This window comes from Streptomyces sp. NBRC 109706 (genome assembly GCF_000974485.1).
GTDB lineage: Bacteria > Actinomycetota > Actinomycetes > Streptomycetales > Streptomycetaceae > Streptomyces.
Genome location: NZ_BBOM01000005.1, coordinates 829,039 through 886,709, shown reverse-complemented (window position 1 = coordinate 886,709; position 57,671 = coordinate 829,039). Strand labels below are relative to the sequence as shown.

The following is a 57,671-nucleotide window of genomic DNA, read 5'->3' as shown; positions in this document are numbered from 1 at the left end:
TGGGATCGGGATGAACCTGGCGACGCTCCGCAGCACGTTGCCCACGGTGGAGTACACATCGGCGATGGTCAGCAGAATGTCCCCGATGACCGCTATCTTCGCGGCGTTCTCCCGGAACCACTGGGCGAAGTTCTCCAGGACTTCCTGGGCGAGGTCGGTGACGGCGTTGATGACGTCGCCGATGGCGTCGCCGATGCGCGAGAGCCAGCCTGGTTTGTTGGGTGCGATATCGCCGGCGTTGTTGAGGCGTTCCGCGATCGACTCGCCGTATTCGGTGTAGTCCATGGCCAGTGCGAGTGCTCGGCTGCGGATGTCCTCCAGCCGCTGCTGGGCGGTCTGTTGGTCGGCCTCCTGCTGGCGGAATCGGTTTATGGCCTGCTCGCGCTCCTCCTCCGGCATCTCCTCGAACGGGTTCACCGGTGTGGGGGATGGCAGAGCGTCCAGGGCGGTTTGCGCCTCCCGTGCTTCGGTTTCCAGGTTTCTGGCACGGTTCTGTGCGCTCGGCATATAGCGTGACCAGTCCTCCAGGGCTGAGGCGGCGATGGCGAAGGAGTCGCGCGCTGCCTCGACCTTGGGCCGGAAGTCTTCGTCGAAGCTTTCCCGAAACGCCTCAGCGGACCGCCCGCGCCATTGCCCCGGACCGGCCGTTCCGCTGAGCAGGAAAACGATGTCGCCCAAGGTGGTTGCGGTCTGTCGTACGTCCTGGGCGATCCCGGTGGCGGTGGGCTCATCGCCAGGACAGGGCACGAAGCCCAGAGCCGGATAGTCCGCCTCCTGCTCGGGCGAAGGCGCCGCGGGTAAGGACCAACTCATACGGCGACCACCTCGTGCGGGCTGCTGCCCGGTTCGCTGGATCCGAGGGAGGAAGCCAGCTCCTCGTCGATCCCCTGGAAGGCGCGAATCACCTCGTCCAGGGCGGCTGCGGCCTCTTCGGCGAATTCGCCGAGCTGCGAGATGCCGTACTCCCACTCGTCTCCGAAGTCGTCCATCCGGCTGACGAGGCGAGTAACGCCCATGGCCGCGCCGTCAGCCTCGGCCACGGCCTGGCATGGCCGTTCCATCAGATCTGCAACTTGTCTGATGTTGTCCCGGGTGGCGCGGATCATGTCGTAGTCCAGGTACAGATCGCTACTAATCATATCAAACACCCTGCTCGTGGGCGAGCGAAGCTCCGGGTGATGGGCTACACGGAGACGACGGGACTCAACTCCCCATTGAGGCCGTCAGTTGAGGGAGAGTAGTCAACTGGTGACAGTAACGGTAGAGATTTTGACTCTCTGTGAGTAGCGGCAGTGACCGGGTGCAGACCGGCGAGGCCATGACGCGGCTCCGTATCGCCGAGGGGTTCGACTGCTCTTCGCTGGTGGAGCGCCCTCAGGTTGGCTGCCGCTGACCCCGGAGACATCCCTTGTCCGAACCGGCACGGACCCCGTTCTGGCGGAACTGCTGCGGGACCACCATGCCCTCTCCACCCTGCCCTGCCTCGACAGATTGGAGGAGGGCGATCCTGTCGCTCCGGACGAACCGCGGGAGCTGGGACGCGGAGCGCGTGCGCAGCGGGACGACTCCCGGCTCACGATCCCGCATCGCGCCCCGTTCCGCCTTCTTGAGGACGTGGAGCCGTAAGGTCCCCGGCCACGGGCCGGCCCCCGGGCGGGCCGGTGGGGCCCCGGAGGCCCCGTCGGGGGAGGGCCGGCGGGGCTCCGGGGGCTGGTCGAGTGGGCGGGGGCGCGCCCCCCGGGGTGCCGCCGCTCCACTCGACCGTGGGGGTGGTCAGGCGGTTTCGGGTGTGGGGTCGGTGGGGCGTTGGCGGAGTCCGTCGACGACGGTCTGTTCGACGATTCCGGTCCAGCCGAGAAGGGTGCCGGGTTCGAAGTCGTTGCCCTCCAGGGCAACGATGCGTTCGCCGAGGTAGGCGTAGGTCTCCTGGTCGAAGACCCACTCGATGCGCTCGGCGTAGGTCTCGCTCTCCAGGGCCACGGCGATGCCGTCGTTGCCCGTCGCGTCGGTGGCGTCGTCGACCACCATCACTCCCGGGATCTGGCCGGCCGCCTCGTACAGCGCGGCGCTCAGGCCCGGCGGGAGCAGGTTCTCGCGCAGCAGGACGCCGATGGTGCTGAACGCCCGTTCCTCGGCGGAGTCGCCCTCGCCCGAGCCGTCCTCGTAGATCAACTCCAGCAGTGCGGCGGGGTCGGTCGGCAGGGTGCTCAGGAAGTCGTAGGAGGGGTCGTCCAGGCTGTCGCCGAGCGCGTCGTTGAGCTCGGTGCCCTCCGGCTCGTCCTCCATGCCCGGCGCGTCCGGCTCGATCAGCCAGCCCTGTTGCCCGTCCAGCGAGAGCCAGACCTCGCGGGAGCGCGGTGGCGACAGCTCCACCGTTGTCTCGTTCGCTTCCAGGTCCAGCTGGGCCTCGACGTACTGGATCTGGGAATGGGTGTAGATGAACTGGCCGGGTTCGGGGGCCTGGAGCTCGGCCGCGTTGGCGGCCAGCACGATCTGGCTGATGGTCTGCTCCAACTCGGTGGCCTCCGCCGTCGGTTCCTCCTCTCCGCCCCGCAGGCCGATGACCACGGCGCCGGCGGCCACCGCCATCGCCACGGGCACGCCGATCAGGGCCAGCCTGCGGCGGGGCCGGGCCGGCGCGCGGTGGGTTTCGGGGGCACGCGTTTCGTTCATCTCGTTCAACAGATGCTCCTCAAGGACGCGTTGACGGTCGGGAGGAAGCATCGGGTTCCCGGGCGGCGGGAGCAGGTGGGCCAGCTCCTCGCTTCCGGAGGTGTCCTGGTGCTTCATCGTGTTCTCTCCTCGATCGACCGGACCGCCAACAGCCGGCGGTCATCCGGTAGTTGTCCTCGGCGCCGGGCGGGTTCCGGGTTGTTCCCCGCCAGTTCCTCGGCCGCCAGCCGGCGCAGTCGCGTCCTGGTCCTGGACAGGCGGGAGCGCACCGTCCCGACGCGTATCCCGAGCGCCTGCGCGGTCTCCACATAGCTCAGCCCCGACCAGACATGCAGCATGAACGTCTGCCGTTCGCCCTTGGTCAGCCGGCCCAACGCGCGTTTGACCGCGGCGAGTTGTTCCGCGTCGGCGAGGCGTCCGACCAGTTCGTCGGAGAAGTCGGGGGCCACGGGGGGTGGGGGGAGCCTGGCCATCGCCTGCTGGTGGCGGCGTTTGGCTCGGGAGGTGTTGCGCAGCACGTTGACCGCTATGCCCATCAGCCATGGGCGGGGAGTGTCCCCCTCGTCCCGTAGCCGTTCGCGCAGCCGCCATGCCTCCAGGAAGCACAGTGACACGACATCCTCGGCCAGACTCAGATCGCCTGTCGCGCGCGCCGCATAGCCGTAGACCAGGCCCGCGTAGGACTGGAACAACTCCCTGAACGCATCCGGATCGCCGGCCCGCACGCGGGCGTGCATCGTTTGGTTCACCCCCCGTCTTGTCCTCGGAACTTGGCGGGTTCCTGTGACGTGCGTCACAGCGTACGTGGGTGCGGTGGGACGGCGACGACGGGAGGTCGCCGTCGGAAAGTTGGGATCGGTAGGAGTGGGCGGCCGCATACGGTCACGGCGTGCTCAACTCCGAGCGCCTGTACCGAGGGAGGGCCCACATGAAGTGGCTGGACAAGAAGATCAAGGCGCATCAGGACCGGGCCTTTGAGACGTTCGCCCGGATGCAGGGGGTCCCGCCGGAGCAGCTTCAGGCGACACAGCAGAACATCGTCCAGGGCGCCCAGGGGCATTACGACCCCGCCGTGGCGGCTTCGCTCAGCGACCAGGCGACGGCCGACTTCCTGGCCCTGCCGCAGGCCGAGCAGATGCGCCAGCAGCAGGAACTGCAGGCCGGCGGGCAGAAGCTGCGGCTGCTGTGGGAGACCGGCACCGATGTGGAGGTGACGATCACCTCGATCGCACCCACCGGGATCACCCTGGGCGGGCAGCACCAGTACACGATCGGTGTGCGGGTGGACGGCGCCGGTGAGCCGTACCAGGCTTCGACGGTGCAGGTGATCGCCGCTCCGATGTTCGCCAGTTACACCGTCGGCGCCCGGTTCCGGGGAAAGATCAACCCTCGCGACCGCGCCGAGGTGGGGATATTCCAGCGGATCGGCTGAGCGGTGAACGCCGTGAACGCCGTGAACGCCGTGAACGCCGGAAACACCGGAAACGTCGGAAGCGCTGTGAATTCCGTGGATGTGCTGAACGTGAATGCCCGGCGTCGGGCTCGGGTTTCCCTGATGGTGCTGATTCCCGTGACCACGGCCCTCTGGGCGCTGGCCGGTTATGCCTCGGTGTCGTTTCTCGAAACGTTCCGACTCATGGCGATCAATGACATCGACGGTTGGGCGGACGGGGCGGACAGCCTCACCAACGAGCCCATGCTGTTCTTCGGCGCGCTCTTTCCCGCCTCGTTCCTCGGGTTCGCCATCATGTGGCAGTCCACCAGCGCGTTTGCCACGTTCAAGGCGGGGGCGACCCTGAGCAGCACCGTTGCGTCCGGCGGTGTGGCCGTGGGGTTGCTCCTCGCCTGGCTGGCGGATCGGTGGACGGAGCCGAGGGCGGTGGGGCAGTTCGTCTCCGAATGGGACGGCAGCTCGGACTGGGGCCCGCCAGCCTGGATCGCCTATCACGCGCCATGGTTGCTGCCGGTGGTCTTCGGCGGCATCTGGATGACCGGCCTGCTGCGGTTCCTCTCCTCGCACAGTCGCCGTCGGTGGCCCGAGACCAAGGCGGCGGAGATCAAGGAACACGGCATCAGAATGCCGGGAACCATCGACCGGGTCGAATTCACCCACACCTGGGTCATGGGGAATCCGCAGTTCGATGTCACGGTCACCTATGTGGGCAAGTACGGGCCACGGCAGGCAACCGAGCGCTTTGTCACTTCCGTCGGATCCGCGCCCGTTCGGGGTGGGCAGGTGGATGTCTGGTACGACCCGCTGGGCCAGGAGGGCACGGTGCTCATCGAGCTGACCGAGCGCAGCTCCAACCACCCGGGAGATCCGGGCCTGTTCCCCCGCTGAGGTCGCCGGATTCCGGATTCCGGATTCCGGATTCGGCGGAAGGCGGCGACATTCTCCACGGCCCACTGCCGGAACGTTCGGCGCGGGCGGGGATCGTACTCCGCGCTGCCGGGTGGTGCCCCTTTTCGGTTCTCGCGGGTGGTTCGTTTGCTTTCCGTGCGAGGGGGAACTCGGGCCGCATGGCCGTTTTCCAGGGTTCTTTCCAGGGTTCTTTTCAGGGGGCACTGTTCAAGGGGTCCCGGGTGTTCAGCGGGATTGTCGGAGGGCTGATGGCCGGCTCGCGGGGGCCTGGGCCGGTTCTGGCCGCGATGGATCGGGTTGAGGGTTCGCGGCGTGCGGATCCGCTGATTCCGCCGTTGCGTGACGCGGTGCACACGATGCCCGCCGGGGTGCGGGATGCCCTGCACGGCACCCGGCTGGGGCATCCCGCGCATCCCGCCATGGTGCAGATCCCGATGGGCACCTGGCTGTCGGCCGCGCTTCTCGACCTGCTGCCCGGGCGTCGGCGCGCCCCGGATGTGCTGATCGCCGTGGGGTTGGCCGCCGCCGCGCCGGCCGCGCTCAGCGGTCTCGCCGACTGGGCCGAGCTGCGCAAACCGCAGATGCGCGTCGGTCTGCTGCATGCCGCGAGCAATACCGCCGCCGTCGCCATGTATGCCGCCTCGCTGTCCGCCCGGCTGCGCGGGCGGCGGATGGTGGGGCGAGGGTGGAGCTACGCCGGGCTGGTCACCGTCAGCGTGGGGGGCGCCCTGGGTGGGCATCTCGCCTACCGGCAGGCCGCCGGCGCGAACCACTCCGACCAGGTCGTCGCCGCGCTGGGGCCCGGCTGGCATCCGCTCGGCGCCCTGCACGACTTCCCGATCGGGGCCCCGGTCACCGCGACCGTGCGGGACGTCCCGGTCCTGGTGCTCCGGGAGACGGCCGACGTGCTCCGGGTGCTCGCCGAGCAGTGCGGCCATATGGGTGGACCGTTGGCCGAGGGCGAGATCGCCGACGGCTGTGTGCGGTGCCCGTGGCACGGCAGCACCTTCCGGCTGACCGACGGCTGGAACGTCACCGGGCCCGCGACGGCTCCCCAGCCGACGTTCGAGACCCGGATCGTCGACGGGCGGGTCGAGGTCAGGCTGCCCGCCGGGGAGAAGGAGAGGTAACCCGCGCCTCATTCCAGGGCGAGGTCCAGTTCGGCGAGGTCGGGTGGTACGAGGGTGGTGGAATCCACCAACTCCCGCAGCAGGTTGTGCATCAGGGTGCCGTCGCTCGCGTCGTCGTCCTCGTCGCGCATCAGTTTGGTGGGCACGCGACCGCTCTGGTGCAGCCGTCTGCGCACCGCGCCGACCCGTTCCTCGATCTTGCGCTTGGTCCAGCCGTACTCCGGGCGCAGCGCCTGGAGTTGAGCCTCCGCCCGGCGGTACACCAGTGGGCGCGGCTCCAGTTCGTAGCGCAGATAGCTCTGGCCGAGGACGATCAGGACCAGCCGTTCGTCGTCGTCCAGCGGCCACCGCTTCGGTGGCACGGTGGCGGCGGTCTCCTTGGCGTTCGGGCCGTGGTCGTCCCAGTCCGTGACATACAGCTCGATGAGGTGCTCGCGGTAGCCGGAGCCCCGGACGAAGACGGGGGTGTATCCGGGGGCGAGCGGTACGGGCTCGGTGCTGGTGTGGAGGAGCTGGCCGCGCGGCAGGCGCAGCAGCCGCTGTCCGGTGTTGCCCAGCCACCAACTCCGGTCGCTGTAGGTCAGTTCGCCGTGCCGGCGGCTGACGCAGGTGTCGTCGCCGCCGACCTTCAGATCCGTGTCGGGCTTTCCGCCGCGACCGAAGCGGATGGTGCTGCCGGCCTGGGGAACGGCCCTGACGCTGCCGGTCAGCGAGCGGGCCTGGAGGGTGCCAGGCGGGGGCGGCTTCTCGCCGTAGGGGAGACGGGCCAGGCTCGGGGGACGACGGACGCTCATCACCGCTCTCCTTCGCGTGCTCGGCTGCGGCGGGGGTCGCGATTCCAGTGTCCCGCGGCGGCTCGGGACCCCTCCCGGGGCTCAACCCGTCGGTGCCGGCGGGAGTTGGGCGGCGGCCGATCCGGCGAGGTCGGAGGCCATCGCGCACAGCTCGTCCACGGGCCGCCGGCCCCCGACGTCCAGGCGCACCATCTCGGCGTAGGTCTCGGCGTCCTGGCCGCCGTACCTGCGGTACTCGACGAAGGCCGTGCAGGTGCCCTCGCTGGCGTGCTCGGGCACGACGAACACGTCATAGCCGCTGAGCCGTAGCCGCCGGTCCGCCGACGCCGACTTGGGCTGGTCCCGGTGGAAGGAGATCTCGGTCTCCAGCCGGTCGATATCGCCGGACCACTCGCAGTCCCAGTTCTCCACCCCGACCTCGGGATCGTCCGGGTCCAGGCCGGGAACGACCGAAAGCGCTTCGGCGTCGAGCAGCGCGCAGGCGTCCGCCCACACCAGTGAGGAGTCGGGGAAGGGCGGGGTGCGACGGGGGAGAGGACCCTGGTTCAGATGTCCGGCAACGCCGTTGGCGACCGAGTCGGCGATCGAGCAGAGCGCCGCGTTGCCGCCGGCCACTTCGCCGTCCTCCAGCTTGACGCGCACTCCGAGCGCGATGCCGTCGCTCTCCATATGGGGTGGTAACAGCGTCAACGTACACGCGCGGTCCTGGGCCGGCCCCTCCATGACGCCGACCGCCCCGAGGCTCCGGGTGAGTTCCGAGCTCTCGGGCGACGAGCCGGGGCGCAGGGTGATCGACACGTCGAAACGGGTCTCCTCGTCCGGGCGGACGATCACCTCGCAGGTGTCGAAGTTCCCGAAGTCCCAGTCCACCTTGACGCCGCCGTGCCGGTCGAGGGCGTCGAGGTCGACCAGGGCGCAGAGATCGGCGCTCCCCGGCTCGCCGATCAGGGAGCCGGGTTCGCCGTCCGCCGGGACGCCCGTGGGCCCGCCGCCGGCGCCGGTGGCGTCGTCACCGCTGTCGGTGAGGGCGACGACGCCCACGGCCAGTAACGCGATGCCGAGGACTCCGGCGAGTAACGGCCAGCGTCGGCGCGGGCGTTCCACGCGCTCGGCGGTCGGGGGACGCCCCTCTTCTCGGGCGACGTCCGCCAACAGCCGCTTGGCCTCGGCGGCGTCGGGGCGCTGCCCGGGATCGCGTCGGAGCATCCTGGTGAGCACGGGGTGCAGGGGCCCCACGGCCTTGGGGGACATCGAGATGATGCCCTGCTCCGCCTTCCAGTACCGCAGCAGCTCGGCGTCGTCGTCCCCCTCGACCGACTCGCCCGCGTTGGCCGACTCGTCCCCCTCGACCGACTCGGTGTCGCCGCCGCGCGGCGGCGAGCCGGTGACGAGCGCGTGGAGGGTGGCGGCCAGGCTGAACACGTCGGCGGCGGGCCGGGGGATATTGCCCCTGACCAGCTCGGGGGCGGCGTAGTCGGGCGTGAAACTGGACGGGCCGTTGACCGTGACGGTCTCGGTGCCCCGGAACCGGTAGGCGGCGCCGAAGTCCAGCAACTTCGCGGCGCCGCGTCGGCTGAGCCCGATATTGGCCGGCTTGACGTCACAGTGGACGATGCCGGACTCGTGCAGCGCGGCGAGCGCGTCGGCGAGTTGGGCACCCACCCGGGCCGCCTGGCCGGGCGACATCCTCGCCCGGCCGTCCAGGCCGCCGCCGGGCACGTACTCCATGATGAACCAGTACGTCCCGTCCCCGTCCGCTCCTCCGTCGCCGTCCTGGGACACGATGTCGAACAGGGTGACGACATGCGGGTGGTCGCGGAACTTGGCCAGGGCGCGGGACTCGCCCAGCAGTTGCCCCAGGGTGGTGGCGCGCGCGCCGTCGGTCCGCTCCGGCTTCAGCGCGATGTCCTCGTCCACCAGGGTGTCGTGGGCCAGCCACACATCCCCGTTGCGGCCGGTGCCGATGATCTCCTTGAGGACATAACGGCCTGCGAACTCGTCTCCCGGTCGCACCCATTCCCCCAGCCCTGAGCGAGAACGCGCGGCCGTGCCGCCGCGCGGGACCGAATCTACGGGCCCTGGCACACGGTGCGCGGCGAATTACCCAGTGTCTTTACCGGACGCTCATATGCGTGGAGCGGGCCGGTCACCGGGCCGCGCCGTCCCTGCCGCCGTCCCTGACGAGGCCCAGCTCGCGGAAGACCCCCGCGCACCAGTCCATCGCGGACTCGAAGGTGCGCCACTGGGGATCGGTCGGCTCCAGGTAGGGCAGCACATACGGATCCCCGATGCCGTCCGGGAGGTCGTCGGGACGGCAGGAGAACGGTCCCTGTCCGTAGGCATCCCCGCATATGCGCGCGGCATGTTCCGGCGGGGCGCTGTCCCATACCGAGAGCCAGAGCCGGCGCAGCATCGCCGGGTGGGCCAGGACGAAGATCAGCCGGCCCAGGTCGAACGGTTCGGCCGCCGAGATCACCCGCGCGACCGAGACATAGCGCTCGCCCTCGACATGGACGCACATCCCGGACCAGACCTCGGCGCTGTGCCCGGCGGCGATGATCGCCGAGCAGAGCGCGGTCAGGGCCAGTCCGCGATGGCGCACCGAGGCGTGCGGCGTGGTGTTGACGAAGCCGGCCGGCACCAGGAAGGTGACGACCCGCCCGCGCGTGGAGACCCGTTGCGGGGTGGCGTCCACCATGCACTCGGGCACCCCGGACAGATAGGCGCCCACATCCACCTCGCTGCCGGTGACATCCCAGGTGGGGACCAGCATGGTGGTCATCACCTCGTCGCGGACACGTTCCCGCAGGGCGGCCACCGCGATCTCCACCTCGGGCACCCGGACCGTCCAGCCGTCGGTGGCCAGCCGCAGCGCCTCCGCCCAGGTGGCGCCCGGCCATTCGCCCGTGTTGTGGCGGCCCCGGCCGTAGCTGATGGTGTCGGGTGCCCTGGCGCGGTCCAGGAACTCCTGCCAGGACCACATCGGCGGCAGCTCGTACCCCCCTTCCCGCGCCGCCGACCGACCCGCCGGCAGCCAGGCGTCGCCGTTCACCGGCCCACGCCCAGCGCGTCCCGGTGCGCCTCCGACATGCCGCGCACGACCCGCCACCGGATGGCCTGCTCCACGCTGGCGCCGGCCTGGAGGAGCTTGGCCGCGTCGATGCTGGCGCGCGGCGAGAACATCACCGGCAGCCGCTTCTCCGCCGCCACCGCCCGCAGCCGCCGCACCTCGTCCAGGACCTGCCGCGCGTCCTCCGGCTGGGAAGGGGCGTGCGCCAGCGTGATCCTCTCCTCCAACTCCTCGTCCACCGGTACCTCGATGACCAGAAAGCGGTCGAGGGTGGCCGCGTCCAGCGCCTGACGGCCCACATACTGTCGATCGCCGCCGGTGCCATAGGTGTTGGCGGTGGCGACCAGACAGAAGTTCCGGTGGGCGGTGACCATCCCGTCGGCGAACGCGCAGGTCCCGATGGACAGCGCCTGGTTCAGCTCGGCCAGCAGCCCGGGATGGCCGCTGTCCAACTCGTCGAGCAGCATCAGCCCGCCGTGCTCGAAGGCGCGGCGGAACGGGGTGTCGTGGTAGTGGCCGTGGGCGTCGTAGTAGCCGAAGATCTTGCTCATCGGCGTGGTCGGGCCCAGCGAGAGCGCCTGGAACTCCAGCCCCAGTGTCTCGGCCACCTGCTTCGCCATCATCGACTTGCCGGTTCCGGCCGGGCCCACCAGCAGGACATGGCAGCGGGCGTGCAGCGCGGTGAGCACATCCGGGAGCACCTGATGCCGATGGCCCACCAGGCGGACCGGCTCGCCCTCGGGCAGCACCACCTCCAGGACCGGGGGAGCGAACTCGGCCAGGATGTCGGTGGCCTCCCCACGGGCGAACTCCCGCAACGCCTCCCGGCCGTCGTCCAGCAGGCGTTGCACCGTCGCCCCGTTCCTCCGCGTCAACTCCTCGATCGCCGCGGTGGCCTCGTTCCGCGCCTCCTCCAGCTCGCGCAACGTCAGGCCGGTCTGCTCCCTGATCTCGCCGAGCGCCGCGTCCGCCCTGGTCTGCACCTCGCGCAGGGCGGCGTCGGTTCGCTGCCCGGCCTCCTTGAGCACGGTGTCGGTGCGGGTCCGAACTTCCGTCAGCGCGGCGTCCGCCGCGCCGCGCACCCGCTCATCCGCGGCCGTGGCCCGTTCCCGCGCCTCGGCCAGCGCGGAGCTGGTGCCCTCCTGTAACTCCTTCAGCGCCGAGCCGCTCCCCTCCCGCAGCTCGGCGAGCAGCGCGCGACTGTCCGACCGCACCTCGGCGATGGCCGCGCCGCTTTCCGCGCCCACCAGCCGCAGCACCGACTTCCCCTCGGACCGCACGTCCTCAAGCGCCGCGTGGGCGCTCGCCGTTCCCGCCGCCTTCCCCTGGGCGCCGGCGATCTCGCGCACCTCGTCCGCCTGGACGCTGGCCCGCGCCAGCAGCTGCCGGGTGACCTCGGTCGCCGTCGACTGCGCCGTCTCCCGGACGAGTTGACGTGCTCCCTCACCGATGGCGGCCTGCACACCGTGTGGTCGTACGGCGTCCAGTGCCACCTCCCAGGCGATCCGGCGAACGTCGAGTGCGGTGTTCCTGCGCATCTCGGTCCCCTCTTCGTCTCCGCTCCGATCCCTCTCCGAAGGCCATCTTCGCGATGCTCCCCGGGACCCCTCCCCGACGGCGGTGCCTAGCATCCGGCCGCACAACGAACTCGGATACTCGGATATTTGGATAGGGGGGACACCCTGTGAGGCAGATTCGCTCCACTCGTTCCGCGCCGAGGACGCGCGGGCGGCGATCATGGGCGATCGCCGCCGTCGCGGCGGTCGCGGTGACGGGGCTCGTGCCGTCGGCCGCGCGAGCGGCCGACGAGCAGGTGACGCCGGGCGCCGACGCGGTGACGGCCAGCACCAGTGACGAGAACGTCCCGGCGAACGTGGTGGACGGCGACCTCGACACCCGCTGGTCGGGCGAGGGCGACGGCGCCTGGCTGGAACTGGACCTCGGCACCACCGCGACGGTCAGCCATATCAAGCTCGCCGTGCACAAGGGCACCACCCGCCAGAACGTCTTCGAACTCCAGCACTGGGACGGATCGGGCTGGGTCACCGTCCACGAGGGCGAGAGCAGCGGCCGGACGACGGGGTTGGAGACCTTCGCCTTCGAGCCGGTGGAGACCTCGAAGGTCCGCTACCTCGGCCACGGTTACGAGAGCGACGTGGACGAGGAGGGCGACTGGAACAGCCTCACCGAGGTCGAGGTCTGGACGGGCCCGGCGGATGACGACGGGGGTGGCGGCGGCGAGTTGCCGGCCGAGGTGCTCGACCTGAGCGGCTGGAAGGTCACGCTGCCCATCGGCGACGACGAGGACCCGACGGAGATCTTCCAGCCCGAGCTGGACAGCTACTCCCACGACCCCTTCTTCACCGTCACCGAATCGGGAGACGCCGTCCGGTTCCGCGCGCCCGTCAACGGCGTCACCACCGGCGGCTCCAGCTACCCGCGCTCCGAGCTGCGGGAGATGGAGAGCGGCGGCGGTGACGAGATCGAGTGGTCGTCGACCGACGGCACGCACTCCATGACGGTCGAGGGGGCGTTCACCCACCTGCCGGAGGACAAACCCCATCTGGTCGCCGCCCAGATCCACGGCGGCGACGACGATGTCACCGTCCTGCGCCTTGAGGGCTCCGAGCTGTGGATCACCGAGGGCGACACCAGCAACCACCATCTGATCACCGACGACTACGAGCTCGGCACGCTCTTCGAGTTCCGCTATGTGGTGAGCGACGGGGAGATCGAGGTGTACTTCGACGGCGAGTTGGAGACGACCATCGACCACTCCGACTCCACCAACTACTTCAAGACCGGCGCCTACACCCAGGCCAACTGCGGCAACTCCTCCCCGTGCGACGAGGACAACTACGGCGAGGTCGAGATCCACTCGGTGAGCGTCACCCACGACGACGACAGCCGGGACTCCGACGCGACACAGGCGGCCGTCCGCCACGACTGGGGCACCCCGCTCCCGATCTCCGACGAGTTCGACTACGAGGGCCCGGTCGACCCCACCAAATGGGCGGTGCCGACGGGCGAGGTCGGCGGCACGGCCGGCTGCTGGGAGGGCCACGCGGGCAACGGCCGTCGGTGCGCCAAGAACAGCACCGTCGGGGACGGCATCCTCACCATGGTCGGCGAGGCCAACGGCGACACCGGATGGCTCAGGCAGGAGCGTGACGAGCGGTACGGCCGGTGGGAGATCCGGTCACGTTCCGAGAACACCGGGTCCAGCGGCGGCCTCTACCACCCGCTGCACCTGATCTGGCCCACCGAGGGCAACCGGCTGGAGAACGGGGAGTACGACTGGGTCGAGTACTCGGACCCGGAAGCGGAGTGCCTCACCGCCTTCCTGCACTACCCGCGGAGCCCGACGGACGAGAAGGAACGCCGCGACCTCTGCCCGTTGGACATGACGGAATGGCACAACTTCGCCTTCGAGTGGACCCCCGACGCGTTGGTCGGCTACGTCGACGGTGAGGAGTGGTTCCACCTGTCGGACGGCGCGAACGACGACCGCGGGAACATCCAGGACATGCCCTCGGGGCACCTCAACATCCAACTCGACAACTTCACCGGCGACGGCGGCCTCCGCCCCGCCGTCTTCGAGGTCGACTGGGTCCGCGTCTACGAGTGACGACGCCGTCGGCTGCCTCCCCTTCGGGGAACGGGGGGAGGGGAGGAAGCTGACGGGCGACCCCCTGGCCCGGATAGCCTGGCCCTCCCCACACCGTGGCTCGCCCGGGAGCCGCTTTGTCATCACCAATCAGGGGAGGGGCGCACGCGTGGAGTCGCTCAGAGACGACGACCCCAAGACCGTCGGCGGCTACACCCTGGTGTGCCGGATCGGCGCCGGTGGCATGGGGCAGGTGTACCTCGGGGAGTCGGCAGCGGGACAGCAGGTCGCCGTGAAGGTGATCAGGGCGTCGATCCTTGACGAAGACAGCCGGGCGCGGTTCCTGCTGGAGGTGGACAGCCTCAAGACGGTGTACGGACCGTTTGTCGCGTCGTTCGTCGCGGCCGACGCCCAGGCGGAACACCCCTGGCTGGCGGTCGAGTTCGTGGCTGGCCCCGATCTGTTGACGTTCGTCCAGGAGCAGGGGCCGCTTCCGGTCGAGGAGGTGGCCAGCCTTGGCGCCCTGCTGGCCGAGGGGCTCGGCACCGTGCACGAGGCGGGTTTGTTGCACCGCGATCTCAAGCCGCAGAACATCCTGCTCGCCCCCTACGGCCCCAAGCTGATCGACTTCGGGCTCGCGGTGCTCGCCGAGCGGCGTTCGACGCTGACCGCGACGGGGATGGTGGTGGGCTCCGTGCTGTGCATGCCTCCGGAGCAGGCACGCGGAGAGCACTACCTCGACCGGCCGGTCGACGTGTACGCGCTGGGTGCCGTCCTGCTCTACGCCGCCACGGGCCACTACCCCTACTCCGGCCCCAGTTGGCAGGCGATCGCGCTCCGGATCGAGGACCCGGCCACTCCACCCGACCTCGATGGTCTCGCCCCCGAACTCCGACCGCTGATCACCGAGATGCTTGCCCTCGATCCCGCCGCCCGACCCGCGCTGCCCGAGGTCACCCGTCAACTCGTCGGCGTCATCACCGACCGTGGGCTGACCGCTGTGCAGGCGAAGCGCCGGCTCACGGACCGTACTCCGGCCCTCGCTGTGCCCGAGGCGCCGATCTCGCCCGCGAAGGCCCCGGTGAACGGGGTCCCGTACACGCCAACCCTCGTCGACGTGGCGGCGCGAGAGGATGACGACGTGTCGCGGGACGAGCGGTCGGCCGACGAGTCGCACCACGAGCCGCCGGAGCCCGCCGCCGACGGGCGGGAGGCATCCACGCCGCACGGGACGAACGTCGCCCGCACTCCGGTCCCGTTCTCGACCCCGATGCGGATCGCGGAGCGGCTGAGGAGCGAGTACGCGCGGGGGGCGCGCTTCTGAGCTACGCGCGACGGTCGGCCGGCGGGTTCCCCTCCTCGTCGGCGTCAAAGTCGCGGCCGACGTCATCCACCCCCCCCGTGAAACACTTGTCGCGCATGGTGTGCGAGGCGTGCGCGGCCTGACGAGAAGGGAACACGACGGGTGGCACAGCAGGGGGAGACCCGGTACCCGGCGGGTGCGCTGGTCCTGGTGCGAGACGAGGAGTGGTTGGTCAGGCAGGCGGTCCCAACCGACCACGACGGCGACCGGATCGAGGCGACCGGCGTCTCGGAGTTCGTCCGTGACGAGGAGGCCGTCTTCTTCACCGGGATCGACGCGGTCGAACTGCTCGACCCAGAGCAGACGCGCCTGATTCCCGACACCTCCTCGCACTACCGCCGTGGCCGGCTCTTCCTCGAAGCGGTCCTGCGCAAGACGCCCCTCCCACAGTCCGAGCGTGGTCTGGCCCTGACCGACCGCTTCCTGCTCGACCCGCTCGCCTACCAACAGCGTCCCGCGGAACTCGCCCTGTCGATGGGCAATCTCCGTCCGCGCATCCTGATCGCCGATGTCGTCGGCCTCGGCAAGACGCTGGAGATCGGTCTCACCCTCGCCGAGCTGATCCGCCGCGGCCGGGGCGAACGCATCCTTGTCGTCACCCCGCAGAGCGTCCTGGAACAGTTCCAGCACGAGCTGTGGACCCGTTTCTCGATCCCGTTGGTGCGGCTCGACTCCCTGGGGATCCAGCGCATCCAGCGGGAGATCCCCGCAGGGCGCAACCCCTTCACGCACTACAAGCGCGCCATCATCTCCGTCGACACGCTCAAGAACATTGGCCAGTACCGGCACCATCTGGAACGCATCCAGTGGGACGCGGTCGTCATCGACGAGTCCCACAACCTGATCAACCAGGGCAGTCAACGCCGCGCCCTCGCTGAGACGCTCGCCCCACGCACGGACGCCCTGCTGCTGGCCAGCGCCACCCCGCACAACGGTGACAAACGGTCCTTCGCCGACCTGATCGCCCTCCTCGACCCGGTGGCCATCGCGGACCGCGACCACTACGACCCGGCCGACGACCTCGGGCACCTCTTCATCCGCCGCACCAAGGTCAGCCCCGAGGTCCGCAACGACATCGGCGACGAATGGGCCGACCGAGGGCCCACACGTTCCCTGCACTGCGCGGCCACCGAAGCCGAGGAACGGATCTTCGCCGAGCTGGCCGAACACTGGCTGCCGGAGGCGCCCGCCGACACCGGATTCGGCACGGCCGGCCACGACCCGACGTCGGTCAGCACCGACCCGCTGTTCGCCTACAACGTCCTCAAGACCTTCCTGTCCTCCCATGTCGCCCTGGCCGAGACGGTCAGGCGCCGACGTGCCGTACTCGACAGGAAGGCGCGCGAAGCCGAGGCCGAGGGAAAGACCGTGGGGCTCGCGATCGCCCCCGAGCAAGCGGCCCTGGAGCGGCTGCGCGAGCTCGTGGCCGCCATGGGCGACGGCAGCGCGCCCGGCGACTCGGCCAAACTGGACGCGCTGGTCGGGGAGTTGCGGGAGATCGGGGTCGGCCCGCGAAGCGGGGTCCGCGCCGTGGTCTTCTCCGAACGGGTGCCCACTCTCACCTGGTTGGCCAGAGTGGTTCCTGCCCGACTCGGATTCCCGGCCGACAAGGACGGAAAGGTCAAGGCCGTTCGGGTCATGCACGGCGGCCTGAGCGACGAGGAACAACGCGCGTGCGTGGAGGCGTTCGGCCTCGCCGACAACCCGGTGCGGCTGCTGTTCACCGGCGATGTCGCCTCCGAGGGCGTCAACCTGCACCGCCAGTGCCATCACCTCATCCACTACGACATCCCGTGGTCCCTGATCCGCATCGAGCAGCGCAACGGCCGCATCGACCGGTACGGGCAGCGGCACGAGCCGCAGTTCCGCGCGCTGATCCTCACCTCGGCCCTGCCCGGAGCCAAGGACGACCGCACCGTCGCCGAGAAGCTGCTCGCCCGCGAGGAGGAGGCCCACAAGCTGAACGGCACGGCGGAGGCGGAGACCGGCTACTACCGGGCCGACGAGGAGGAACGCCGCCTCATCCGTGAACTCGTCGAGGGAGGCGGAGTCGAAAGCTTCCTGGAGAGCGCGCCCGCCTCGGCCGACACCGACCTCGCCGACCTCTTCGGCCAGGTCGACACCATCACCGAGCAGGAACCACCGGCCCGCGCCGAGCTTCCCTCACTGTTCGACGGGGACACGGCGGCCTTCGTGGACACCGCGCTGGCCGAGGTCTACGACGAGCGGGCCGAGGACCTCATCGGCCTGTCGCGGAGCGAGGACGCGCAAGGGCGCGCCTACCTCTCGCTCTCCCCGGAACTGGCCCCCGACCTGCTTCGGCGGCTGAAAGCGCTGCCGCCCTCCTATCTGAAGGAACAGGGCGTGGCGCAGCGCATGCTTCTCACCTTCGACCGGGACCTCGCGCAGGGCAAACTCGACCAGGCCCGCGACAGCTCGGACACCCTGTGGCCCGGGGTGTCCTTCCTCACCGACATCCATCCCGTGGTCGAGTGGCTGGTCGACAAGGTTCTGGTGCGGTTCGGGCGGCAGGAGGCACCCGTCATCACCTCCCCGCATGTCACCCACCCCACGTTCCTCGTGCAGGGCATCTACTCCAACGCGTTGGGCCGGCCCACCGTCGTCCAGTGGATGGCCGTACGAACGGAGCCCGGCGCCCCCGTCGTGCCACTGACGGAAGCCCTGCGCGCGGCGCGGGTCGGCCCTGACCTCGCCCACACCGGTGGCCCGCGCGACCTCGCCCACCTCCAGTCGCTGGTGCCGACGGCGGTGACCATCGCCCGCGAGCACCTGGAGCAGCACAAGGACCGGTGGGAGGCGCAGATCAGCGGCCCGCTCGCCGACTACCGCGCGCGCCTGAGCAGTTGGCACCAGGACGCTCTGCCAGGTGCGAACGCCAGGCGAGGGCAGCAGATCGAGAAGACCGCCAAGGACCAGGCCCATCTTCTGGACCAGTTGAAGACGACGGGCCGTCCCCTGCTGCGGGTGCTGGCCGTCCTGGACAGCCCCGCCCCTGACGGCGGGGCGGCCAACCCTGACGACCCGGCGGAGAACCGACATGACGTATGACTCGCTGGTCAACCACGGCGACTACCTCTCGGCGCACTACCTCGCCGAGGTGCTGCCGAAGGACCTCAGGGCCAAGGACGGCTTGCTCGCCCGCTGGGCCGAGGCCGAGGACGAGGCACGGCGCGCCCATCCCAACGCCGTCGCCGAAGCCAAGCGCGCCGGCGCCGCCCCGGCCTCCGTCCCGCCGCGCGCCCGCACCCCACGCGAGGGTCTGCGCGCGCTGCACGGCCCCTACTTCGCCGGCCGCGCCGACTTCGCGCAGGACGCTGCCGCACTCGCCGAACCCGACGCGCCCGTCCCCGCCGACTGGGGCCGACGGCTCACCGCCCTGCACCTCGCCACCCTGCGGGCCCTCGGCTATGGCTCCGCCCACGAGCAGCCCGTCACCGTCCACCGCGCCGGCCACGAGTACACCGTCCAGGCCCTGCACGCCGAAAGCGGCCTGATCGCCGTCGGCTGCGGCTGGACCGCCCAGCCGGACGCCGCCCTCGACCCCGATGGCGCTGGTCGCCTCCTGCACCCCGTGGCCCTGGAGGGGGCCGGCCGGCTCACCGACGCGAAGGCGCTCGCCGACTTCCTCTTCGAGTGCGAGGAACCACCCCGCTATGTGCTGCTCCTCGCCGGCGGCGTCATCGTCCTCGCCGACCGCCTCGCCTGGCACGACGGCCGCTACCTCGCCGCCGACCTGGACGCGGCGCTGAACCGTCGCGACGACCGCAGCGGCGGCGAACTCGACACGGTGGCCGCGCTGTTCGGCGCCGACTCGCTGCGGGCCCCGGAGGAGGGCGGCACCGCCCCGCTCGCCGGCTTCGTCGAGAAGTCGGGGCAGCACGCCGTGGGCGTCTCCACCGAGCTGCGCGAGGGGCTGCGGCTCTCCGTCGAGTGGATCGCCAACGAGGTCCTGGCCCGGCTGCGCGAACAGGGCGTCGCCCCACGGCAGCTCGACGATCCGACCCGCCTCGCCAAGGAACTCAGCCGCCAGGCGCTCCGCTACCTCTACCGCGTGCTGTTCCTGCTGTATGCCGAGGCCCAGCCGGCGCTCGGCATCCTGCCGGCCGACTCGCCCGAGTACACACGCGGCTATGGCCTCCAGCGCCTCGGCGACCTCGTCGTCAGGGACCTGACCGGCGAACGGTCCCGGCAGGGCTTCCACCTGTACGAATCCCTCGACCTGCTCTTCCGCAAGGTCGAGCAGGGCCACCGGGAGTTCGGCAGCGTGCCGGAGGACCGGATCGCCGAGGCCGCGGACCGGGCGGCCGGCGAAGCCGAACGCGAGGCCGCCGAACTGCTCGCCGCCGGCGCCCTGACCCAGGCCGAATACACCGAACGGGTCCGCGACGCCGACCGCGCCCGCCGCGCGGCGGCCCGCAGCGCCGATATCGGCCTGCGCTTCGAGCCACTGCGCTCGGAGCTGTTCAAGACGGACGCCGTCCGTCTCATCTCCGCCGACCGGATCGAGCACCCGGCGTACGACGGTGAGGACGAAGGGGCGGCGGAGCACCCGGAGTTCCTGGACACCCGGCTGCGCAACGAGACGCTGCACCGGGTGCTGCGTCGCCTGATGCTCACCAGGGGCAAGGGCCGCGAACGCGGCGGCTTCATCTCGTACGCCCAGCTGGGCATCAACCAACTCGGCGCGGTCTACGAGGGCTTGATGTCCTACACCGGCTTCATCGCCGAGGAGGACCTGTACGAGGTCGCCAAGGCCGGCGACCCCGCCGGCGGCAGCTGGATGATCCCCGCCTCCCGCGTACGGGACTACCCCGACGAGGTGTTCGTCGAGCGCGCCGACGAGGAGACCGGCCGGTCGACGCGCGTGGTCCACCCCAAGGGCTCGTTCGTGTACCGCCTGGCGGGCCGCGACCGGCAGACCTCCGCCTCGTACTACACCCCGAAGTCCCTCACCGAGGTCACCGTCGAGCTGGCCCTCAGGCACCGCCTCGACCAGGACGGAACGACCACGGCGGCGCGTGAACTGCTGGAGTGGAAGATCTGCGAACCGGCTCTCGGCTCGGGCGCGTTCCTCAACGAGGCCATCGACCAGGTCGCGGCCGAGTATCTGCGCCGCAGGGAGACGGAGTTGGGCCGCCGCGTCGACCCCGAGCGGCGCCAGATCGAGCTTCAGAAGGTCAAGGCGTATGTCGCGCTGCACAACGCGTACGGCGTCGACCTCAACGCCACCGCCGTGGAGTTGGCGGAGGTCTCCCTCTGGCTCAACTCCATGCACCCGGGCATGCGCGCCCCGTGGTTCGGCCTGCACCTGCGACGCGGCAACTCCCTCGTCGGCGCCGGCCGCAAGGTCTACGGGGCGGACGCGCTGCCGCACGGCGGATGGCTGACCCGGAAGTCCCCGTCGCCGCCGACCGAACTCCCCTTCCGCGACGGCGACTTGCCGGACGGCGCGGTGCACCACTTCCTCCTCCCGGCCGTCGGCTGGGGCGCGGTCGCGGGCGAGAGCGAGGCGAAGAAGCTCGCGGAGGAGCAGGCGAAGGCGCTGGGCAAGTGGCGCCGGGGCGTCCAGCGGGCACCGAAGGGCCCCAAACCGTTCGAGGAGCGGGACAACGACGAGCCGGCGGCGAAGCGGCAGCAGCGTTACGAGCGGTGGGTGAAGACGGCGGCGAAGACGGAGCTGTGGCGCGTCCAACGCGTCGCGCGCCGGGTCGAGTTCCTGTGGAGCCTGGTCGCCAAGCGCCTGGAGCTGTCCGAACGGAAGATCTCCCGCCGCGTCGACGTCTGGGGCGCGGACTGGCTGGAACCCTCCACGGAGGCGACGGACAAGCAACGCGTTCTGGACGACCTGACGGTGGCCGGCACCCCGTACTGGCGGCTGAAAACCGTCATGGACGCGTGGTGCGCGCTGTGGTTCTGGCCGCTGGACAAGACGAACGAGCTGGACGGCACGGGCCGGATGTACGAGGAGGGGCGCGGCGTTCTCCGCGAAGCGGACCTCCCGGCCCTGCTGTCGAACCCGGAACCCGCCGCCGCCCCGGCCGCCCCGGCCGCGCCCGGGGATTTCGCCTGGCAGGCGGCCGGCCTCTTCGACGATCCGAACGGCGAACAGGGCGAGTTGGGCGTCGACGCGGACGGCTCCGCCGGCCTGCGCACCAGGGTCAAGCTGGCCGGGGGCGGCGGCGGCCGACAGGCCCGGATCGCCGAGGACAAATGGCGCCCGATCATCCCGCTGACCAACTTCGCCGACTGGCTGGACTTCCTTGAGGCGACCCTCGGCACGGAGGATATCCCCGACGGCTCCTTCCTGGCCGGCCTGGACGACCTCCCGGTGGACGAGGCCCTGCCGGTCCTTGAGGCGTACGAGCGCACCCTCGAAAGCACCCTCGGTATGGACCGGGCGTTCAGCCTCGGAACACGGTTCCCCTGGCTCCACACGGTCGTGGACATCGCCGGCACGAACGAACGCGACATAAGAACCGAGGACGGCCACGGCTTCTTCCACTGGGAACTCCACTTCGCGCACGTCTTTCGCGGGGCGGGTGGCGGCTTCGACCTCCAGGTGGGGAATCCGCCCTGGGTGCGGCCGAGGTGGGAGGAGAACCAACTGCTGGCCGAGTACGAGCCGTGGTTCATGCTCACGGAAAAGCCGACACAGGCCGAGAAGGCAAGTAGACGGGACCAGTTGACGGAGGCTGGGAACGTTCGTCACTACCTGCTGACGGAACTCGCCGCACACAGCGGACTGGGCGCGATGCTCGGTCTGGGCCAGATGTATCCGCTCCTCAGGGGAACCCAGCCGGATCTGTACCGGGCCTTCATGTGCCGCACTTGGGAACACACCGCGCGGGCCGGGACGGTGGGACTGATCCATCCGGACTCTCACTTCAGCGGCGACAAGGAGGCACGGCTACGCGAGGCGGCCTACACGAGGCTCCGAATTCATGGCGACTTCGTGAACGCCGGCAACCGCTTCTTTCCACCGCCGGTCGGTCGGTCGAGCCACTTCGGCGTGCATATCTACGGGCCGGCGAGGGAAATTGGCTTCGACCACCTGTCGTGGCTTTTCTCCGTGGAAGCGCTGCGCCTGTCCGCCCAGGACGATGGCACGGCTCCGGACCCCGGCGTCCGCTACGGAGACAGCTGGGACGAACGGCCGCACCAGAAGCGGATCGTCTGGGTGGACGAGGACACGCTGGAGCGGTGGCAACGCCTGACGGGCGACGAAGATCAGCCGGTGCGACAGGGCCGATTGCTGTCGCCGGTGAGCACGGCCGAGGCGCAGGCGATCGAGGCGCTGGCCGACTACGATCTGCGGCTGGCCGACTATGAGCCGCAGATCAGCAGCGGCTATCACGAGAGTGGCGCCAAGGCGGCTGGCCTCATCGACTACAACGTTCGCGGCAGGTCGGGCGACGTACGCAAGCCAGCCGACTGGTCCGAGGTGATCCTCAAGGGCCCGCAAATCGGCCTGGCCAACCCGATGTTCAAGCAGCCGAGCCAGGGGGCCGGCGAAGTCTTGGGCCTCGATCCGGTGACGCTTGCCGACGACGCCGTGCCCGAGTCCGAATATGTGTATGTAGCGGCGAAGTCCGTCTACAGCGCGGCGCAGGACAAGTGGTACGACGGCCGGACGCTGGACCAGCTGAGGGCATCGAAACGCGAGGTGGCAAAGGCGCGTCTGGCCGTCGCCGAGGCCCGGGTGATCGGACCGGAAGAGGTGACGGAGGAGGAGATCGAAGCACACCTGGTGGGCCTGCTGCGGCGGCCGTACACGGACTTTTATCGGGTGGCTTGGCGGGAGATGATTGCACCGGATACCGAACGTAGTTTGTATGTGGCTCTCATCTCACCGGGTGCAGCGCACGTGGATCTGGTGCACAGCGCCGGGGTAGGGGATGATCGTTCCACAGCCCTGATCGCAGGTTTCTGGACAGCGCTTCCGGTGGACTATCTGCTGCGCACCACGGGTGTCGGACATCTCAAGAAGGCCCCGGCCCGTAGGATGCCCGTCCCTCAGCGAGGGCATCCTCTTGAGTCGGCCCTGCTGCTCCGTGCACTGCGCCTAAACTGCCTTACCAACGCTTACGCTGACCTTTGGCATATGTTGCACGATCCGAAATGGTTGGGCGGTGAGCCTTGGGCCTTTAATTGGCCCGGCCTCCAAGCTCTGGATAAGGTCGGGGCTGAATGGCAGCGGGATACACCCCTACGAACCGAACGAGCTCGCCGGGCCGCACTTGTCGAGATCGATGCTCTTGTCGCTGTTTGGCTTGGAGTGAGTGCCGACGCTCTGGCTGCCATGTACAAGTCCCGCTTTCCAATCATGCAGGACTTCGACGCCGTCACCTGGTTCGACGCGAACGAACGCAAGATCGCGGGGAAGCGCCATACGTTCGGCCACGGCCAGACCAAGGAGCACTACGAGCAGTTTGTCGCGTGGCAGAAGAAGGAGCGGGCTGAGCCGCCGGAGGGGTATGTCGCGCCGTTTTACAAGGCGAACCGGGAAGAGGAGATGCGGGCCGCGCACGCGTACTTCTCGGAGCGGCTTCAGCAGGCGATCGACAAGGGGGAGTGGGCTCCGCCGGCCTAGGCCGGGGCGGGTACGCGTTCACTGCTGGCCATGGACCGCGTGATCACCAGAGCCGTGCAACGGCAAGCGACCCTGCCGAACCTCGGCTGACCAGCAGGTTCCTGCCCCTACGGGCAGCACCACCTCGACCGGCATCGTGGAACCCGACGCACCAGCCGGGCCGCAGGTCTGCCCGTGATCAACCCGGACGACCGAAATGGCCCGCCAGGAAATCCGACGGGCCGTCACAAAAGATCGAGGCTAGAGATAGAATGCGACACCGGCACGTCGATGGGGCGTGTGCGGATTTAGCCAGACAGCCCTAGTCGCAGGAGTCGCGCATGGGGAACGATTCGAACGTTGGGAAGCGTGCTGCGGCAGCGATCGGAATCATAGCTTCGGTGTTGGGTATCCTAACCTTCTTCGGGATTCCTGACTGGAAAACGCTCACTTCGAAGTTTCGCGGATTTGAGTCCGCACCTCAACCTAGTGGCACCGAACTATTTCCAGTGTCGTTTACCCACCAAGGTTGGACGTTGACAGCCACTTCCCGCCCGGACGCCTGGGACGAGTGTGAGGAAGGCTGGGGTTGCATCGCAAATATCGAAGCACAATACACCGCCGGGGACCCAGGATTAATCGTGCTGGTGTCAGTCTCCGTCTATGCCGATAACGGCGCAGCCACACGGCACGTTGACGAACAACGACAATGGGAACAGTCGAATGGTGTAGATGGATACGGCTACTCGGCAGTGAGCGGCAGCTACTCCGTCACTGCGGCCGCACTGGATTTTCAGGCAAACGATTCATACGGTGCGAGTTCTGCAATAGGCAGCCAAGTCCTCTCTAGACTCCCGCCGGAGTAGACCCCGATTGACATTTCCTCGGTAGGATCGAGGGCCTGTGTGGCCAGGACGTCGATGTCCTCGTGGGGGTAGCGGTAGCCGGTGGCCTGCGATATTCCGGCGTCCCGGGCCAGGCAGTGCACGCATCCGGCTCGCGGAACCAGCGCAGCACAAACACGGCCTGCCGGAACGAGCCCAGCTTCCGCGAACCGCGCGGGGTGACGATGCGGCGGAGGTGCGCGGCCAGGGGACGGGCGACATAGTCCACCATCGGGCGTGGGGCATCGAGCGTGGCAACATCGGCGACCAACGTGAAGCCTCTGGTTCAACAAACGATCTTGTGGTGAGAACTCTCTTACCAGAGGCTTCACGCCCGTCCACAGTCAGGGCACCCGGTGTCCCGCTCAGGCGGACAGGCCCAGATCAACCCGGTTGGCGAAGATCATTTCGCTGAGAAAACGTCACCGGGTGGCGTGGGTGAGAAAGCTCTTCCAGGCGCCTGCGGGGAGGGCGAGTTGGGGGCCCTGCTTGTTCTTGGAGTCGCGGATGTGGATGGTGCCGGGGCAGGAGGCGACCTCGACGCAGTCACCGGAACTGCCGCTGCTGTAGGTGGACTTGTGCCAGTCCAGTGCCACTTCGACGCAGTCGTCGCCCGAGCCGCCGCTGTAGCTGCTCTTGAACCAGGCCAGATCGGTCGTGCTCACAGGGTTCCTCGCATCCGCTGCAACAGGCTCAGGGAGTCTTCGAGTGTAAGAGCCTGTGAGCGCATCCTGGCATACCGCATCTGGAGCATGCTGACCACCTTTGAGTCAGCGATGAACTGTCCGCTCTCCTGCCCTTCACAGTAGCCGAACCACTTGTTCTCCTGAGTTTCCAGGAGCCGCATCGGGCCGTCCAGCCCCGCATGGGACTCCCGCACCAGCGGCATCACCTGTACCTCGACGTTCCGCAGTTGCGCGATCTCCAGCACGTGGTCGAGGAGTTCCCGCATGACGTCCGTGCCTCCCGTCCGCCGTAGGAACAGGTGTTCCTCCAGGATGAAGCTGAACGCCGTGTTCACCCGTTCTCGCAGCAGCCGTTGGCGGTCGGCTCGCGCCGTCCACTGGGCTTCGATCTGGCCGTCGCCCAAGGGCGGCAGCTGGTTCACGAACAGCGTCCGTGCGTATGCCTCCGTCTGCAACAGGCCGGGGATCAGCCGGCACTCGTAGGTGTACAGGCTCACCGCCTCCGCCTCAAGGCGGGCCCACTGGCGGAACCAACTCGCCAACCCCGGCTGCCGGGACAGGTGGCGGGCCGCGCCGCGCAGGGCCCCGAACGCGTCCAGGATCCGCTCCGCCCGCTCGATGAAGTCCCGGGGTGGGAAGCGTCGGCCCTGTTCGATCGAGGCGACGGTGGGGACCGAGTAGCCGACCTCGGGGGCGAACGTCTCCTGGGTCAGGCCGGCCCGTTTACGGAACGCCTTGACGACCTCGCCGAACGCCCTCAGGCTGTCCGACACCTCCGGCTCGCCACCGGCACCCGTCTCGTCTGTCACGTCAGAACCCCTCCCGCAAACTCGCAATCCGGACATGGTCACAGCAGGCCGCCCCCACTGTCCACCCGTAGTGCCCGTACGCTGACTCAGCGTACGAGTTGGTGATCTGGTGTACCGCCGTGGGCCCGCGCCAGTTTGGGACCATGACGCCACCCCCCACTCAGCAGACGCAGCAGACCCAGCAAATCGCCGAAACCGCACGGGTGTTCAAGCAGTTGTTCAGCTCCACGCCGCAGGGGGCCCGCCTCGCCCGGCTGCTCGCTCTCCACTGGCTGAACCGCTGGGAGATCGTCTACGGTTCCCGCGCCTCCGACAGCGCCGCCCTGCTCATCGCCGAGTTGGCCTCGAACGCCGTCAGGCACGGCCGGGAGCCGGGGCGCGACTTCGAGGTGAGTATCAGCCTCACCGCCGCCACCCTCCGTATCGACGTCTCGGACTCCCACGGGGCGTCAGACGGCGTCAGGCCGGCCGCGTCGCGCCCCCTGACCGACGGCGGGCGGGGGCTGGTCCTGGTGGAGTCGCTCGCCGACCGGTGGGCGGTCCTCGACCGGCTGCCGGCCGGAAAGACCGTCCGCGCCGAACTGGATCTGCCGCACTGACGCGGCGCACGGACGTCACCGAATCCCGAGAGCGTGAGCCGCTTGCGGAAGTCGTTCAGCACACGCTCACCACGATCGCGCGTCCCCTGTTCGCCGAGATGTTCCACGACGGTTCGCCGCTCTTCGACGGGAAGTTGGTGGACCCGGATGGCCTTCGGGCGGCCGTCCGAAGGCTGGCCCACGAGCCGTACCGCGAGGACGGAGAAGTGCGGTCGTTCGAAGTCCTGGACCTTCACCTCGCCGCTCGATCGTCCCTGTAGTCCCTTCTCGTCATCAGGAGGCAGCGTGTTCGCCATGCGCCCGGCCACAGCCGATGACGTCCCCGCCGTTGAGAAGGTGATCCTCGCTCGCTCCGGTTGGCTGGAGTACCAGCCTCAGCCGCCAGCGGGACAGGGTTGCTCTCCCCGCAAGATGGCGATCTTCGCCAGAAGGTCCGTGATTCAGGTCAGACTACCCCCGCAGCGTTGACCAAGGCATATCTTGACCATTCTCCTGTCACAGGTTGAGCACAATGAGTGCAACTTTGACCGTGGTGGGGAGATGAAACGATGAGCCGTACGTCGAAGTGGCGGCGTTCCGTTCGCTGGGCAGCAGCACTGAGCGCGGGGATGTTGCTACCGCTGGCAGGTCCAGCGGCCTCAGCTGTGGAGATCGAATTAGAGGTGGCCTCCTATACCCTCCCTGTAGGCGCTGCAGCAGCCTCACCTAGCGAACTACCGCAGGCAGTGCGCCTGGCCGCACAATCCCCCCTGCGAGATCGGCAGACGCAAGGGAACGTGCCACCGGAGGTAGTGGGCCCTGTTCGGGACTACAAGCGGCTCGCCGACGAGCCCTCCGCGATCGCACCCCCGGCGCCCCGGGAAGGGGACGTCACGGCGCAAGTGACCTACCCTGAGCCCGAACGGACGATGACCGCAGAGCAATGTCAGCAAGGGCTCGGTACCACGCAAAGTACCTACATTCTCTCTCGATTCGCGTCCTGCTCAGGAGCGGCGTTCCTTCAGACCTGGACGCAGAACGGACGTGTGGTCGGGCAAAGCCAGTTCATCGTTCTGACGGTGGCGACCGTCGAGCCGAACAGCCGGACCGTGAACTTCCAGTGGCACTTCACCGACATGATCGCGGTAGGCACCACCCAGACATCGGCGCTGTTCATCGAGCCAGAGACCAGCATTCCGCTCGTTGTTCCCTCTTCAGCCCAGATCGGGCAAGGCGGCAACGTCCCGACTCGGCAGAGCTTCGACCAGATGCGGGCACTGGGCGGGTTCTTGCACACCCTGACCGTCAGCGCGGGGCAGGGGCAAGCCCCCGATGACCTGGTGTCGGCGGTGTACGAGCCCACCATTCACTTGACGTTCCCGACCGGCGTCAATGGCACCCGCGAAGGTGACCTTTTCATCTTGCCGCCACGCTGGGACGCCGCCTCGTACCTGCACAATGACACCAGAGGAGGGGCAGCCTCCCTCGCCTACATCGGCTACCTCGACTATTCAACCGCCGAGGACGCACCAGAACGCGAAGTGGCCGAACACCTCGAATGGGCCTTGACCACCCCCGAGGAGACCTATCCCCCCAACTCGGAAAAGCACATAGCCGGCGGCAGCCTCAACGACCCACTCAACAGGCTCTTCCACGACCAGACCCGACGAAACCGAAACCGCTCCATCGCAGTATCCACCTGCCGGACCTACTGGGGAGCCGACTACACCCAGGGCGGCCTCTACGAATGTGACGAATTTCCTTTCGCCACGACCTACCAGGGCTGCTCGGCACCCCGCTACACCGACGGCGGGTATGACCCGACGATTCCCGTTACGGACTGCTCCGCATTTCCTCTCCTTGCTACCGACAACAGTGCGGCTGGCCAACTCCTCGGGCAGTTCTACGACAAGAACCGAGTTGTCGACGGTTACGACGACGCGTTCATCGTAAGGATCCACTGAGCTTCGACCAGCCTGGTGCGGCCCCTACCGAGGGCCGCACCAGCGGCATCACTCCGACGGCCAAAACTGCACCAGGTACCGCTCAACGCCCTCGACGGGTCCTTCCGTGGCAGCTCGGCGAGCTACCTCTTGTCGCCCCGAGCAGTAGACCCGAACCCGCCAATGACAATGTGGATCTCCCAGAGCGAGTTGCTCGGGATGAGCCCCCCAAACCGTAGTCCGTACCCGCAAACTACCGGATCTGGAGTGCAGCTCCACCTCGCCCTCAGCTTCCCAAGTGTCCTCGCTGGATGGCGGAGGCGCATCCCACACTTCCACGAACATCACCGCAGTGTGCGTGTGTCCCGCGCTACGGATATCAACACGCCCATCTCGCGCCGTCACGAACCCATCCTGCGGCGTTACTCCTTCCGGATAACGCAGCGGTAAAATCGCGTCATCTGCTTCCTGTAGGCACAGTCCGTAGTAGTCCACCGCCGGATCAATCTTCTTACGCGAAAGGATTTTCGCCACTACTTTCCTGCCTTCGATCGAGAAACTGAGCCGCTCCGTGACGGAGTCGACGGTATCGCCTCCGCGCGACGAACAGCACGTCCCCTCTCCGCCGGCGCGGTGGGCCAGTCGCGATCTGCGGATCAATGTCATTCGGCCGAGTTACTCCCTGTGAAGTGACTCGACGTCAGTATTTGTCAACGGGCTCACCCGGTGCCGGCCGGAAAAACCGTCCGCGCCGAACTGGATCTGCCGCACTGACGTGGCGACGCTCCGTCGATAGGCTGGTGCGCAGCGCGAGATCAGGTGCGGCGAGCGAGGACGGCGGGGAGTCATGGCGGGGTTGGAGGACAGCGGCAGCGGGCGCGGGCGTGACCGGGGGTATCGGCGGTATCAGCCCCACCACGAGGTCGCGGACCTGGAGTCGTCCGGGCTCTTCGACCTGTTCACCCCGGTGGAGGTGGGGGACGACGGCCGGCCGACCGGGGTCGAGTTGGAGGAGCCAGCCGACGAGGCGGACGACCCGGACGCGATCTCGGCGCCCTTCCGGCCCGAGAGCATCAGGATCGAGACCCAGGCGACCACCGTCGATCTGCTGTTGTCCCGGCTGCGGGAGGGCATGATCGATCTGGCACCGGACTTCCAGCGCCGCGCCGGGATCTGGAGCGATGTGCAGCAGAGCCGGCTGATCGAGTCGCTGCTGCTGCGCATCCCGATCTCCTCGTTCCATATGGCGCAGGACGAGGAGGACAACTGGGCGGTCGTGGACGGCATCCAGCGGCTGACCGCGATCGCCCGGTTCATGGCGCCGGACGCCGTCGGGATGCGTCCCCTGACCCTGCGCGGTCTCGACTACCTCACGCAGTACCACGGTTGCGCCTACCAGGACCTCTCCGGGCGGCTGCGCATCAGGCTGCGGGAGACCCAGCTGGTGGTGCACATCATCCAGCATGGGACGCCGGAGACCGTCAAGTTCAACGTGTTCTCCCGGATCAACACCGGCGGCATGCCGCTGAAGCCGCAGGAGATCCGGCACGCCATGATCAAGGGGCCGGCCAGGCAGTTCCTCGCGGACCTCGCGGAGGATCCGGCGTTTGTCGGCGCGACCGGGGAGAGCGTGTCCAACGAGCGGATGGCCGACCGGGAGATGGTCCTCCGCTTCATGGCGTTCCGCGTGATCGATCCGGCGAAGCACACCCAGCAGGACTTCGATCAGTTCCTGGTGGACTCCATGCACCGCGTGAACGACCTCGACGACGCCCAACGGGATGTGCTGGCCCGGGAGTTCCGCAAGGCCATGCGGTGTGCCACCGACCTGTTCGGGGAGCACGCGTTCCGGAAGTGGCACGGGGGCAGGGCCAAGTCCCCCATCAACAAGGCCCTGTTCGAGGCGGTCGCGGTCAATCTCGCCGCCTTGGACGATGGGCAGCGTGAGGAACTGGTAGCGTCGCGTGACAAGGTGCACAAGAGGTTCTTCGCCCTGCTGAAGGACTGGGACTTCGACCGTGCCATCTCCGTGGCGACCGGTGATCCGAAGAAGGTGCGGACGCGGCTCGGGATGATGGGCGAGCTTTTCCGAGGAGTAGCGAACGGTGCTTGACCGGCTGACGCTGACGAACTTCAAGGCGTTCCAGCATCTGGAGCTGCCGCTTGGCCCGCTCACCCTGCTGACGGGGCTGAACTCCTCAGGCAAGAGCAGCGTGTTACAGGCCCTCGGGCTGCTCCACCAGTCGCACGCCGCCGGGGATCTCGACCGGGCGGGGGCGGGCCACGTCTCCGGCAGCGGCTTTCTCCTCAACGGGGAGTTGGTCGGCCTCGGCACCGGGCAGGACGTCCTGCACGAGGACTTCACGGGCGACGAGCCGGCGATCACCCTCGCCGTGGACGAGGGCCCGTACCGCTACTCCTGGACGGTCGCCTACGAACCGGAACAGAACCTGCTGCCGTTGATCGACGCCGAGCTGCCGGCGACGACCGAGGGCACGGAAGGGCCGGCCGGGGACGCGGCCGTCATCCCGAGCTACTTCACGGCCGGGTTCCAGTATCTGCACGCCGATCGGATCTCCCCGGCGGAGTTCTACCCCCGAGACCACCACGCGGCCATCGGGCGTGGCTTTCTCGGTGTGCGGGGCGAGCACACCGTCAACTACCTGCGGCACCACGCCAGGGACGAGATCCCCGAGGGCCCGCTGCGGCACCCGCGCGCCGAGTCGGCACTGCTCCTGGACCAGGCCGCCGCCTGGATGGGGGAGTTGTGCCCGGGGGTCGACCTCCAGGCCGCCGCCATCGAGGGAACGGACTCCGTCCGGCTGTCCTACGGATTCGGGGGGGCGCTCGGCACCAACCACCGCAGGCGCCCGACCAATGTGGGGTTCGGCCTCACCTACGCCCTGCCGATCGTCGTCGCCTGCCTGACCACGCGGCCGGGTTCGCTCGTGCTGCTGGAGAACCCGGAGGCGCATCTTCATCCGCGCGCGCAGACCCGGATGGCCGGGCTGGCCGCCGCCGCCGCGGCGCGGGGCGGGCAGCTGATCGTCGAGACCCACAGCGACCATGTGCTCAACGGGGCGCGGCTCGCCGTCAAGTCCGGGGCGCTCGCTCCCGAGGACGTCCTCCCGCACTACTTCCGGGGAGACGGCACCGGTGCCGACGTCGTCAGCCCGCGCGTCGACCGGGACGGTCTGCTCGACCAGTGGCCGGAAGGCTTCTTCGACGAGTTGGAGAACACGCTCGACCAGTTGCTCAGTTGACCCGGTCCAGGGTCCCGAGCGGCGAGAAGCACGCACGACACAGGAGGGGGAGACGTGCCGCTGCTGTTCCTGAACGAGAGGTCCTATGAGACCGGTTGTGCCCCGGCGCTCGCCGACCGGGCCATGACGGAGCTGGCCCGCGCCGTCGTCGCGGTGCTGCGGACCGACCGGGACACGGTGTTGGTCAGCGCGGTCCCGATCGGGGCGCTCCAACTCGCCGACGGGTATCCGATCGGCAAGTGGCACGGCAACCCGAGGAACCGGGACCTCTGGCGGCGGCTGATGCTGATGCAGGCCAGGTCCCCGCACCGGGCCGTCCTGCCTGCCGGCGACGACTCCTGGGACGGTGTCGAGTACCGGCACGGGGGCGAGACCGTGGAGGGCCTTGGCGTCGCCCACCTGCTGGGCGGCCTCGGCGTCTCCCTGGCGGTGGAGGCCCGTTGGGACACGGACCGGCTGGCCCTGGAACGTGAGGAGCTGGTGGAGGACGCGGACGGGGAGGTCCGCTCGGAAACCGGCGAGGTGACGGTCCGTCACCTGTCCGGCCCACACCACCACGAGGCGCACCGGCGCTGGCTCCTGCACGGCGTCGAAGCCTTACGCCGGGGCGGCCTGGACGCCGTGCGGCGGGGCGCCGAACTGTGGGAGCGGCGCGAGGTGTTCTTCCCCGGCCTCCAGTTCCTGCCGCGCGTCGAGGAGGATCTGCGGCAATTGCCGGCGGTGTGGGTCCAGCCGGTGCGCGATCGGCTGGCCGAACTTGCGGCGGCGGTCGCCGATTGGGATCCGGCCGCGCGCCCCATCGCGCCGCAGTGGCGGTCCGATGTGCGCACCGAGTTCGAGTCACGGCGCCGGCTGTGCTGGTTCCCGGACGAGGAGCGCGACGAACTCTTCGACTGGCACTGCGAGTTCCTGCCGAAGCCCGGCCGCATCCACTTCCGTCTGCTGCACGGGGAACGCGCGCTGCGGATCGCCTATGTGGGGCGCAAGCTCGGCGTCTGAGGCACCCGCGTCGCCGGCCGAACCGGCCTGGGGCGCGGCAGACGCCACCACCCCCCGGATACCGTGTTCCGGTGGCCCGGCACGGAAGGAGCATCGCGTGCGACCGACCCTCGCCGCCCAGCAGGTGCGCGACAGCCTGAGCCAGTATCTGGCGACGACCTACGCGCTGGCGGACGAAAGCACCCGCCACGCGCTGGAGCAGTTCATCGCCGATCCCGAGGACGGCATCTTCCGAGGCCCCTACCTCCGGGTCCGCACCCCCTTCCGGCCCGCCGAGGGCGACGGTTGGCAGCGGCACCTCACCTGGTGGCCGCGCGGCTTCCGACCGCACCGCCACCAGGAGCTGGCCTGGGAGCGGCTCTCCACGCTGCACGGGCCGGCCAGGCCAACCCTGGTGACCACGGGGACCGGCTCGGGGAAGACCGAGGCGTTCCTCATCCCGTTGCTCGACCACTGCCGTCGCGAGCGCGAAGCCGGCCGTGAGGGGATCAAAGCGGTCCTGCTCTACCCGATGAACGCGCTGGCCACCGACCAGGCCCACCGCATCAACGACTACCTGGACAGCGCGGACACGCGGTTGCGGGACGCGGGCGTGCGGGCCGGGCTGTATATCGGCGACCGGCCGTCGAAGGAGTTCAAGCAGGCCAACCCACGGGTGGCCGTCGACCGGGAGGAGATCCGGCGCACCCGCCCGGACATCCTGATCACCAACTACAAGATGCTGGACCTGCTGCTTCAGCGGCCGGCCGACCAGCGGCTCTGGCACGCCCCCGAAGGCTCCGCGCTCGCCTATGTGGTGCTGGACGAGTTCCACACCTACGACGGGGCCCAGGGCACCGATGTGGCGATGCTGCTGCGCAGGCTCGGCGCGGTCAGCGGACTGGCCAGCCCCGGGCGGCCCCTCGGCCCGGTCTGTCCGATCGCCACCTCGGCCACCCTGGGCGAGACCGGGGCCGGCGCTGAGAGTGACGCCATGCTTGAGGTGGCGGAGCAGGTCTTCGGGGTCCCGTTCCCGCCGGACTCGCTGGTGGCCGAAGAACGGCGTGACGCCGAGGAGTTCGCGGGGGAGAGCGACTTCGCGCTGCCCTTCCCGGCGCCACACGAGGTGGTTGCCCTCGGCGACCCCACCAGGGACGACGCGGCCCTGGACCAACTGGCCGCCGCGTTCACCGGCAGGAGCGGCCTGAGCCCGGCGCGGCTCGGACACGCGTTGCGGCGCCACCGACTGACCGCCGCGACTCTGGAGATCCTCGACGGCCGTCCGCGCACCATGGCCGAGATCGTGGAGGTGCTGCCGCGATACGCCTACCACTGGGGCATGGCGGTACAGCAGGCTCCGGCCGTCGCGGCCCAGGCGTTCGCCCGCTATGTCGCGCTGCTGTCGACGGCCCGCGATCCGGACGAGCCGACCCGGCCGTTGCTGTCCGTCGAGATCCACCACTGGGTGCGGTCGGTCTCCCGGCTGCTGCGCGGAATCAGCACGGCGCGGGCCGAGTTCCGCTGGGACGACGAGCGGGTGACCGCCGATGGGACGTTGTCCCGTACCACCGGCGGTGGCCTCGCCCCGCGCCCCTCGGGCGACGGGGTGGTGGCGCCCGCCGACGACAGTGCGGCGCCGCCCGCCCAGGTATTCCTCCCGGCCGTCTTCTGCCGGGAGTGTGGCCGCTCGGGCTGGGCCGCGCTGTCCCCCGAGGCGGACCCGGCCGATCTGGTGATGAACGCGTCCAAGATCCGCCGTGCCTCCGTCAGTCGCGACAAGCGTCGGGTTCGCAACATGATCGCGGCCACCCCACGGCAGGTCCATGACGCGGCCTTCGGCGGCGAGCAGCCGCGCGGCGTTCCGGTGGTGATGGTGCTCGACGGGATGCGTGGCCGGCTGCGCCCGCTGTCGCCCGAGTCCGACTTCGAGGTGTCGCGGGACGGCGCCGGGCCGCCGGTGGCGAAGCCCCCGCAGGACGGCGCGTTCGTGCTGACGGACCTGGCCGACGAGCGGGCCGCCCGGGGCGACCAGTGCCCGGCCTGCCGTACCTTCAACGCCATCCGCTACCTCGGAACGGGCCTTGCCGCGCTCGCCTCGGCGGCCATCACCCAGCTGTTCACCGGTGGGGAACTCGACAAGAGTCTCCGGGAGGACAAGACCCTCCTCTTCAACGACTCGGTCCAGGACGCCGCCCACCGCGCCGGCTATGTGGCCAGCCGCTCCTACACCTTCTCCTTCCGCTCGCTCCTCGCCAGTCGCATCGACGAGGAGGAGCCCATCGCGCTGAACGACCTCGCAGCCGACCTCATCGCCGATGTCGTGGAAAGCAAGGCGGTGCGGGCCGCCGTCATCCCGCCCGACCTGCATGTCGTCCGAGGGGTCGACACCCTGCTCGCCGGACGTGGTCGTGGCTCCCGAGCCGTCTGGGATCTCATCGCCCAACGGCTCGCCTTCGCCGCCGTCCTGGAGTTCGGACTGCGCTCCCGGCAGGGCCGCACCCTGGAGCTGACGCGCACCGTCGCCGTGGACGTTCCGTTGGAACGACCGGACGCCATCGTCGAGATCGTCCGCGAACTCCTCCACACCACACCTGGAGAGATCGCGCTGCCGGACGGCTCCGTGCCGGGCCCCGACCGCATGATCGGCTACGTTCGCGGGCTGTTGGAGCGGCTGCGGACCCGCGGCGCGATCCGGCACAAGTGGCTCGACGGTTGGATCGACCAGGCGGGAGTGCGGCGCTGGCTGATCTGGGGCGGGCGATCACCCGGTATGCCGGCCTTCCCCCCCGGGGTGTCGGCGCCCGCGTTCCTGCTGGGCAGCCCCAAGCAGGGCAGCGGCGACTTCGACGTGCTGACCGGAAGGCTCGGCTGGTACCAGGACTGGACCCGGCGCGCTCTCGGTATGAGCCCCGACGCCGCGAACGCTTTCCTCGGACGCCTGCTCCCCGCGCTCGCCGACGCCGACGTGCTCTCGGCCCGCACCGCCAGGGACGGCGTCACCCGGGTGTTCGGGCTCCAGCCCGGCCATCTCCGGATCCGCAAGCTGGCGGACGACCAGGTGGCCGACGCCTCGGCGCACTGCCCGGTCTGCTTCTGGGAGCAGACCATCCACCCCGACCTGGCCGACCAGTGGCACGGCCAGACCTGCCCGCGTTACCGGTGCGGCGGCCTGCTGCGCACCGGCCGGGACCTTGAAGGCGGCCTGCGGGGCCGGGACTTCACCGAGGACTTCTACCGGCGGATGTATCGCGAGGCCGGTGTCTTCACCATCAACACCGCCGAGCACACCAGCACCCTCAGTCGCCCCAGGCGCGAGGCCGTGGAGAAGGCCTTCCGGGAGGGCACCGAAGCGCACTACGCCAATCCGCAGGTGCTCTCCTGCACCCCGACCCTCGAACTCGGCATCGATATCGGGGATCTGTCCGCCGTGGTGCTGGCCTCGCTGCCCAAGGGGCCGGCCAACTACGTCCAGCGGGTGGGCCGGGCCGGCCGGGCCACCGGCAACGCCTATCTGCTGACCATGGTCGGCCGAAGCCCCAGGGATCGTTACTACCTGGACGATCCACGGCTGATGATCGCCGGTGACATCCGGCCCCCGGGCAGTTACCTCTCCGCGATCGAGATCCTGCGCCGTCAGTATGTCGCGCGCCTCCTCGACCTGGCCGCCGCGGGCCGCCTGCTCACCCGGGACGGCGTCCCGGTCCTTCCCCTGCCGCACCGGGCCACCGACCTGTTCGGCGAGTCGGGGTGGCTGTCGGAGTTCCGGGAGGCCGCGCTCACCGCCGGTGGGACGCTGGCCGACAGCTTCCTCGTGCTCTTCCCCCCGTACGACGAGGAACGGGGGACGGGTGTGAGCCCGCAGGCAGCCGACGAGCTGCGGCGCTACGCGACCGAGGGCCTGGGCGCGGCGCTCGACCGGGCCCGGGAGCAGTGGGAGAGCCGGCGCGACGACCTGCGGCGAAGGATCGAAGCGATCGACGAGGCGCACGCGGAGCTGGTGGCGGGCGACCCCGAGCACGATCGGCAGGGACGTGAACTGCGCGCCGAACGACGTGCCGTGGGCAACCAGTCCAGGGAGATCAGTCGCACCACCGCGCACGGCGCCCTCGTCGATCTGGGGCTGTTGCCCAACTACAGCCTGGTCGACACCGTCACCGAGCTGGAGGCGACCCTCGCCTGGAAGGAACAGACCGGCACCGAACCCCCCGAGCACCGAAGCAAGACGCTCCGGCACGCCCGCTCGGCACGCCTGGCCCTGACGGACTTCGCACCCGGCAACCACTACTACGTCCAGGGCTACAAGCACCGGATCAGCGGCCTCGACATCGGCAGTCCAGGCCGTCCCGCGTGGGCCTGGTGGCGGGTCTGCCCCGACTGTGGCCACGTCCGCGCCCACCGGGCCCAGCGGGACACCTCCCGCTGTCCGCGCTGCGCTTCCGCCGCCATCGGCGATGTCGGCTGTTTGCACAAGGTGCTGGTCCCACGCCGCGTCCTGGCCAGGGACCAGCGGGACGACGCACGCGTCCGGGACGACACGGACGAGCGGGAACGCCGCCACTACACCGTCGTCCCGGCCGTGGACATCCCCGGCGAACACGTCGAGGCGGCGTGGAAGCACCGGAAGGCCACGTTCGGTTGGGAGTTCGCCCGCCAGGCCGAGATTCGCCACATCAACGTCGGCGCGACCCAGATCGCCGGCGGCGTGGAAGAGGCGTTCGCGGGGCGCGGGGTGCGGCTCAACCCCTTCTGGGTCTGCGACTCCTGCGGATACGCCGACCCCGACGGCGGCCCCGTGGCCCAGCAGCAGGGCACGCCGCACACGGCACCCCCGACGTCTTCGAGCACGGCGTTCCACCGGCCCTGGTGCCCCCGACGGCGGGAGGAGCCCGACGGATCCCGGGCGGGGAGCGAGGGGGTTCGGCTGCTGCTCGCCCACGAACTGCGCAGCGAGGCGCTGCGCGTCCTGATCCCCGCCGTCACCGCGCACACCCAGGAACGGCTCGTGTCCTTCAAGGCGGTACTCCTGGCCGGCATCGCCCGCAGCTACGGTGGCGACCCCGACCATCTGGCCGTGGTCACCGACTCGATGCCCGAACCCGGCGGCGGCGACCAGGACCTGCGCAGGCACTTTCTGGTGCTGTACGACACCCTCCCCGGGGGCACCGGCTATCTGCACCGTCTCGCCGCACCCCAGGGGCTGCACGATGTGCTGACTAAGGGCCGGGCGGTACTGGAGACGTGCGTCTGCGTCGCCGAGGGACGCCCCGCCTGCCACCGTTGCCTGCTGCGGCACGTCGCCGACGACGAGTACGAACTGGTCTCCCGTGAACACGCCCTGGACATGCTCGGAGAGTTGCTGGGGCGGGACGGCGAGGGCTGGGCCGTGGAGGAGGCGGCGACAACGCGCGACATCACTCTTGTCCGTCAGGTGGAGAGCGAGTTGGAAGCGTTGTTCAGCCGAGGGCTGCTGGCCTGGGCGGAACGTGTGGAGGATGTGAGCGTGCGCACCGCGCTCACCCCGGACGGCGAGCGGGACACCACGCTGCGCTTCACCGCCCCCGACGGCACGGTCAGCGGCTGGCGCATGGAGACCCAGGCCGACCTCGGATTCACCGTGCCCGACGTGGTGTTCCGCAGCATCGACGACGACCGGCGGCGCGTCGCCGTCTACCTCGACGGTTACCGCTACCACGCGAGTCCCGAACACAACCGCATCGCCGACGACGCGGCCAAGCGCACCCGGCTGCGCTCCGAACACGGCTGGCAGGTCTTCCAACTCACCTGGGACGATGTGCGGGCCTGGACCGGCCAGTCGAAGCCGTCCCCCGACCCCGTGTGGGTGCCCTACCAGAACACCGCGCAGAAGACGGCGTCCGACATCCATCGACGGCTGCACGGCGGTGACCCACGCGATCTGCCGCGCTTCATCTGGGCCAACCCCGTCGAGACCCTGATCGGCTACCTGACCAGCCCCGACCCCGATCCCTGGCGCCGGCGCGCGCAGAGCGCCCTCGCCGGATTCGCCGCGGTCTCCGCGACCAGCAGGGCCCTCGCGGACGGCCAGGAGATTGGTAGCCGGATCGGTGCGGCGCTCGCCGGGAAGCGGCTGTCCGGTGGGCGGGGAGCCGTCCAGGTCATGGCGACAAGGGACGCCGGTGGATGTCCGCTCACCATCGCGCTCGACCTTCGTCGAGGGCAGGCCGGCGCGGTGTGGACCGCGCTCACCGTGCTCGACGACAGCCCGGGGGGCGTCGAGGGGGACGGGAACGCGCACCGGAGGCGCTGGCAGGCCTGGCTGTACTGGACCAACGTGATCCAGTTTCTCAACGAGGGCGAGGGCGACGGGGTGCAGCTCGCGGCGAGCCAGTTGGCTGGCTTCGACCCGCTGGAACTGGCCGTGACGGGTGGCGTCGGCTGGCTGGAGTCCCGCCGGCGAGGCCCCGAGCCCGGGCCGGGTCTTGGCGAGACCGAGCGGGCCTACGTGGCGGAGCGGCGACCGGAACCGGTCGTGCGCGACCCCGCCTGGGAAGACGTCATCGCCTACCTGGTGGACGAGCCGGGGTTGGCCGAACTCGCCGAGAGTCTCGCTGTTCTGGGGACGCGCGCGCCCGAAGCCGGCTTCGAGCTGGGCGTCGCGGCCTGGCCCGCCGAACTCGCGTGGCCCGCCCACCGCGTCGGCGTCGTGTTGGCCCACCAGCCCGGTGCCGACGGCGCTTCCGACCGTGAGGCGGAGGATCGCGACCAGGCCTACGAGGCGGCCGGCTGGCGCGTTCGGCCCGCCACCGCATGGGACGCCAAACAGCTCGCGGAGATCCTGGCGCGCCCCGCCGAGGCAACCGAGCGACCTGACGGGAGCGATGAGGAGCTAGACGGATGACCAGCACGGGCACGCCGGGCGTGACACTGCGACTGTTGGACAAGGCGGACAGGGAGATCTCCAGGTTGGACCCGGCCGTGGTGGCGGCGGTTTACACGTTCCAGCACGAGTTTCGCAAGAACCCCACGGTCGGTGGGTTTGATCTCAAGCCGCTCAAGGGCCACCAGCGGCTGTGGTCCGCGCGCGTCAGTCCCGACTTTCGGGCCCTGCTGCTGCGATTGGGCGACGACGACTGGCTCCTGGTCGCCGTCAAGCATCGCGCGGACGTCCACCGTGACCTCGACCGCCTTGCTTACGGCATCAACCAGGTCACGGGCGCCATCGAGTACGTGAACCTCCGGGTGGTCGAGGACGAGGTGCTGCGGCGGAAGGCCGACACCTCGCCGCCCGAGCGGGCAGCGGCCGACGAGCCGTTGTTCGCGCGGTTCAGCGCAGAGCAGTTGGCCGCTCTCGGGGTGGCCGAGTCGCTGATCCCGATCGTCCTGGAGCTGACCACCGACGACGCGTTGCGCGGGCTGGCAGCGCATGCGCCACGGCATACGGGTGAGGTGCTGCTTCGGCTGCGTGACGGCGTCTCGTACCAGCGCACGATGGAGGAGGTCACCGAACCCGTCGCGGTCGGAGCGGGAGAGGACATCGACACCGAGGACTGGAAGACGGCGGTCGACCGGTCGCCAGCCGTGGTGATCACCCATGACGAGTCCCTCCAGAGCATCCTGGAGGAGGGCGACTTCGGCCGTTGGAAGACCTTCCTCCACCCCACCCAGGAGAGGCTGGTGCGCCGGACCTACTCGGGTGCCGCTCGGGTCAGCGGCGGGCCGGGCACGGGTAAGACGATCGTCGCCCTGCACCGGGTGAAACATCTGGTCGATCAGCTACCCCCCGGACACAGCAGGCCGGTGCTGCTCACCACCTTCAACAAGAACCTGGCCGCCGACCTGCGTGCGCGCCTGATCTCGCTCGGAGGTCCCGAGACGCTGGCGCGCGTCGACATCACGCACGTCGACCAGCTGGCTTCGAAGGTCGTCAGCGAGTCCGTGCCTGGGAGCAGCCGCCGCCGGATCGACGACGCTCAGGCGCTGCGCGAGTGGCGGCAACTTCTTGTCGAGACGGGTGAGAGCCGTTGGGACGCGGAGTTCCTCAGCGATGAGTGGAACCAGGTGATCCTGGGGCAGGCCGTTGCCTCCAGAGCGGACTACTTCCGGGTCCGGCGGGCTGGTCGGGGACGCAGTGTCTCCCGCGCCGATCGGGCCGAGATCTGGCAGCTTGCGGAGCGCTTCACCCAACGACTGGAGGTCAGGGGCCTGGAGACGCACCGCCAGGTGGCGGAGCGCGCCGCCCAACTGGAGATCGCCCGCAGGAACAAGATCGAGGAGCGGCGGCGGCAGGAGGAGAACGGCCGCCCGGGCAACATCCACGCCGAGTCGGGCACCGGCGCCTGGCTGCGTTATCGCTACCGACACATCGTCGTCGACGAGGCCCAGGACCTCGGGCCCGCCCACTGGAAAATGCTGCGCGCGATGGCGCCGGAGGGGGGCGACGACATCTTTCTCGTCGGTGACACCCACCAGAGGATCTACGACAACCAGGTCACTCTCGGCAGTCTAGGTATCAACATCCGCGGCCGGTCCACCAAGTTGACCCTCAGCTATCGCACCACCCGCGAGATCCTGGGGTCCGCGCTCGGAGTCCTGGAAGAAACCGACTACGACGATCTCGACGGCGGAACGGATGATCTGGCCGGCTACCGATCGGTGCTGCATGGTCCCCGTCCGGTGCTGCGAGGCGCCGACAGCTGGGACGAGGAACTCGACCTGGTCGTCGAGCAACTGCGGTCCTGGCACGATGTGCCGCGTGAGTCCGTCGCGATCTGCGTACCGACCAACGAGCTGGTCGACGAGGTCGTCTTCCGGCTCGGCCGCCACGGCATCATGTCGACGAAGATCACGTCGGAGGGGCCGCTTCACAACGAGGGCGTGCGGGTCGGCACCATGTACCGCTTCAAAGGGCTTGAGTACCGCTGTCTGATCATCGCCGGAGTCTCCGAAGGGTTGGTCCCACGAGCCTCGGTGGATGCTTGGAGGCAGACTGACCGGCTCCGTCACAGACGGGAACTGCAGCGGGCACGCTCCCTGTTGTTCGTGGCGGCGACGAGGGCCCGGGACGCACTGGCAATCTCCTGGAACGGTGCACCCAGCAGGTTCCTGCGTCCACTGAGGGCGAGTGCTGAGCGACGCTGGCCCCCTGACCTCAGGGCCGGTCGTCCAACGGCTCGCCGGTGATCGGGAGTTGGGTGCCGGCGCCGCGGGTCAGGGCGCGGTGGTAGGCCTCGTGGGCCAGGGCGACGTCCCAGGCGCCGACGCCCTGGGAGCAGAAGACCGTGGTGCCGGTGGGGGGTTGGGCGTCCGAGACGACCAGGGCGCCCAACGGCTCTACGCGGGACCAGTCCAGGGTGCCCTCGGCCGCCGCCATGCGGAGGTCGCCGCTCACCTCGCGGGCCTGCGGCAGATCGTCGACGAAGACGGCGTCGGCGCGGGCGAAGAGCGCCGCGTCGGCCTCCCGGCGGGCCGGCGTGTTGGCGCCGGCCAGCACCACATGGGTGCCGGGCCGCACCTCGGCGCCGTGCAGGATCGGCTCCGTGGTGGCGGTGACGGTGACGACGATCCGGGAGCCGGCGACCGCGTCAACGGCGCGCGGGGTGACCTCGCAGCTCAGCCCCAGCCGTTCCGTCACCCGGCGGGCCAGCGCGTGGGCGCGGTCCCGGGTGCGGTTCCAGAGCAGGACATGGCCGATGGGGCGCACCCGGGCGATCGCCTCGATCTGTCCCCACGCCTGGTAGCCGGCGCCGAGGCAGCCCAACACCTCGGCGTCCGACGCCGCGAGCAGACCGGCGGAGACCCCGGAGGCCGCGCCGGTCCGCAGCAGGCCGAGGCGGTTCGACTCCAGCAGGGCGCGCAGCGTGCCCGTGCCGTCGAAGAGGGTGAACCAGGACTTCTTCCGTGCGCCGCCGCCGGCGGAGACGGAGATCTTGGCGCCCATCCACCCCTCGTGCGGGGCCCGCACCGCGCCGTCCTCGGTGAGGGCCAGCGCCCCGCCCAGCACGTTGAGCGCGGCGTCGCCCAACGGCAGCCGGCGTCTTGGCGCGTTGGCGGCATGGCCCCGGCCCTGCGCGGCCAGCGCCCGCTCCACGCTGACCAGGGCCTCGTCCATGGTGACCAGCCGCGCGATGTCGTGGTCGTCGAGGAACAGGACCATGTCGCTCCTTATGTTCTCCGCCGGGTGTGCGCCGGCGGCGCGGTGTTCAGATGACCAGGTCGCCGTCGGGGATCGGCCTGCCCTCGCGCAGGGCGAGGGTGTTGGCCACGGCGCTGTCGATCATCTGGCCGAAGTTGTCGAAGGTCGCGCCCGCCACATGCCCGGTGAGCACCGTGTTGGCCAGCTCTGGCAGTGGGCTGTCGCGCAGCGGTTCGGCGGCGAAGGTGTCGAGTCCAGCGGCCAGGAGGTGTCCCGAACGCAGCGCCTCGGCGAGGGCGTTCTCGTCGAGCAGGCCGCCGCGCGCGCAGTTGACGACCACGGCCCCCGGCTTGAGCGTCCTGATCCGCTCGACCCCCAGCAGGCCCCGGGTCTCGGGGAGCAGCGGGAGGTGGAGGGAGAGCACGTCGGCGGTGCGCAGCAGCGCGTCGAGGTCCAGGTGGCGGACCCCGAGGCTCCGCGCCACGTCCCCCGGCGGCGGGTTCGGGTCGTGGTAGACGATCTCCACGTCGAATCCGGCGAGGCGTCGGGCCACCGCCTGGCCGATCGCGCCGAGCCCCAGCAGGCCCACCGTTCGCCCGGCCAACTGGCGTTGGATGACGCGTGCTTCCTCCTTGAACCACTCCCCGGCGCGGGTGCGCGCGTCGATTTCGGGGAGGCGGCGCAGCGCGGCGAGGATCAGCAGCACGGTGTGCTCGGCGACGGGCACCGCGTTGCCGCCGCTGACCCGTGCCAGGCGTACGCCGTGTGCGCGGCAGGCCGCCTGGTCGATCTTGTCGACTCCGGCCCCCAGTTTGTGGATCAGCCGGAGGTCGGGGGAGGCCGCGATGGTGTCGGCGCTCACCTCCCACCAGTTGGCGAACGCGACGTCGGCGCCGCGCAGCGCGGCCAGCTGCCGCTCGTCGTCGTAGCCTTCGGCGAAGGCGCACGTCCAGGGCGTCGGCAGCCTGGCCAGGATCAGCTCGCGGGTCCGCTCCGGGTAGACGTCGAGCACGGCCACCCGGGTGTCCAGGCGCCACCGGCCGCCCCGGGGGTCACTGGCGGTAGCCGAAGACATCGTTCCACTCCGCGATCCAGTCGTCGCGCAGGCTGATCCAGTCCTCCGAGGCCGCGGAGACGATGTCGACCTCATCGATGGTGGGCAGCTGCTCGCCGTTGATCTCCGCGGTCGCGGCCTCGGGGTGCACCGGGAAGTCGAGCCCTTCCTCGGCCAGTACGGACTGGCCGCGCTTGGACATCGCCCAGTTCAGGTAGACCTGCGCCGCCTTGGGGTGGCCGGACTCGGCGACCTGGGCGATGAAGAAGTTGAACGTGGGCGTGCCGTCCGTCGGCCAGACGAACTCGACCGGGGCGCCCTGTGCCTGGAGCGCGCCGGCCTCCGGGACCCGTGCCGCCGCCACCGCGATCTCGCCTCGGCCGAGCCGCTCCGCCAGAGAGCCGACCGATGATTCGAGCACCGGCTCCGAGTCCGCCAGTTCCTGCCAGTACTGTTCGCCGAACGCCTGCCGCATGAAGAGCGCCAGGCCCCAGCCGCCCGCGCCCTGCGACGCGTGCACCATGCCGATGATGTTGCCCTGCCGGCTGACCTCGGGGAGTTCCGCCCAGGATGTCGGCGCCGCGTCGGGGTCGATCACCTCGGTGTTGTAGGCGATGACGGTGGCCGCGGAGTTCAGCGCGTAGTAGAGCCCGTCGGGGGACGTGAACTCCTCGGGTATCTGGTCGTGGGACGGCACCTCGTGTGCGCTGAACAGCCCCGATTCCACCAGTTCCAGCCACAGTGACTCGTCGGGCATCGCGATGATGTCAGCCGGCAGGTTGCCGCCCCCGTCCTCGGTCCGGATACGTTCGTAGAGCCGGCCCGTCGGGGTGCGCACGCCGCTGACGGAGATGCCGGTGTCCTCTTCGAACGCCTCGGCGATGGCGTCGTTGGTGACCTCGTTGAGCGAGGTGTAGATGGTGACTTCGCCCTCTTCCAGCGCGGCGTCGAGCAGCTCGGCGTCGGCGATGACCTCGCCGTCGACGACGAGCTCGCCGCTCTCGTCGATGGCCTGCCCCTCACCGGTGCCGCCGCCGCAGGCGGTCATGGCCAGGCCGATGGCCAGCGCCGCCGCCGTGTAGGTCACGGCGGGCTTCGGAGGTCTTCTCATCGTGTTCTCCCCTGTTTCTCGTCCGGTCGGGAGGACTGCTCCCGACCGCTTGTCCGTGGAATGGATGGCGTCGAATGACAGGTGGTGGTCATCGGCCGCCCGGATCGCGCATGCCGAACCACCGGCGGGCCACGAAGGTCAGCACCAGGAGGAACACGACATAGACCAGGCTCATCGCCGCGACCGGTGGCAGCCGTCCCCCCTCCCAGGAGTTGTAGATGGAGATGGACAGCAGCTGGGTGTCCGAGGTGAAGAGGAACATCGCGACGCTGATCTCCCGCATCGAGAGGATGAAGATCAGCAGCATCGTCGAGACAACGCCGGTGCGGATGAGGGGAAGCAGGATCTCCCGCACCGTGCGAACCCGGCTCGCCCCGCACACTTCGGCGCTTTCTTCCAGGTCGCGGTGGACCTGGATGAGCGAGGACGACATGCCCTGGAATCCCTGGGGCAGGAGATTCGCCACATAGGCGAGGATCAGAATGGCCAACGTGCCGTAGATGAAGTGGAAGTCGGACCAGCCCCACAGGAATCCGAGGCCGATGATCAGCGCCGGGATGGCCGCCGGCCACATCGCGATATAGGTCAGCGTCTGCCGCCCGATGCCCTTGGTCCTGTGCACGTAGTAGCCGAGCATCAGATAGAAGAGCCCGCCGACGACCGCCGCGCCGGCACCGACCATGATGCTGTTGCGCAGCCCCGTCTGCAACGCCTCGGAACCCAGCACCTCGCGCATGGTGTCGGTGGCGAAGTTCTCGGGCGAGAACATGGCGGCCACGTCGGCGGTGTAGGGGTTGCTGCGGAACGCGCCCTGCACCAGGGCGAAGATCGGCAGCACGATCGCGACAACCACATAGGCCAAGGCGAAGGCGAAGGCGGGCCAGCGCCAACGTCCCAGGTCCTGTGGGTTGGGCTTGAAGCCCTTGCCCGTGACGGTGACGTACTGCCTGGCGGCCAGTACGCGGCGCTGGAGAAAGACCATCACCGCCGTGATGAGCAGGAGTACCGCACCGGTGGCGCTCGCCTGGTTGGGCAGGGAAGGGGCGGTCGCCATGAGGCGGTAGATCTGTGACGGGAGCGTCTGGATGTTCTCCGGGGTGCCGAGGATCTGCGGTATGGGGAAGTTCTCCATGGAGAACACGAGAATGAGCGTCGCGGCCCCGAGCAGCGAAGGGGCGACGAGTTTGAACGTGATACCGCCGAGCACGTTCCTGAATCGCCCGCCGTGGACATAGGCGGCCTCTTCCAACTCGGGGTTGAGCAGGGTGAAGGCGCTGTACGAGAGCATGAACGCGTAGGGCGCGTAATACAGACCGGAGACGAAGATGATGCCCGGCAGCGAGTAGATGTTGAGGAACCCTGGCAGTCCGATGTCCCGCAACAGGATGTTGAGATAGCCCTGTTGCGGTGATGCCAGGAGCGACCAGGAGAGCGCGCCGATCAGGGTGGAGACGAACAGCGGCATGACGCCCGCCATCTGCACGAACGCCTTGCCCGGCACGTTGGTTCGGGCCGCGATCCAGGCCAGTCCCGTGCCGATGAACATGGCCAGGCAGGTGGCGCCGATCCCGATGGTCAACGTGTTGTAGAGGGCGGAGCGGTTCGCCCCGGCCAGCACGGCCCGGTAGTTCTCCCAGGTGAAGGTCCCCGCCGGCGCGCCTGGGCGGGGCGGCTCGTCCACCACGGTGGCGTACAGCAGAGTGCCCATGGGCAGGATGACGAGGAACGTCAGAATCGCGAGCAGGATCAGCAGCGGAATCCGCCTGGTCACCCAGCTCCTGGTCCGGGCGACGGCCGCCCGGCTCTCCTTCTTCCGCGGAGTCGCTGGTTTCTCCCGCGGAGTCGGTGGTGGAATCTTCGTCGCAGGTGGACTACTCATCGAGCAACTGCACCTTCTCTCGCGGAATGTGGGCGAGCACCCTCGCGCCTGCGGCGAGCGGGGCCTCGGAGCCCGGCGACATCACATAGAGGCTCGGCCCGCCGTCGACGGACAGGTGGTAACGGGTGTGGTCGCCCAGGAAGCTGGCGGAGACGACGGTCGCCGGAAGGGAGTTGGTCGTCCCCGAGGTGGTGTCCGGGTCGAGCCGCACATCCTCGGGGCGGATGCAGACGAACACCGACTGTCCGCCGGACTTCTCGGTGGCGGTGGCGAGCCGGACGGTCGAGTCCTTGAACGCGACCACCGTCGGACCGCCTTCGCCCTCGCCCGCGCCTGTGTCCGCGCCCGTGTTCTGTTCCACGGTCTCGGCGGGGTAGATGTTGTCGACGCCGAGGAAGTCCGCGACAAAGGACGTCCGCGGGCTCTTGTACATCTCGACGGGGCCCGCGGCCTGGACGATCTCGCCCTTGCTCATGACGGCGATCCGGTCGGCGAGGGCCAGCGCCTCCGACTGGTCGTGGGTGACATAGATGGCGGTCATCCGCAGGCTCTGCTGGAGCTCGCGCAGTTCGTACCGCAGCTTCTCCCGCAGCTTGGCGTCCAGATTGCTGAGCGGTTCGTCCAGCAGCAGCATGCGCGGCCGCATCACCAGACTCCTGGCGAGGGCGACCCGCTGCATCTGACCGCCGCTGAGCATGCTGGCGCCGCGTTCGGCGAACCCGGTGAGCCCGACCGTTTCGAGTACTTCCTCGACGCGTGGCCTGATCTCGCTCCGGCTGAGCTTCTGCATCCGAAGCGGGAAGGCGACATTCTGGTACACCGTCATATGCGGCCAGATCGCGTAGGACTGGAACACCATGCCGACATGGCGGGCGTTGGTCGGGACGTTGATCCCCCTGGCCGCGTCGAAGACGGTCTCGTCCCCGATGGTGATGCTGCCGGCGGTGGGGGTTTCCAGGCCCACCAGGCTGCGCATCGTCGTGGTCTTGCCGCACCCGGAAGGGCCCAGCAGGACCAGCATCTCGCCGTCCTCGATATCGATGCTGAGATCGTTCACGGCGGTCTGTGAACCGAATTTCACGGTCAGGTTGCGAACGTTTATCTCCATGCCCACTCCTGAACCTCTGCGATAGGTGCGATAGGGGTGTGGTCCTGTGGTCCGGGTTGGGCCCCGGACGGTGGTGTGACAGCCGGTTGCGCTCGTGCTGAGAAGGGGCGTCCCGGGACGTTTGCCGCAGCCTAAGCCGCCTGTGTTCGACACCACAAGGGTGTTGCATGCGCCTTGTACGCAATGTCTGCGCCGTCTTGGCGCGGGAGTGCTCCGGCCGTCCCGTGCACGCCTCCGATGCGCCCCGAGGGGCGCCGACCGGTCAACGGGGGCCGGATCGTAGACGTTCGGCCAGGTGGGCAGCCATCTCCCGGGGCGAGAGCGCCACTTGGACGCCGGCCGCCAACAGGGCTTCGGCCTTGGCCCGATAGCCGCCGCCCTCCGCTCCGACCAGCGCCCCGGCATGCCCCATCACCGTTCCCACGGGCGCCGTTCGGCCCGCGATCAGGGCCGCGCATGCAAGGGGCGAGTCGGCCAGGGCGCGCGCCGCCGCCTCCTCGTCGGTCCCGCCGATCTCGCCGACGAACGCGACGGCCCGCGTCGCCGGATCGGCTTCGAGACAGGGCAGCAGATCGACGAGCGTGGTGCCCTTGAAACGGTCGCCGCCGACGCCGATCCACGCGGACTCCCCGAGGCCCGCGTCGGACAGGGCCCGCGCCACCTCGTACGACAGCGTTCCGCTGCGGGACACCAGCGCCACGGGCCCGGCCCGCGCAACGGTGCCGGGGAGGAAGCCCAGGCTCAGCCGGTCCGGTATCAGCAGCCCCGGGCTGTTGGGCCCGATCACCGACATGCCCGCCCGTTCGGCGTGCGCCAGGGCTGCGAGCATGCCGTGGGGGGCGGCGCCCTCCGTGGTGCTGACCGCGAGCCTGATCCCGGCCTCGGCGGCCTCCACCAGCCCCTCGGCCGCCGCGACCGGCGGCAGGAACGCGACGGAGACGCTGGCGCCGGTGGCCTCGACGGCGCGCCGCACCGTGCCGAACACCGGGATCCCGTCGACGTTTTCGCCGTCCCTGCCGGGCGTCACCCCCGCGACGACCGGCGTTCCGTAGGCGCGCATGCGCCCGGTGTGCCGGCGCGCGACGCGCCCGGTGATCCCCTGGACCACCACCGGCCCCCGGCAGGCCCGCAGCAGGTCGCCGGGCTCGTGACTTCCCCGCGCGCGCGGCGTCATCGGGCCGCTCCCGGGCCGTGCACCACGCGGTGCACCTCGTCGACCAGGGCGTCGAGCCCGTCGACCACGGTCACCCCGGCGTCCCGCAGCCGCTCCCGTGCCGACTCCGCCGCCGGGCCGTCGATCCTGGCCACGACGGGGATTGCCGCGGGCCACCGGCCCAGGGATTCGACAAGCACCGCGCCGAAGGCGTCGAGATCGGTCACCCCGGCGAAGAAGTTGACGGCCAGACAGCGCAGTTCCGGCCGTTCCCCGAGGTAGTCCAGGACCAGGCCGAGCCGTTCCGCCACGCCGGCGGCGCGTCCCGAGCGCAGATCGCAGAAGTCGACCGGCCGCACTCCCGCCTCGGTGAGCAGGTCGACGACCAGCATGGAGGCGCCGGCCCCCGTGCTCAACAGCCCCACATCGCCGTCCGGATCCAGCTCCACCAGATCGAACCCCAGCTCGCCGGCCCGGTCGAACGGCGTGACCGGCACGGGCGGATGCGCCCTGCCGTAGGCGCCGCCCGCCGTGGGAACGACCCGCACATCGCCGGCGACCAGCGCCCGTTCCGCCGTCAGGAACAGCGGGTTGACCTCCACCAGATCGGCCTCCACCGCGTGGAAGAGCCGGTAGAGGGCGTGCGCGGCGGGAAGCAGCCCGGCCAGGGCGCCGCCGTCCACGCCGGCGTCCGACGCGGCCTGCCGCACATGGAAGTCGCGCAGCCCCACCAGCGCCGGGATCGGCACCTTGGCCACCGCCTCCGGGGCGCCCTCCACGTCCACGCCGCCCGAGGCGGAGAGCAACAGGACGACGGAACGGTCCCCGGGCGAGAGCGCGACCGCGAGATACAGCTCGGCCGCCGCCTCCACCGTCTCCTCCACCAGCACCGTGTCCGCCCGGAAGCCGCCGATCGTCAGCTCCAACAGCGCCCGGGCGCAGTCCCCCGCGCCCTGTCGGGGCACGATCCGCACGCCGCCCCGTTTACCGCGCCCGCCCGTCGGCACCTGGGCCTTGACGACGACCCGGGCGCCGAGCCCGGCCGCCACGGCGCTCGCCCGCTCCGGGCTCCCCACCACCGTGCCCCGGGGGATCGCCAGCCCGCCGATATCGGCCAGCAGCGCCTTGGCCTCGTGTTCCAGCAGCTGCATCACAGCTCCCCGAGGAGATGGCGCGCGATGCCGTTGCGCTGGATATGCGGGGTGCCGCCGCCGAGCGGCCCGTAGCGGGCCCAGCGGAGATAGCGTTCGGCCGGCACCTCGTCGATCCAGCCGTGTCCGCCGAAGAGTTGCAGGGTGTTGTCCGTGACCTTGAGCGCCATCTCGTTGGCGAACGTCTTGGCGACGGCCGACTCGTAACGCTGCGGGAATCCGTCGCTCGCCTGCGCGGCGGCGCGGTGCACCAGGAGCCTGGCCGCCTCGATCTGGATCGCGTTGTCGGCGAGAATCCACCGGATGCCCTGGTGGGCGCCGAGGAGTTGGCCGCCGGCCACCCGGCCGCGCGCGTGCTCAAGGGCCGCCTCGTTGGCGCCCCTGGCGATGCCGACGCTGATGGCGGCGTTCAGACAGCGCTGGCCGTTGAACGCGTGCAGCATCTTCCGGAAGCCGTCCTCGCGGACCAGCAGGTTCCCGGCCGGCACCCGGCAGTCGTCGAAGACCACGCCGTACAGCCCCTCGCCGCCCAGGGTCGAGAAGCGCTCCGCGACCCGCAGCCCCGGGGTGTCGCGATCGACCACCACGGCGCCGATCGAACGTCGGCCGGTGTCGTCGGCGAACCGGGTGAAGACGACAAACACCTGCGCCACGTCGGCGCGGCTGATCAGCGTCTTGCGGCCGTTGAGCACCAGCGAGTCGCCGTCCTCCCGGACGGTGGTCGTCATCGCGGAGAGGTCGCTGCCCGAATCGGGTTCGGTCATGCAGATCGCGCAGATGACCCGGCCGGCGACCACCCCCGGCAGATACTTTTGGCGCAGCTCCTCGGAGCCGTAGTGGAGGATCGCCTGGGTCTGCACGCCCAGTTCGCCGAGCGCGGCCATGGCCGTGGTGTAACAGCAGGCGCCCAACTCCTCCAGGACGACGGCGGCGTGCAGCCAGGAGCCGCCGCCGCCCCCGTACCGTTCGGGCAGCGCCACGCCGAGCAGCCCCGTCTCGGCGAGCAGGGCGATATTGCGCCAGGGGAACTCCCCGTTCCTCTCCCAGTCGAGCGCCCGGTCCCGGAACTCGCGTTGGGCGATCTCCCGGGCCAGCGCGCGCAGTTCGGTCAGTTCCTCGTCGAGTTCGTACCGTCCCGGGCGCTGGGCCGGGGAGGTCGTGGTGTCCGCCATGGCTACTCCTGCTTCCCGTCGTGGCTGTTCGCGGATGTTCCAGTCTTGGGCGGGGTCGCGGGAGGGACCTCGGGTTCGGGCGCGGGTTCGGGCTCGATGGCCAGGATCACGGTCTTCAACTGGGTGTACTCCGCCAGCGCCTCCACCCCCTTCTCCCGCCCCATGCCGCTCTTGCGGTAGCCCCCGAACGGGGTGTCCACGCCGCCGGCCGGATAGGCGTTGATCTGCACCTGTCCGGCGCGCAGCCGGCCGGCGAGGCGGTGCGCGGCGGAGAGGTCCCTGGTGAACACGCCGGCGGCCAGGCCGTAGTCGGAGTCGTTGGCGATGGCCACGGCCTCCTCCTCGGTGTCGAAGGTGAGGATCGACTGCACCGGGCCGAACACCTCCTCCCTGGCGACCCGCATGTCGTTGGTGACCCCGTCGAGCACCACCGGCGCCTGGAAGTGCCCGGGAAGATCCGGGAGTTGGACAGCGCCGGCGATGTCCCTCGCGCCGTCCCCGAGGGCGCCTTCGACGAACGCCCGCACCTTCGCCGCCTGTTCGGCCGAGGCGAGCGGGCCGAGGTCCGGATCCTCCAGGCCGTGTCCGACGGTGAGCCGGGACACCTCGGCGGCGATCAGCTCGGTGAACCGCCGGTGGACCCGGCGGTGCACCAGCAGACGCGTGGTGGCGAAGCAGGACTGCCCGGCGTTGCGCACCACCGCCCTGGCGCCGGCGAGCGCGGCGGCCCGGAGGTCCGCGTCGGGGAGGACGATCGTCGGTGACTTGCCGCCCAACTCCAGGTTGCAGGGCACGATCGCGTCGGCCGCCATCCGCAGGATCGCGCTTCCGGTGGCGACCGAACCGGTGAACACGATCTTGCTGATCCCCGGATGGGTGGCGAGCGCCCGCCCCGTGGTGTGGCCACGGCCTGGGACCACATTGCATACGCCGGCCGGCAGCCCGGCCTCGACAAAGAGGCCGGCGACCAGGGTCGAGGTCAGCGGCGTCACCTCCGACGGCTTGACCACCACCGTGTTGCCCGCCGCCAGCGAGGGCGCCACGCCCCGACACATCTGGCTCAGCGGGGAGTTCCACGGGGTGATGTGCGCGATCACCCCGAACGGTTCGCGCACCGTATAGGCGAAACCGCCGGCCGGCTGCGGCAGCGTATGGCCCCTGATCTTGTCGGCCAGACCCGCGTAGTACTCCAGATACCGCGCCGAGGTCTCCACGTCGGCGCGCGCCTGGGAGACCGGCTTCCCGGTGTCGAGGGATTCGAGTTCGGCCAGGTCGGAGGCGCGCCGGCGGATGATGTCGGCCATCGAGGAGAGCACCCGACCGCGGTCTCCGGGCGCCGTTCCGGCCCAGACGCCCCGGTAGGCGTCCTGGGCGGAGTCGACGGCGCGGGCGACCGTGTCCGCGTCGGCCTCGGCGACCACGGCGAGGGTGACCAGTCGCGCCGGATCCTCGGTCTCGAACGTGTGGGCCGCGGCGCCGGGTTGGTCCCAGCCGCCGTCGACATAGGCGGGGAGCGGATCGGGGATCTCCCACACTTCTCGTGCAGCGAGGTGGACATTGCATATACTTCGCATGCAATCATGCTAGTGACCGGGTAACTCGGTGTACAGGCTCGTGAAGTGGTGGGAATCCCGTCGGCGGAGTTTGCCGGAGGCCGTCAGGGTCTGCCGGAGTTCGACGGGACTCCACGGGGGCGAGTGCCGAGAGACGGCGGACGGTCGACGTCCGCACGACATGTCAGGAGGTCTGTTCGAGCATGGACATCGCACAACGGGTGGCGCGCACCGTGGCACAGCTGGGGATCACCCGCGCCTACGGACTGCCGGGCGAGGACCATATGGCGCTGCTGGACGCCCTCGCCGACGCCGGCATCAGCTACCGGACCGCGTACAACGAGTCCTCGGCCGTCATCATGGCCGCGACGGACGCCCAGTTGACCGGACGCCCGGGCCTGGTCGTCCTGTCGCTGGCGCCCGGCGTGAGCAACGGGATGAACGGCATCCTGCACGCCTATCTGGAGGGCCTGCCCGTCCTGGTGCTGGCCGGTCAACACCCCGCCGGCAAGCTCCCGTTCGTCGTCCGGCAGGGGTTCGACACCGAGCAGATGGTGCGCCCGGCCGCCAAGTGGACCACCCGCGTCCCGGCGGACAGCGACCCGGCGGAGCTGCTGTGCAAGGCCGTCGACATCGCCCTCGACGCCCGCCAGGGGCCGGTCTATGTCGAACTGCCGGACGAGGTGGCCGTCGCGCCCGCGCCCGTCTCGGACCGCGGCGACCGCGCGGCGGCCCTGCTCGCCGCCGAGTTGGACGAAGCGGACCGACGCCGCCCGGTCCTGACCCCCGCCGCCTCGACCCTCGACGAACTCGCCGCGCGCCTCGCCACCGCCGAACACCCCGCGCTGATCGTCGGCGGACGCGGCGCCCCCGTCTCGTCCGAGGTGCTGGCGCGCTTCAGCGAGACCTGCCGCGTCCCGGTGTTCACCACCACCGGACAGAAGGGCGCGCTGGACAGCCGAAGCCCCTACTTCGCCGGAACCCTGCTCAACGGAAACCTGGAGGCGCGGCTCCTGGAACGCGCCGATCTGATCCTCACCGTCGACTTCGAGGCGTACGACGTCTACAACAAGCCCTGGCGCTACACCTGTCCCACCGTCTCGATCTCCCGACGGCCCCTGCTGGAGTGGTTCCAGCCCTTCGACCTGCGCGTGGTCGCCGACCCCGACGCCTGCCTCACGGCACTGACCGAACGGATCGGCGGCGAAGGACCCTCCCGTTTCACCCCGAAGGACATCACCGGCTACCGGGACGACCTCCGCGCCACGCTGCTGGACACCGCGCCCGAAGGGCTCTCGGTGGCCCGCGCGGTGGACGCGGTGCTGCGCGGCTGCGACCGGGAGACGGTGGTGCTGGCCGACGCCGGATTCAGCAAACCGCTGCTCGCCCTGCTCAGCGACACCCACGCCCGAGGCCGCTTCCTCGCCTCAAGTGCGCTGTCCACCATGGGATTCTCCATCCCGGCCGGCATCGCCGCCGCCCACGCCTCGGGCGGGCGGGTGGTCGCCTTCATGGGGGACGGATCGCTGCTGATGCGGGCCACCGAGGTGGCGGCCGCCCAGGGCGCCCCCGTGCCACCGGTCTTTGTCGCGGTGGTCGACCGTTCGCTCTCCCAGATCGAGATCAAGCAGGCCAGGCGCGGGCTGCGCACCGTCGGCGTCGGACTCCCCGAGATCTCCTGCCGCGCCCTGGGCGAGGCGCTGGGCATCCGAGGCCGGGACGCGCACTCGGTGGAGGAGATCGAAACGGCCGTCGCCTCGGCCTGGGACGAGCCAACTCCCCTGCTGCTCGGGGTACATGTGGACCCGTCGACGTCACAGCCGATCTACGACCTGCTGCGGGGCTGAGCCATGGCACCGACCGACGAGGGGGAGACCGTCTACGCCCGCCAGGCGGACGCCGAGGACTTCGCCACCCGCCTGCTGACCGCCCACGCGCTGCCGGACGAGGACGCCAGGACGGTGGCCCGCTGCCTGATCGAGGCCGATCTGCGGGGAGTCGACACCCACGGCCTGGTCCGGCTGCCCGGCTATCTCCGACGGCTGCGCGCCGGACTGGTCAACCCGCGCCCCGAGTTGGCCCCCCACCGCGTCGTCCCCTCGGCCGCCGCGCTGGACGGCCGCGACGGGCTCGGCTTTGTCGTCGCCTCGCGGGCGATGGCCGAGGCGGTTCGCCTCGCCGAGGAGACCGGGATCGGCGTCGTCTCCGTCCGCCGCAGCACCCACTTCGGGATGGCGGCCAGCTATGTGCTGCGGGCCGTCGAGGCCGGCATGGTCGCCCTGGTCTTCACCAACGCCTCCCCGGCGATGCCGCCCTGGGGCGGCCGGCAGCCGCTGCTCGGCACCAGCCCGCTGGCCGCCGGCGCCCCGGGCGGCGAACGGGGCCCCGTGGTGCTCGACATGTCGCCGGCCGTGGTCGCCCGGGGCAAGATCCGGCGGGCCGCGCGGCGGGGCGAGGAGATCCCGCTGGGCTACGCCCTGGACGCCGAGGGAGTGGGCACCACCGATCCGTTGCGCGCCCTTGAGGGCGTGGTCCTCCCCGTCGGCGGGCCCAAGGGCGCGGGGCTCTCGCTGCTGATGGACATCCTCGCCGGGGTGCTCTCCGGCGCCGCCTTCGCCGGCGATGTCGGGGACCAGTACAAGGACTTCGACCGCCCGCAGAACGTCGGTCACCTCTTTCTCGCGCTGCGGCCCGACCTCTTCCTGCCGCTCGACGAGTACCGGCGGCGGATGGATCTCCTGGTCGACCGGGTGCGGTCAACCCCCAGGGCGGCGGGCGTGGAAGCGATCACGCTGCCGGGCGAGCTGGAGGCCGGACGGGCCGCGCACCGCGCGCTGCACGGCATCCCCTACGCGCCGGGCGATCTCGCGCCGCTGCGCGCCGAGGCCGAACGGGCGGGCGTCGCCTGGCTGCCGAACCGGCCCGCCCCGCTGAGTCGCTGACGCTCCGTCACCAGACGCACGACCGCCGGGAAGCGGCGGCACGTTGCCTGTATGCACTTTGGATCTCGAATGACCGGGACCAACCCACGAAGAAGGGCAAGGAACACATGAAGGAGTCAACGGGCCACAGCGGGCCCGGTGTTGACGTGGACGTCGACGTGATCGTGGTCGGCGCCGGGAACGCGGGCCTCTGCGCCGCCCATGCCGCGCGGGAGCGGGGCGCCTCCGTCACCGTCCTGGAGAAGGCCGCCGCCGAGACGGCCGGCGGGAACTCCTACTACACCGCCGGCGCCTTCCGGGTGCCGCACGGCGGCCTCGACGATCTGCTGCCCCTGGTCGACGAGGAGAGCCGAGCCCGGGCGCCCCGCACCGTGCTGCCCCCCTATACGACCGACGAGTTCCACCGCGACCTCGCCCGGCTCACCGACGGACGCAACGATCCCGAGCTGAGCGCGGCCCTGGTCGACGGGAGTAGGGACATCCTCGGCTGGCTCGCCGGGCACGGGATCCGCTGGCAGCTGCTCTACGACCGGCAGACCTATCTCCGCGACGACCGGTGGGTCTTCTTCGGCGGGCTCAACGTGGGCACCGTTGACGGCGGCAAGGGGCTGATCGCCCAACACACCGGCGCCGCCGTCGCGTCTGGCGTCACCATCGAGTACCAGGCGAAGGTCGTCGACCTGCTCCGCGACGGCGACGCCGTCACGGGCGTGGTGTACACCGACGCGGCCGGAGCCGAGCGGCGGCTGCGCGCCCGCTCCGTCGTCCTCGCCGCCGGCGGCTTCCAGGCCAGCGTGGAACGCCGCGTCCGCTACCTGGGGGAGAAGTGGTCGCACGCGCTGCTGCGCGGCAACCCCGCGAGCACCGGCGAGATCCTGGACCTCGCGCTGGCCGCCGGCGCGGCCCCCTACGGCGACTGGTCCACCTGCCACAGCGTGCAGTGGGACGCCGGCGCCGCGTCGGACGGCGGCGAGCGTTCGTTGACCAACCAGCTGACCAGGCAGAGCTATCCGGTCGGCATCGTGGTGAACGCGGCGGGCCGCCGGTTCATCGACGAGGGGGCCGACTTCCGCAACTACACCTATGCGAAGTACGGGCGCGAGGTGCTGGAGCAGCCGGGACATATCGCCTTCCAGATATTCGACGCCAAGAGCCGGCCGCTGCTGCGCACCCTGGAGTACGACAGCAGCCCCATCACCGAGTTCGTCGCCGACAGCCTGGAGGAACTGGCCACGGCCATGGGCGTCGACCCGGAGGGGCTGCGCGCGGAGACGGAACGTTTCAACGAGGCGATCGACACCTCGCGCCCGTTCGACCCCTCGGTCAAGGACGAACGCCGGGCGGACGTCATTCCGCCAAAATCGCATTGGGCGCTCGAACTCAACAGCCCCCCGTTCTACGGTTATCCCGTACGCTGCGGAATCACCTTCACCTTCGGCGGTCTGCGGATCGACCCCGAATCGGCGCGGGTGCTCACCGAGGAAGCGGTGCCGATCCCCGGACTGTTCGCCGCCGGGGAGCTGGTGGGCGGGGTGTTCTGGGGCAACTATCCGGGGGGCTCGGGGCTGACCCTCGGTTCCGTTTTCGGCCGCAGCGCGGGTTACGCTGCCGCCGGGTCGTAGGGGGCGCGCCCGCCCTCGATTCTTTGGATACACTTCGCATACAGGTGTCCGGCCGGCGTCGCGGTTGCGAAGCCGCAGGGGAAAC

General features: G+C 69.9%; 37 protein-coding genes (1 of these 37 running past the window's edge). 18 read left to right on the top strand and 19 right to left on the bottom strand.

Annotation, left to right across the window (positions count from 1 at the left end; all coding sequences use genetic code 11):
- The 4 genes from AOM46_RS08820 to AOM46_RS08800 all read right to left on the bottom strand — a co-directional run.
- Positions 1 to 813: the 5' portion of a hypothetical protein gene (locus tag AOM46_RS08820; RefSeq protein WP_062207715.1), read on the bottom strand. It extends 429 nt beyond the left edge of the window; 813 of the gene's 1,242 nt are visible here — the first part of the coding sequence; its start codon is at positions 811 to 813; the stop codon falls past the left edge of the window.
- Positions 810 to 1,139 carry a hypothetical protein gene (locus tag AOM46_RS08815; protein ID WP_062207712.1) on the bottom strand — a complete coding sequence of 110 codons (330 nt, stop codon included), beginning with the start codon at positions 1,137 to 1,139 and terminating at the stop codon, positions 810 to 812. The genes AOM46_RS08820 and AOM46_RS08815 overlap by 4 nt, the downstream gene beginning before the upstream one ends.
- A 634-nt stretch (positions 1,140 to 1,773) precedes the next feature.
- Positions 1,774 to 2,790: a CU044_5270 family protein gene (locus tag AOM46_RS08805; protein ID WP_062207707.1), complete on the bottom strand. Its 1,017-nt coding sequence runs from the start codon at positions 2,788 to 2,790 to the stop codon at positions 1,774 to 1,776.
- Positions 2,787 to 3,422 (bottom strand): RNA polymerase sigma factor, encoded by a 636-nt coding sequence (locus tag AOM46_RS08800; protein WP_234313684.1) that lies wholly within the window; start codon positions 3,420 to 3,422, stop codon positions 2,787 to 2,789. Before AOM46_RS08800 ends, AOM46_RS08805 begins: the two co-directional genes overlap by 4 nt.
- A gap of 140 nt (positions 3,423 to 3,562) precedes the next feature.
- Between AOM46_RS08800 and AOM46_RS08795 the strand changes: the two genes are divergently transcribed.
- The 3 genes from AOM46_RS08795 to AOM46_RS08785 all read left to right on the top strand — a co-directional run bounded on the left by AOM46_RS08795 (position 3,563) and on the right by AOM46_RS08785 (position 6,165).
- Positions 3,563 to 4,105, top strand: coding sequence for a hypothetical protein (locus AOM46_RS08795; protein ID WP_158920307.1), 543 nt, complete (start codon positions 3,563 to 3,565; stop codon positions 4,103 to 4,105).
- A 123-nt stretch (positions 4,106 to 4,228) separates the two neighbouring features.
- Positions 4,229 to 5,014 carry a hypothetical protein gene (locus AOM46_RS08790; protein WP_158920305.1) on the top strand — a complete coding sequence of 262 codons (786 nt, stop codon included), beginning with the start codon at positions 4,229 to 4,231 and terminating at the stop codon, positions 5,012 to 5,014.
- A gap of 308 nt (positions 5,015 to 5,322) precedes the next feature.
- Entirely contained in the window at positions 5,323 to 6,165 is an 843-nt protein-coding gene (locus AOM46_RS08785; protein WP_234313683.1) for a Rieske 2Fe-2S domain-containing protein, read from the top strand.
- 8 nt (positions 6,166 to 6,173) lie between these two features.
- On the opposite strand, the gene AOM46_RS08780 is transcribed toward AOM46_RS08785, so the two are convergent.
- The 4 genes from AOM46_RS08780 to AOM46_RS08765 form a co-directional block, all read right to left on the bottom strand.
- Complete coding sequence (locus AOM46_RS08780) at positions 6,174 to 6,959, bottom strand: hypothetical protein (RefSeq protein ID WP_062207693.1); 786 nt, start codon at positions 6,957 to 6,959, stop codon at positions 6,174 to 6,176.
- An 81-nt stretch (positions 6,960 to 7,040) separates the two neighbouring features.
- Positions 7,041 to 8,972: a serine/threonine-protein kinase gene (locus tag AOM46_RS08775; protein ID WP_062207680.1), complete on the bottom strand. Its 1,932-nt coding sequence runs from the start codon at positions 8,970 to 8,972 to the stop codon at positions 7,041 to 7,043.
- A gap of 133 nt (positions 8,973 to 9,105) precedes the next feature.
- Positions 9,106 to 10,011 carry a hypothetical protein gene (locus AOM46_RS08770; RefSeq protein WP_234313682.1) on the bottom strand — a complete coding sequence of 302 codons (906 nt, stop codon included), beginning with the start codon at positions 10,009 to 10,011 and terminating at the stop codon, positions 9,106 to 9,108.
- On the bottom strand, positions 10,008 to 11,567 hold the full coding sequence (locus AOM46_RS08765; protein WP_107080016.1) for an AAA family ATPase: 1,560 nt from the start codon (positions 11,565 to 11,567) through the stop codon (positions 10,008 to 10,010). Before AOM46_RS08765 ends, AOM46_RS08770 begins: the two co-directional genes overlap by 4 nt.
- Before the next feature lie 230 nt (positions 11,568 to 11,797).
- On the opposite strand from AOM46_RS08765, the gene AOM46_RS31365 reads away from it, so the two are divergent.
- From AOM46_RS31365 to AOM46_RS34560, 5 genes are all read left to right on the top strand, one after another.
- Complete coding sequence (locus AOM46_RS31365) at positions 11,798 to 13,657, top strand: polysaccharide lyase family 7 protein (protein ID WP_067226002.1); 1,860 nt, start codon at positions 11,798 to 11,800, stop codon at positions 13,655 to 13,657.
- Between the two features lie 148 nt (positions 13,658 to 13,805).
- Positions 13,806 to 14,960, top strand: coding sequence for a serine/threonine-protein kinase (locus AOM46_RS08755; protein ID WP_062207678.1), 1,155 nt, complete (start codon positions 13,806 to 13,808; stop codon positions 14,958 to 14,960).
- A 141-nt stretch (positions 14,961 to 15,101) separates the two neighbouring features.
- The gene (locus tag AOM46_RS08750) at positions 15,102 to 18,068 is read left to right on the top strand and encodes an SNF2-related protein (RefSeq protein ID WP_062207676.1); all 2,967 of its coding nucleotides are present in this window, start codon (positions 15,102 to 15,104) and stop codon (positions 18,066 to 18,068) included.
- Entirely contained in the window at positions 18,058 to 23,610 is a 5,553-nt protein-coding gene (locus tag AOM46_RS08745) for a DNA methyltransferase (protein WP_062207674.1), read from the top strand. Before AOM46_RS08750 ends, AOM46_RS08745 begins: the two co-directional genes overlap by 11 nt.
- Positions 23,611 to 23,930: 320 nt before the next feature.
- Entirely contained in the window at positions 23,931 to 24,455 is a 525-nt protein-coding gene (locus AOM46_RS34560; protein WP_199823953.1) for a hypothetical protein, read from the top strand.
- Between the two features lie 440 nt (positions 24,456 to 24,895).
- On the opposite strand, the gene AOM46_RS08740 is transcribed toward AOM46_RS34560, so the two are convergent.
- Positions 24,896 to 25,138, bottom strand: a complete 243-nt coding sequence (locus AOM46_RS08740; RefSeq protein WP_062207672.1) for a DUF397 domain-containing protein — start codon at positions 25,136 to 25,138, stop codon at positions 24,896 to 24,898.
- On the bottom strand, positions 25,135 to 26,004 hold the full coding sequence (locus AOM46_RS08735; protein WP_062208722.1) for a helix-turn-helix transcriptional regulator: 870 nt from the start codon (positions 26,002 to 26,004) through the stop codon (positions 25,135 to 25,137). The genes AOM46_RS08740 and AOM46_RS08735 overlap by 4 nt, the downstream gene beginning before the upstream one ends.
- A gap of 107 nt (positions 26,005 to 26,111) precedes the next feature.
- On the opposite strand from AOM46_RS08735, the gene AOM46_RS08730 reads away from it, so the two are divergent.
- From AOM46_RS08730 to AOM46_RS08700, 7 genes are all read left to right on the top strand, one after another.
- A complete protein-coding gene (locus tag AOM46_RS08730; protein ID WP_062207670.1) occupies positions 26,112 to 26,567 on the top strand; it encodes an ATP-binding protein in 456 nt (151 codons plus the stop codon).
- A gap of 881 nt (positions 26,568 to 27,448) precedes the next feature.
- Positions 27,449 to 28,510 (top strand): hypothetical protein, encoded by a 1,062-nt coding sequence (locus AOM46_RS31735; RefSeq protein WP_234313681.1) that lies wholly within the window; start codon positions 27,449 to 27,451, stop codon positions 28,508 to 28,510.
- Between the two features lie 826 nt (positions 28,511 to 29,336).
- Positions 29,337 to 30,602: a DUF262 domain-containing protein gene (locus AOM46_RS08720; protein ID WP_062207665.1), complete on the top strand. Its 1,266-nt coding sequence runs from the start codon at positions 29,337 to 29,339 to the stop codon at positions 30,600 to 30,602.
- The gene (locus AOM46_RS08715) at positions 30,595 to 31,752 is read left to right on the top strand and encodes a DUF3696 domain-containing protein (RefSeq protein WP_062207664.1); all 1,158 of its coding nucleotides are present in this window, start codon (positions 30,595 to 30,597) and stop codon (positions 31,750 to 31,752) included. The genes AOM46_RS08720 and AOM46_RS08715 overlap by 8 nt, the downstream gene beginning before the upstream one ends.
- A 54-nt stretch (positions 31,753 to 31,806) precedes the next feature.
- The gene (locus AOM46_RS08710) at positions 31,807 to 32,751 is read left to right on the top strand and encodes a hypothetical protein (RefSeq protein WP_062207662.1); all 945 of its coding nucleotides are present in this window, start codon (positions 31,807 to 31,809) and stop codon (positions 32,749 to 32,751) included.
- Between the two features lie 97 nt (positions 32,752 to 32,848).
- Entirely contained in the window at positions 32,849 to 39,607 is a 6,759-nt protein-coding gene (locus AOM46_RS08705; RefSeq protein WP_062207660.1) for a DEAD/DEAH box helicase, read from the top strand.
- Complete coding sequence (locus AOM46_RS08700) at positions 39,604 to 41,889, top strand: UvrD-helicase domain-containing protein (protein ID WP_062207658.1); 2,286 nt, start codon at positions 39,604 to 39,606, stop codon at positions 41,887 to 41,889. The genes AOM46_RS08705 and AOM46_RS08700 overlap by 4 nt, the downstream gene beginning before the upstream one ends.
- On the opposite strand, the gene AOM46_RS08695 is transcribed toward AOM46_RS08700, so the two are convergent.
- From AOM46_RS08695 to AOM46_RS08655, 9 genes are all read right to left on the bottom strand, one after another.
- On the bottom strand, positions 41,858 to 42,862 hold the full coding sequence (locus tag AOM46_RS08695; protein WP_062207656.1) for an ornithine cyclodeaminase family protein: 1,005 nt from the start codon (positions 42,860 to 42,862) through the stop codon (positions 41,858 to 41,860). The two genes, AOM46_RS08700 and AOM46_RS08695, sit on opposite strands and share 32 nt — an antisense overlap.
- A 46-nt stretch (positions 42,863 to 42,908) precedes the next feature.
- On the bottom strand, positions 42,909 to 43,916 hold the full coding sequence (locus AOM46_RS08690) for a 2-hydroxyacid dehydrogenase (RefSeq protein ID WP_062207654.1): 1,008 nt from the start codon (positions 43,914 to 43,916) through the stop codon (positions 42,909 to 42,911).
- The gene (locus AOM46_RS08685; RefSeq protein WP_078856617.1) at positions 43,894 to 45,006 is read right to left on the bottom strand and encodes an ABC transporter substrate-binding protein; all 1,113 of its coding nucleotides are present in this window, start codon (positions 45,004 to 45,006) and stop codon (positions 43,894 to 43,896) included. The genes AOM46_RS08690 and AOM46_RS08685 overlap by 23 nt, the downstream gene beginning before the upstream one ends.
- An 88-nt stretch (positions 45,007 to 45,094) precedes the next feature.
- Positions 45,095 to 46,777, bottom strand: coding sequence for an iron ABC transporter permease (locus tag AOM46_RS08680; RefSeq protein WP_062207650.1), 1,683 nt, complete (start codon positions 46,775 to 46,777; stop codon positions 45,095 to 45,097).
- Positions 46,778 to 46,877: 100 nt separating this feature from the next.
- Entirely contained in the window at positions 46,878 to 47,993 is a 1,116-nt protein-coding gene (locus tag AOM46_RS08675; protein ID WP_062207648.1) for an ABC transporter ATP-binding protein, read from the bottom strand.
- Positions 47,994 to 48,255: 262 nt separating this feature from the next.
- Positions 48,256 to 49,167 (bottom strand): hypothetical protein, encoded by a 912-nt coding sequence (locus AOM46_RS08670; RefSeq protein ID WP_078856615.1) that lies wholly within the window; start codon positions 49,165 to 49,167, stop codon positions 48,256 to 48,258.
- Positions 49,164 to 50,297, bottom strand: a complete 1,134-nt coding sequence (locus AOM46_RS08665) for an ATP-grasp domain-containing protein (RefSeq protein ID WP_062207646.1) — start codon at positions 50,295 to 50,297, stop codon at positions 49,164 to 49,166. The genes AOM46_RS08670 and AOM46_RS08665 overlap by 4 nt, the downstream gene beginning before the upstream one ends.
- Positions 50,297 to 51,469 (bottom strand): acyl-CoA dehydrogenase family protein, encoded by a 1,173-nt coding sequence (locus AOM46_RS08660; RefSeq protein WP_062207645.1) that lies wholly within the window; start codon positions 51,467 to 51,469, stop codon positions 50,297 to 50,299. The genes AOM46_RS08665 and AOM46_RS08660 overlap by 1 nt, the downstream gene beginning before the upstream one ends.
- A gap of 2 nt (positions 51,470 to 51,471) precedes the next feature.
- Positions 51,472 to 53,043: an aldehyde dehydrogenase gene (locus AOM46_RS08655; RefSeq protein ID WP_078856614.1), complete on the bottom strand. Its 1,572-nt coding sequence runs from the start codon at positions 53,041 to 53,043 to the stop codon at positions 51,472 to 51,474.
- A gap of 182 nt (positions 53,044 to 53,225) precedes the next feature.
- On the opposite strand from AOM46_RS08655, the gene AOM46_RS08650 reads away from it, so the two are divergent.
- The 3 genes from AOM46_RS08650 to tcuA all read left to right on the top strand — a co-directional run bounded on the left by AOM46_RS08650 (position 53,226) and on the right by tcuA (position 57,586).
- Positions 53,226 to 54,869, top strand: coding sequence for a thiamine pyrophosphate-binding protein (locus tag AOM46_RS08650; protein ID WP_062207644.1), 1,644 nt, complete (start codon positions 53,226 to 53,228; stop codon positions 54,867 to 54,869).
- Between the two features lie 3 nt (positions 54,870 to 54,872).
- A complete protein-coding gene (locus AOM46_RS08645; protein ID WP_062207643.1) occupies positions 54,873 to 55,964 on the top strand; it encodes an Ldh family oxidoreductase in 1,092 nt (363 codons plus the stop codon).
- Positions 55,965 to 56,071: 107 nt separating this feature from the next.
- On the top strand, positions 56,072 to 57,586 hold the full coding sequence (tcuA, locus tag AOM46_RS08640; protein WP_062207642.1) for an FAD-dependent tricarballylate dehydrogenase TcuA: 1,515 nt from the start codon (positions 56,072 to 56,074) through the stop codon (positions 57,584 to 57,586).
- The last annotated feature ends 85 nt before the right edge of the window (positions 57,587 to 57,671 follow it).

What these genes read in the sequence shown, in the direction of transcription:
- AOM46_RS08815 (WP_062207712.1), bottom strand. Translation starts at nt 1,139, where the DNA reads ATGATTAGTAGCGATCTGTACCTGGACTACGACATGATCCGCGCCACC.
- AOM46_RS08805 (WP_062207707.1), bottom strand. Translation starts at nt 2,790, where the DNA reads ATGAAGCACCAGGACACCTCCGGAAGCGAGGAGCTGGCCCACCTGCTC.
- AOM46_RS08790 (WP_158920305.1), top strand. Translation starts at nt 4,229, where the DNA reads ATGGTGCTGATTCCCGTGACCACGGCCCTCTGGGCGCTGGCCGGTTAT.
- AOM46_RS08785 (WP_234313683.1), top strand. Translation starts at nt 5,323, where the DNA reads ATGGATCGGGTTGAGGGTTCGCGGCGTGCGGATCCGCTGATTCCGCCG.
- AOM46_RS08780 (WP_062207693.1), bottom strand. Translation starts at nt 6,959, where the DNA reads ATGAGCGTCCGTCGTCCCCCGAGCCTGGCCCGTCTCCCCTACGGCGAG.
- AOM46_RS08765 (WP_107080016.1), bottom strand. Translation starts at nt 11,567, where the DNA reads ATGCGCAGGAACACCGCACTCGACGTTCGCCGGATCGCCTGGGAGGTG.
- AOM46_RS08745 (WP_062207674.1), top strand. Translation starts at nt 18,058, where the DNA reads ATGACGTATGACTCGCTGGTCAACCACGGCGACTACCTCTCGGCGCAC.
- AOM46_RS34560 (WP_199823953.1), top strand. Translation starts at nt 23,931, where the DNA reads ATGGGGAACGATTCGAACGTTGGGAAGCGTGCTGCGGCAGCGATCGGA.
- AOM46_RS08735 (WP_062208722.1), bottom strand. Translation starts at nt 26,004, where the DNA reads ATGTCCGGATTGCGAGTTTGCGGGAGGGGTTCTGACGTGACAGACGAG.
- AOM46_RS08730 (WP_062207670.1), top strand. Translation starts at nt 26,112, where the DNA reads ATGACGCCACCCCCCACTCAGCAGACGCAGCAGACCCAGCAAATCGCC.
- AOM46_RS08720 (WP_062207665.1), top strand. Translation starts at nt 29,337, where the DNA reads ATGGCGGGGTTGGAGGACAGCGGCAGCGGGCGCGGGCGTGACCGGGGG.
- AOM46_RS08700 (WP_062207658.1), top strand. Translation starts at nt 39,604, where the DNA reads ATGACCAGCACGGGCACGCCGGGCGTGACACTGCGACTGTTGGACAAG.
- AOM46_RS08695 (WP_062207656.1), bottom strand. Translation starts at nt 42,862, where the DNA reads ATGGTCCTGTTCCTCGACGACCACGACATCGCGCGGCTGGTCACCATG.
- AOM46_RS08690 (WP_062207654.1), bottom strand. Translation starts at nt 43,916, where the DNA reads ATGTCTTCGGCTACCGCCAGTGACCCCCGGGGCGGCCGGTGGCGCCTG.
- AOM46_RS08685 (WP_078856617.1), bottom strand. Translation starts at nt 45,006, where the DNA reads ATGAGAAGACCTCCGAAGCCCGCCGTGACCTACACGGCGGCGGCGCTG.
- AOM46_RS08675 (WP_062207648.1), bottom strand. Translation starts at nt 47,993, where the DNA reads ATGGAGATAAACGTTCGCAACCTGACCGTGAAATTCGGTTCACAGACC.
- AOM46_RS08670 (WP_078856615.1), bottom strand. Translation starts at nt 49,167, where the DNA reads ATGACGCCGCGCGCGCGGGGAAGTCACGAGCCCGGCGACCTGCTGCGG.
- AOM46_RS08665 (WP_062207646.1), bottom strand. Translation starts at nt 50,297, where the DNA reads ATGCAGCTGCTGGAACACGAGGCCAAGGCGCTGCTGGCCGATATCGGC.
- AOM46_RS08660 (WP_062207645.1), bottom strand. Translation starts at nt 51,469, where the DNA reads ATGGCGGACACCACGACCTCCCCGGCCCAGCGCCCGGGACGGTACGAA.
- AOM46_RS08655 (WP_078856614.1), bottom strand. Translation starts at nt 53,043, where the DNA reads ATGCGAAGTATATGCAATGTCCACCTCGCTGCACGAGAAGTGTGGGAG.
- AOM46_RS08650 (WP_062207644.1), top strand. Translation starts at nt 53,226, where the DNA reads ATGGACATCGCACAACGGGTGGCGCGCACCGTGGCACAGCTGGGGATC.
- AOM46_RS08645 (WP_062207643.1), top strand. Translation starts at nt 54,873, where the DNA reads ATGGCACCGACCGACGAGGGGGAGACCGTCTACGCCCGCCAGGCGGAC.
- tcuA (WP_062207642.1), top strand. Translation starts at nt 56,072, where the DNA reads ATGAAGGAGTCAACGGGCCACAGCGGGCCCGGTGTTGACGTGGACGTC.